General features: G+C 74.7%; 56 protein-coding genes and 1 pseudogene (2 of these 57 running past the window's edge). 23 read left to right on the top strand and 34 right to left on the bottom strand.

Going from position 1 to position 56561, the window contains the following annotated elements; translation table 11 throughout:
* Together ASG41_RS15905 and ASG41_RS15900 are read right to left on the bottom strand one after the other, a co-directional pair.
* Positions 1-392, bottom strand: the 5' portion of a protein-coding gene (locus ASG41_RS15905) for a putative RNA methyltransferase (protein WP_056297086.1). 457 nt of this gene lie to the left of the window's left edge; 392 of the gene's 849 nt are visible here — the first part of the coding sequence; its start codon is at positions 390-392; its stop codon lies beyond the left edge, outside the window.
* Positions 389-898 carry a metallophosphoesterase gene (locus ASG41_RS15900; RefSeq protein WP_056298139.1) on the bottom strand — a complete coding sequence of 170 codons (510 nt, stop codon included), beginning with the start codon at positions 896-898 and terminating at the stop codon, positions 389-391. The genes ASG41_RS15905 and ASG41_RS15900 overlap by 4 nt, the downstream gene beginning before the upstream one ends.
* 88 nt (positions 899-986) lie before the next feature.
* Between ASG41_RS15900 and ASG41_RS15895 the strand changes: the two genes are divergently transcribed.
* A complete protein-coding gene (locus ASG41_RS15895) occupies positions 987-2501 on the top strand; it encodes an MFS transporter (protein ID WP_056297083.1) in 1515 nt (504 codons plus the stop codon).
* 69 nt (positions 2502-2570) lie between these two features.
* Here ASG41_RS15895 and ASG41_RS15890 read toward each other — a convergent pair whose 3' ends face one another.
* The 3 genes from ASG41_RS15890 to ASG41_RS24845 all read right to left on the bottom strand — a co-directional run bounded on the left by ASG41_RS15890 (position 2571) and on the right by ASG41_RS24845 (position 5837).
* Positions 2571-3524 carry a cytochrome c oxidase assembly protein gene (locus ASG41_RS15890; RefSeq protein ID WP_235564845.1) on the bottom strand — a complete coding sequence of 318 codons (954 nt, stop codon included), beginning with the start codon at positions 3522-3524 and terminating at the stop codon, positions 2571-2573.
* A 70-nt stretch (positions 3525-3594) separates the two neighbouring features.
* Positions 3595-4521, bottom strand: coding sequence for a cation diffusion facilitator family transporter (locus ASG41_RS15885; RefSeq protein ID WP_056297080.1), 927 nt, complete (start codon positions 4519-4521; stop codon positions 3595-3597).
* Between the two features lie 110 nt (positions 4522-4631).
* Positions 4632-5837 (bottom strand): M23 family metallopeptidase, encoded by a 1206-nt coding sequence (locus tag ASG41_RS24845; RefSeq protein WP_235564844.1) that lies wholly within the window; start codon positions 5835-5837, stop codon positions 4632-4634.
* A gap of 302 nt (positions 5838-6139) precedes the next feature.
* Here ASG41_RS24845 and ASG41_RS15875 point away from each other — a divergent pair, with 302 nt between their 5' ends.
* From ASG41_RS15875 to ASG41_RS15865, 3 genes are all read left to right on the top strand, one after another.
* Positions 6140-7318, top strand: a complete 1179-nt coding sequence (locus tag ASG41_RS15875) for an alcohol dehydrogenase catalytic domain-containing protein (protein WP_056297077.1) — start codon at positions 6140-6142, stop codon at positions 7316-7318.
* 109 nt (positions 7319-7427) lie between these two features.
* The gene (locus ASG41_RS15870; RefSeq protein WP_056297073.1) at positions 7428-8645 is read left to right on the top strand and encodes an MFS transporter; all 1218 of its coding nucleotides are present in this window, start codon (positions 7428-7430) and stop codon (positions 8643-8645) included.
* Positions 8646-8671: 26 nt separating this feature from the next.
* On the top strand, positions 8672-9541 hold the full coding sequence (locus ASG41_RS15865; RefSeq protein ID WP_056297071.1) for an oxidoreductase: 870 nt from the start codon (positions 8672-8674) through the stop codon (positions 9539-9541).
* 45 nt (positions 9542-9586) lie between these two features.
* Here ASG41_RS15865 and ASG41_RS15860 read toward each other — a convergent pair whose 3' ends face one another.
* Together ASG41_RS15860 and ASG41_RS15855 are read right to left on the bottom strand one after the other, a co-directional pair.
* Positions 9587-11005: an MFS transporter gene (locus tag ASG41_RS15860; protein WP_056297069.1), complete on the bottom strand. Its 1419-nt coding sequence runs from the start codon at positions 11003-11005 to the stop codon at positions 9587-9589.
* Positions 11006-11267: 262 nt separating this feature from the next.
* Positions 11268-11918: a TetR family transcriptional regulator gene (locus tag ASG41_RS15855; protein WP_056297064.1), complete on the bottom strand. Its 651-nt coding sequence runs from the start codon at positions 11916-11918 to the stop codon at positions 11268-11270.
* A 159-nt stretch (positions 11919-12077) separates the two neighbouring features.
* Between ASG41_RS15855 and ASG41_RS15850 the strand changes: the two genes are divergently transcribed.
* A complete protein-coding gene (locus ASG41_RS15850) occupies positions 12078-12977 on the top strand; it encodes a shikimate dehydrogenase (RefSeq protein WP_235564843.1) in 900 nt (299 codons plus the stop codon).
* A complete protein-coding gene (locus tag ASG41_RS15845; RefSeq protein ID WP_082557013.1) occupies positions 12970-14877 on the top strand; it encodes a bifunctional sugar phosphate isomerase/epimerase/4-hydroxyphenylpyruvate dioxygenase family protein in 1908 nt (635 codons plus the stop codon). The genes ASG41_RS15850 and ASG41_RS15845 overlap by 8 nt, the downstream gene beginning before the upstream one ends.
* On the opposite strand, the gene ASG41_RS24315 is transcribed toward ASG41_RS15845, so the two are convergent.
* The 3 genes from ASG41_RS24315 to ASG41_RS15830 form a co-directional block, all read right to left on the bottom strand.
* Positions 14861-15625 (bottom strand): MFS transporter, encoded by a 765-nt coding sequence (locus ASG41_RS24315; RefSeq protein ID WP_056297059.1) that lies wholly within the window; start codon positions 15623-15625, stop codon positions 14861-14863. The genes ASG41_RS15845 and ASG41_RS24315 overlap by 17 nt on opposite strands.
* Before the next feature lie 460 nt (positions 15626-16085).
* A complete protein-coding gene (locus tag ASG41_RS15835) occupies positions 16086-16673 on the bottom strand; it encodes a TetR/AcrR family transcriptional regulator (RefSeq protein ID WP_056297056.1) in 588 nt (195 codons plus the stop codon).
* A 10-nt stretch (positions 16674-16683) separates the two neighbouring features.
* Positions 16684-18000, bottom strand: coding sequence for a D-arabinono-1,4-lactone oxidase (locus ASG41_RS15830; RefSeq protein WP_056297052.1), 1317 nt, complete (start codon positions 17998-18000; stop codon positions 16684-16686).
* A gap of 102 nt (positions 18001-18102) precedes the next feature.
* On the opposite strand from ASG41_RS15830, the gene ASG41_RS15825 reads away from it, so the two are divergent.
* Positions 18103-19308: an amino acid deaminase/aldolase gene (locus ASG41_RS15825; RefSeq protein ID WP_082557012.1), complete on the top strand. Its 1206-nt coding sequence runs from the start codon at positions 18103-18105 to the stop codon at positions 19306-19308.
* 1 nt (position 19309) lies between these two features.
* Here ASG41_RS15825 and ASG41_RS15820 read toward each other — a convergent pair whose 3' ends face one another.
* The 5 genes from ASG41_RS15820 to ASG41_RS15800 form a co-directional block, all read right to left on the bottom strand.
* Positions 19310-20929, bottom strand: coding sequence for an ABC-F family ATP-binding cassette domain-containing protein (locus ASG41_RS15820; RefSeq protein WP_056297049.1), 1620 nt, complete (start codon positions 20927-20929; stop codon positions 19310-19312).
* A gap of 220 nt (positions 20930-21149) precedes the next feature.
* Complete coding sequence (gene sfnG / locus ASG41_RS15815) at positions 21150-22295, bottom strand: dimethylsulfone monooxygenase SfnG (RefSeq protein WP_056297046.1); 1146 nt, start codon at positions 22293-22295, stop codon at positions 21150-21152.
* A 182-nt stretch (positions 22296-22477) separates the two neighbouring features.
* Positions 22478-23062 (bottom strand): bifunctional 2-polyprenyl-6-hydroxyphenol methylase/3-demethylubiquinol 3-O-methyltransferase UbiG, encoded by a 585-nt coding sequence (locus ASG41_RS15810; RefSeq protein WP_056297043.1) that lies wholly within the window; start codon positions 23060-23062, stop codon positions 22478-22480.
* Positions 23063-23071: 9 nt separating this feature from the next.
* Entirely contained in the window at positions 23072-23821 is a 750-nt protein-coding gene (locus ASG41_RS15805) for an SDR family NAD(P)-dependent oxidoreductase (RefSeq protein WP_056297040.1), read from the bottom strand.
* Positions 23818-24594 (bottom strand): creatininase family protein, encoded by a 777-nt coding sequence (locus ASG41_RS15800; RefSeq protein WP_056298125.1) that lies wholly within the window; start codon positions 24592-24594, stop codon positions 23818-23820. Before ASG41_RS15800 ends, ASG41_RS15805 begins: the two co-directional genes overlap by 4 nt.
* A 61-nt stretch (positions 24595-24655) precedes the next feature.
* Between ASG41_RS15800 and ASG41_RS15795 the strand changes: the two genes are divergently transcribed.
* Positions 24656-25957: an amidohydrolase family protein gene (locus ASG41_RS15795; RefSeq protein ID WP_056297038.1), complete on the top strand. Its 1302-nt coding sequence runs from the start codon at positions 24656-24658 to the stop codon at positions 25955-25957.
* Between the two features lie 39 nt (positions 25958-25996).
* A pseudogene (locus ASG41_RS15790) lies at positions 25997-27568 on the top strand (phytoene desaturase family protein); the annotation flags it as partial.
* 193 nt (positions 27569-27761) lie between these two features.
* Here the strand turns inward: ASG41_RS15790 and ASG41_RS15785 are convergent.
* From ASG41_RS15785 to ASG41_RS15765, 5 genes are all read right to left on the bottom strand, one after another.
* Positions 27762-28937 carry a hypothetical protein gene (locus ASG41_RS15785; protein ID WP_056297028.1) on the bottom strand — a complete coding sequence of 392 codons (1176 nt, stop codon included), beginning with the start codon at positions 28935-28937 and terminating at the stop codon, positions 27762-27764.
* A gap of 214 nt (positions 28938-29151) precedes the next feature.
* The gene (locus tag ASG41_RS15780; RefSeq protein WP_082557061.1) at positions 29152-30039 is read right to left on the bottom strand and encodes an ABC transporter permease; all 888 of its coding nucleotides are present in this window, start codon (positions 30037-30039) and stop codon (positions 29152-29154) included.
* 32 nt (positions 30040-30071) lie between these two features.
* Positions 30072-30797, bottom strand: coding sequence for an ABC transporter ATP-binding protein (locus tag ASG41_RS15775; RefSeq protein WP_235564842.1), 726 nt, complete (start codon positions 30795-30797; stop codon positions 30072-30074).
* A gap of 210 nt (positions 30798-31007) precedes the next feature.
* The gene (locus tag ASG41_RS15770; RefSeq protein ID WP_200939007.1) at positions 31008-32249 is read right to left on the bottom strand and encodes an amidohydrolase family protein; all 1242 of its coding nucleotides are present in this window, start codon (positions 32247-32249) and stop codon (positions 31008-31010) included.
* Positions 32246-33274, bottom strand: a complete 1029-nt coding sequence (locus tag ASG41_RS15765; RefSeq protein ID WP_056297020.1) for a methylenetetrahydrofolate reductase C-terminal domain-containing protein — start codon at positions 33272-33274, stop codon at positions 32246-32248. Before ASG41_RS15765 ends, ASG41_RS15770 begins: the two co-directional genes overlap by 4 nt.
* Before the next feature lie 227 nt (positions 33275-33501).
* Here ASG41_RS15765 and ASG41_RS15760 point away from each other — a divergent pair, with 227 nt between their 5' ends.
* The 3 genes from ASG41_RS15760 to ASG41_RS15750 all read left to right on the top strand — a co-directional run bounded on the left by ASG41_RS15760 (position 33502) and on the right by ASG41_RS15750 (position 36932).
* On the top strand, positions 33502-34260 hold the full coding sequence (locus ASG41_RS15760) for an SDR family NAD(P)-dependent oxidoreductase (RefSeq protein ID WP_056297017.1): 759 nt from the start codon (positions 33502-33504) through the stop codon (positions 34258-34260).
* Between the two features lie 55 nt (positions 34261-34315).
* Entirely contained in the window at positions 34316-35290 is a 975-nt protein-coding gene (locus ASG41_RS15755) for an aldo/keto reductase (RefSeq protein WP_056297013.1), read from the top strand.
* Positions 35291-35369: 79 nt separating this feature from the next.
* The gene (locus ASG41_RS15750; RefSeq protein ID WP_056297010.1) at positions 35370-36932 is read left to right on the top strand and encodes an FUSC family protein; all 1563 of its coding nucleotides are present in this window, start codon (positions 35370-35372) and stop codon (positions 36930-36932) included.
* Positions 36933-36936: 4 nt separating this feature from the next.
* Here the strand turns inward: ASG41_RS15750 and ASG41_RS15745 are convergent, their stop codons facing one another.
* From ASG41_RS15745 to ASG41_RS15725, 5 genes are read right to left on the bottom strand one after another with little or no spacing between them, the layout of a single operon-like run.
* Positions 36937-37293, bottom strand: coding sequence for a hypothetical protein (locus tag ASG41_RS15745; RefSeq protein ID WP_056297008.1), 357 nt, complete (start codon positions 37291-37293; stop codon positions 36937-36939).
* 32 nt (positions 37294-37325) lie between these two features.
* Positions 37326-38165, bottom strand: coding sequence for a biotin-dependent carboxyltransferase family protein (locus ASG41_RS15740; RefSeq protein WP_056297004.1), 840 nt, complete (start codon positions 38163-38165; stop codon positions 37326-37328).
* A complete protein-coding gene (locus ASG41_RS15735) occupies positions 38162-38776 on the bottom strand; it encodes an allophanate hydrolase subunit 1 (RefSeq protein WP_056297001.1) in 615 nt (204 codons plus the stop codon). Before ASG41_RS15735 ends, ASG41_RS15740 begins: the two co-directional genes overlap by 4 nt.
* On the bottom strand, positions 38776-39537 hold the full coding sequence (locus ASG41_RS15730) for a LamB/YcsF family protein (protein WP_056296995.1): 762 nt from the start codon (positions 39535-39537) through the stop codon (positions 38776-38778). The genes ASG41_RS15735 and ASG41_RS15730 overlap by 1 nt, the downstream gene beginning before the upstream one ends.
* Before the next feature lie 8 nt (positions 39538-39545).
* Complete coding sequence (locus ASG41_RS15725; RefSeq protein ID WP_056296992.1) at positions 39546-40841, bottom strand: NRAMP family divalent metal transporter; 1296 nt, start codon at positions 40839-40841, stop codon at positions 39546-39548.
* A 142-nt stretch (positions 40842-40983) separates the two neighbouring features.
* Between ASG41_RS15725 and ASG41_RS15720 the strand changes: the two genes are divergently transcribed.
* Together ASG41_RS15720 and ASG41_RS15715 are read left to right on the top strand one after the other, a co-directional pair.
* Complete coding sequence (locus ASG41_RS15720) at positions 40984-41769, top strand: GntR family transcriptional regulator (RefSeq protein ID WP_200939006.1); 786 nt, start codon at positions 40984-40986, stop codon at positions 41767-41769.
* Complete coding sequence (locus tag ASG41_RS15715; protein ID WP_056296989.1) at positions 41766-42572, top strand: putative hydro-lyase; 807 nt, start codon at positions 41766-41768, stop codon at positions 42570-42572. Before ASG41_RS15720 ends, ASG41_RS15715 begins: the two co-directional genes overlap by 4 nt.
* A gap of 9 nt (positions 42573-42581) precedes the next feature.
* Here ASG41_RS15715 and ligD read toward each other — a convergent pair whose 3' ends face one another.
* Genes ligD through ASG41_RS15690 form a run of 5 tightly spaced genes read right to left on the bottom strand, consistent with a single transcriptional unit; the run spans position 42582 to position 45843 of the window.
* Positions 42582-43547 (bottom strand): non-homologous end-joining DNA ligase, encoded by a 966-nt coding sequence (gene ligD, locus ASG41_RS15710; RefSeq protein ID WP_056296987.1) that lies wholly within the window; start codon positions 43545-43547, stop codon positions 42582-42584.
* A 2-nt stretch (positions 43548-43549) separates the two neighbouring features.
* Positions 43550-44491: an SDR family NAD(P)-dependent oxidoreductase gene (locus tag ASG41_RS15705; protein WP_162245571.1), complete on the bottom strand. Its 942-nt coding sequence runs from the start codon at positions 44489-44491 to the stop codon at positions 43550-43552.
* On the bottom strand, positions 44395-44841 hold the full coding sequence (locus ASG41_RS15700) for a nitroreductase family deazaflavin-dependent oxidoreductase (protein ID WP_056296981.1): 447 nt from the start codon (positions 44839-44841) through the stop codon (positions 44395-44397). The genes ASG41_RS15705 and ASG41_RS15700 overlap by 97 nt, the downstream gene beginning before the upstream one ends.
* Before the next feature lie 44 nt (positions 44842-44885).
* Entirely contained in the window at positions 44886-45611 is a 726-nt protein-coding gene (locus ASG41_RS15695; RefSeq protein ID WP_056296978.1) for a DUF4184 family protein, read from the bottom strand.
* A 4-nt stretch (positions 45612-45615) separates the two neighbouring features.
* Complete coding sequence (locus ASG41_RS15690) at positions 45616-45843, bottom strand: DUF4287 domain-containing protein (RefSeq protein ID WP_056296975.1); 228 nt, start codon at positions 45841-45843, stop codon at positions 45616-45618.
* Between the two features lie 120 nt (positions 45844-45963).
* Between ASG41_RS15690 and ASG41_RS15685 the strand changes: the two genes are divergently transcribed.
* Both ASG41_RS15685 and ASG41_RS15680 read left to right on the top strand, forming a co-directional pair.
* Complete coding sequence (locus tag ASG41_RS15685) at positions 45964-46491, top strand: antitoxin (protein WP_056296974.1); 528 nt, start codon at positions 45964-45966, stop codon at positions 46489-46491.
* Positions 46488-48137, top strand: coding sequence for a helicase HerA-like domain-containing protein (locus tag ASG41_RS15680; RefSeq protein ID WP_082557010.1), 1650 nt, complete (start codon positions 46488-46490; stop codon positions 48135-48137). The genes ASG41_RS15685 and ASG41_RS15680 overlap by 4 nt, the downstream gene beginning before the upstream one ends.
* Positions 48138-48140: 3 nt before the next feature.
* On the opposite strand, the gene ASG41_RS24015 is transcribed toward ASG41_RS15680, so the two are convergent.
* Positions 48141-48308 (bottom strand): hypothetical protein, encoded by a 168-nt coding sequence (locus ASG41_RS24015; protein WP_162245570.1) that lies wholly within the window; start codon positions 48306-48308, stop codon positions 48141-48143.
* A 132-nt stretch (positions 48309-48440) separates the two neighbouring features.
* Between ASG41_RS24015 and ASG41_RS15675 the strand changes: the two genes are divergently transcribed.
* The 4 genes from ASG41_RS15675 (at position 48441) to ASG41_RS15660 (ending at position 51576) form a co-directional block, all read left to right on the top strand.
* Entirely contained in the window at positions 48441-49088 is a 648-nt protein-coding gene (locus ASG41_RS15675) for an SIMPL domain-containing protein (protein WP_056296970.1), read from the top strand.
* Positions 49089-49128: 40 nt separating this feature from the next.
* Positions 49129-50055, top strand: coding sequence for a neutral zinc metallopeptidase (locus tag ASG41_RS15670; protein WP_056296967.1), 927 nt, complete (start codon positions 49129-49131; stop codon positions 50053-50055).
* A complete protein-coding gene (locus tag ASG41_RS15665) occupies positions 50052-50828 on the top strand; it encodes an enoyl-CoA hydratase/isomerase family protein (RefSeq protein ID WP_056296965.1) in 777 nt (258 codons plus the stop codon). The genes ASG41_RS15670 and ASG41_RS15665 overlap by 4 nt, the downstream gene beginning before the upstream one ends.
* Before the next feature lie 82 nt (positions 50829-50910).
* Positions 50911-51576 (top strand): NADPH-dependent F420 reductase, encoded by a 666-nt coding sequence (locus ASG41_RS15660; protein ID WP_056296963.1) that lies wholly within the window; start codon positions 50911-50913, stop codon positions 51574-51576.
* A 23-nt stretch (positions 51577-51599) separates the two neighbouring features.
* On the opposite strand, the gene ASG41_RS15655 is transcribed toward ASG41_RS15660, so the two are convergent.
* Complete coding sequence (locus ASG41_RS15655; RefSeq protein ID WP_056296960.1) at positions 51600-52427, bottom strand: siderophore-interacting protein; 828 nt, start codon at positions 52425-52427, stop codon at positions 51600-51602.
* Positions 52428-52534: 107 nt separating this feature from the next.
* Positions 52535-53713, bottom strand: a complete 1179-nt coding sequence (locus ASG41_RS15650; protein ID WP_056296953.1) for an acyl-CoA dehydrogenase family protein — start codon at positions 53711-53713, stop codon at positions 52535-52537.
* Between the two features lie 176 nt (positions 53714-53889).
* Here ASG41_RS15650 and ASG41_RS15645 point away from each other — a divergent pair, with 176 nt between their 5' ends.
* On the top strand, positions 53890-54549 hold the full coding sequence (locus ASG41_RS15645) for a hypothetical protein (protein WP_157519458.1): 660 nt from the start codon (positions 53890-53892) through the stop codon (positions 54547-54549).
* On the top strand, positions 54546-55184 hold the full coding sequence (locus ASG41_RS15640) for a hypothetical protein (RefSeq protein ID WP_056296947.1): 639 nt from the start codon (positions 54546-54548) through the stop codon (positions 55182-55184). The genes ASG41_RS15645 and ASG41_RS15640 overlap by 4 nt, the downstream gene beginning before the upstream one ends.
* A 10-nt stretch (positions 55185-55194) precedes the next feature.
* Here ASG41_RS15640 and ASG41_RS15635 read toward each other — a convergent pair whose 3' ends face one another.
* Positions 55195-55707, bottom strand: coding sequence for a DUF6226 family protein (locus ASG41_RS15635; protein WP_157519457.1), 513 nt, complete (start codon positions 55705-55707; stop codon positions 55195-55197).
* Positions 55708-55762: 55 nt separating this feature from the next.
* Here ASG41_RS15635 and purT point away from each other — a divergent pair, with 55 nt between their 5' ends.
* Positions 55763-56561: the 5' portion of a formate-dependent phosphoribosylglycinamide formyltransferase gene (gene purT, locus ASG41_RS15630; protein WP_056296941.1), read on the top strand. The gene runs 392 nt beyond the window's last position; only the first 799 of its 1191 coding nucleotides appear in the window; it begins with the start codon at positions 55763-55765; its stop codon lies beyond the right edge, outside the window.

Below are 56561 nucleotides of genomic sequence, written 5' to 3'. Positions count from 1 at the left end.
GCCCGGCGGGCCGCGTACCGGGAGGCGTCCAGGACCACCCCGACGGCGGCGGGAGCTCGGTCGAGCACGCCGGCCAGGTGGTCCCCGGTACCCCCACCCAGGTCCAGCAGCGTGCCGGGCTCCCCCTCGGCCAGCACCGCGTCGGCCAGCGCCGACGTCACCCCGGCGTAGTGGCCGGCGGCCAGGAAGCCGGCCCGGTCGGCGACCATCGCCGCCGAGTCACCTCCGTGCCGGGACCCCGAGGGCGGCAGCAGGGTGACGTGGCCCTGGCGGGCCCGGTCGAACGCGTGCCCGGCTGCGCAGCGCAGCGACTCCCCCGCCACCGTGAACCCCTCGCTGCAGACCGGGCAGGCGAGCAGCGCGACCGCGGCGGGCGGCAGGGGCGGGCTCACGTGCGCGGGGGCAGCCGGTGCAGCACGACGTCGCGCAGGACGCCGGCATCGGCGACCGCGGTCAGGTAGGTGCAGTGCGGCTGGCGCCGGCGGTCGGTCGGCGAGCCCGGGTTGAGCAGCCGCAGTCCGGTGGCGGTCGTGGTGTCCCAGGGGATGTGGCTGTGGCCGAACACCAGGACGTCGGTGTCCGGGTAGCCCACCGAGCAGCGTGCCTCGCGGCCCTTCGCGTCCCCGGTCTCGTGCACCACGGCCAGGCGGACGCCCTCGATCTCGACCCGGGCCACCTCGGGCAGCCGCTCGCGCAGCGGGCCGTGGTCGTTGTTGCCGTGGACGCCGACCAACCGGTGAGCCCGGCGCTCCAGCTCGTCGAGCAGGGCCACGTCGACCCAGTCGCCGGCGTGGACGACGACATCGGTGGCATCGATCTCACGCCAGAGGGAATGCGGCAGGTCCCTCGCCCGCTTGGGCAGGTGCGTGTCGGCGATCACCGTCAGACGTGCAGGCACGCCACCATCGTCGCAGCTCTCCCCCCACCACCCGGCCGACGTCGTCCGCACCGTGGCTCCCCGCACCCCGCACCCCTCGAGGAACCCCGTGACCGACCCCGCCCGCGACCGGCCCACCGCCGCGTCCGCCGACCACCCCTACCCGCAGCGCTGGCTGGCCCTGGCCGTCATCGCCGTGACCGTGCTGATGATCGTGCTGGACGCGACCATCGTGAACATCGCGCTGCCCGCCGTCTCGGTGGACCTCGACATCAGCGAGGCCAACCAGCAGTGGATCGTCACCGCCTACACGCTGACCTTCGGTGGCTTCCTGCTGCTGGGCGGGCGCATCGCCGACTTCTGGGGCCGCAAGCGCACCTACCTGGTGGGTGCCGTCGGCTTCGCGCTGGCCTCCGCACTGGGGGGTCTGGCCACCAACGAGGCGCTGCTGTTCGCCGCCCGCGCCCTGCAGGGCACCTTCGGCGCCCTGCTGGGCCCCGCCTCGCTCGCGCTGATCACCGTGCTGTTCACCGATGCTGCCGAGCGGGCCAAGGCCTTCGCGGTCTACGGCGCGATCGCCGGTGGCGGCTCCGCCGTGGGCCTGCTGCTGGGCGGCGTGCTCACCGAGTACGCCGACTGGCGCTGGTGCTTCTGGGTCAACGTGCCGATCGCGGTGCTGGCGGTCGTCGCGGCCTGGCGCATCGTGCCCGAGAGCAAGGCCTCCGGTGAGACGAAGTACGACGTCCCGGGTGCCGTGCTGATCACCGTCGGCCTCGCGTCGCTGGTCTACGGGTTCACCAAGGTCGCCGAGGCGGCCCAGGCCGGCGACGGCAGCAGCCCGTGGGCGAACGGCCCGGCGCTGACCTTCATCCTGCTGGGCGTCGCGCTGATCGTGGCCTTCGTCGTCGTGGAGTTCCGGGTGCGCAACCCGTTGCTGCCGATGCGGCTGGTGCTGGACCGCAACCGCGGTGGCGCCTACCTGACCGCCACCCTGGTGGGGGCCGGGCTGATCGGCTCGTTCTTCTTCCTGAGCCTGTACTTCCAGCAGGTGCTGGGCTACACCCCGGTCAGCGCCGGCTTCGCCTCGCTGCCGGTGACCGCCGGCGTCCTGGTGGCGGCCGGGGCGGCCAGCCAGCTGGTGCCCCGGATCGGCCCCAAGCCGCTGATGGTCGCCGGTGGGCTCTTCGCCGCGGGCGGGTTGTTCACCCTGTCCTTCCTCGGCCTGGACACCCCGTTCTGGCAGGTCGCCCTGCCGGGCCAGCTGCTGCTGGGCCTGGGACTGGGCTTCACCTTCGTGCCGCTGTCCAACCTGGCGCTCGTGGGTGTCGGCGAGCACGACGCCGGCGCGGCCAGCGCGGTCCTGCAGGCCGTCCAGCAGGTCGGTGCCTCCATCGGGACGGCGCTGCTGGCGACCTTCTCGGTCACCGCCATCACCAACTCCCTCGCCGACCGCCCGGCGACCGAGCAGGACCCGGTGGCCCCGCTCGTCGCCCAGGTCGAGGGCTACACGACGGCCTTCACCTGGGGTGCCGGGCTGCTGCTGGTGGCCGCGATCGCCTCGGCCGTGCTCATCCAGGCCAGCAAGGACGACCTGCCGGCCGAGATGGCCGTGCACGCCGGCTGACCGGACACACAGACGGCCCGGCACCCCCTCGGGGGTGCCGGGCCGTCTGGCGTCCGGGCTCCGGGTGGCTCAGCGCCCGGAGGCGGCCATGGCCTTGAGGCGGGCGTTGTAGGCGTCCAGCTCGACGTCCCCGACCCGGTCGATCGTGCGGTCACGGGTCTTGTTGCGGCGGGTCTCGGACCCGGCCCACTGGAAGAACACGACGGCCAGCACCAGCACGGTGGGCAGCTCGCCGAAGGACCAGGCGATGGACCCCGCCGTGGTCTGGTCGGCCAGCGGGTCCACCCCCCACGAGGACGGCGGGTTGGCGAAGGTCTCCACCACCAGGGTGTCGGCCATCATGATCGCGACGCCGAAGAAGGCGTGGAAGGGCATGGGGAGCAGCAGCTCGATCATCCGACCGGCGTGCCCGACGGTCCGCGGCCACGGGTCCTGGCCCAGCAGCGGCCCGAAGAACAACAGCCCGGTGACGGTGAAGTGGGCGAGCATGAACTGGTGACCCAGCGGGTCGGCCATCAGGTCGTCGAACAGCGGGGTGAAGTAGACCCCGTAGAGGCTGACGATGAACAGCGGGATCGTGAACCCGGGGTGTGCGAGGAACTGGGCGAGCCGGCTGTGCAGCGCCTCCAGCAGCAGCGCCCGCGGTGCGCCGGCGGCGCCCTTGCCCCGGGGCAGGGCCCGCAGCGCCATCGTCACCGGGGAACCGAGCAGCAGCAGCAGCGGCGACACCATCGACAGCACCATGTGCTGGGCCATGTGCACGCTGAAGAGCACCATCGAGTACCCGTGCAGCTCGGTCCCGGTGACGGCGAACAGCGAGATCGCACCGAGGGTGAACGACAGCGTCTTCCACCACGGCCAGCGCACGCCGGCCCGGCGCAGCCGCACCAGGCCGACGAGGTAGGCGACCATCGCCAGCACGGTCAGTCCGGCGATCCAGGACCAGCCGTCCAGGTGCGGGGTGAACAGTCGGGCCCAGGTGGGCGGGTCGGTGGGCATCCACATGTCCGAGTGGTCGTGCACGTCCCCCACTCTCCCACCGTTCCCGCCGACGTGATGGCACGGCCCCGACGGCCCTGCGAGGGGGTGCCCCTCAGTCGTGGACGGGTGCCTCGTGCGCCCGGTGGGAGACCGACTCCAGCTGGAAGGTGCAGTGCTCGACGTCGAAGTGCCCACCCAGGCAGGCACAGAGCGCGTCCAGCACCCGACCGCCGTGGCCGTCGGCCAGCAGCGCGTCGTCGACGACGACGTGCGCGGACAGCACCGGGAGCCCGGAGGTGATGGTCCAGGCGTGCAGGTCGTGCACGTCGGTGACCCCCTCCACGCCCAGCACGTGCCGGCGCACCTCGGCCATGTCCACGCCGCGGGGTGCGGCCTCCAGCAGCACGTCGAGGGCGTCCCGCAGCAGCGACCAGGCCCGCGGCAGCACCAGGGCGCCGACGACGAAGGAGGCGACGACGTCGGCGGCGGTCCAGCCGGTGGTGGTGATGACGAGCGCGGCGACGATGACGGCGACCGACCCGAGGGCGTCACCGAGGACCTCGAGGTAGGCGCCGCGCATGTTGAGCGACTCCCCCTGACCCTCGCGCAGCAGGGCCAGGGAGACCAGGTTGGCGACCAGGCCCAGCACGGCCACGGTGAGCATCAGCCCGGACCGGATCTCCGGCGGGTCGCCGATGCGGCGGACGGCCTCGACCACGACGTAGCCACCGACCGCCAGCAGCAGCAGTCCGTTGCCGGCGGCGGCGAGCACCTCGATGCGCTGCCAGCCGAAGGTGCGTCGTCCCGAGGCCGGTCGCTGGGCCAGGGTCACCGCGCCCAGGGCCAGCGCGATGCCGACGGTGTCGGTGGCCATGTGGGCGGCGTCAGCGAGCAGCGCCAACGAGCCGGACAGCACGGCGCCGACGGCCTGGACGACGAGGACGGTGCCGGTGATGGCCAGCACGAGGGCGAGCCGTCGGCGGTGTCCGGCGGAGACGGTCCCGCCGTGGGCGTGGCCGTGCGCGTGGTCGTGGCCCATCAGGAGGCGTCACATGCGTCGACGTGCATGCGAGGAGTGTGCCTCACCCTCCCCCGGGACGACGAACGCCCCGCCCTCGGACGAGGACGGGGCGTGCGGTGGAGCTGGGCTCAGAGGGTGACGCCGCGCTCCGCGAGCCACGGGACCGGGTCGACCTTCTCCCCGTCGATGCCGCCCAGGTGGACCTCGAGGTGCAGGTGCGGACCGGTGGACTGGCCCTGGTTGCCCAGCAGCGCGATCGTGTCGCCGGCCTGCACGACCTGGCCCGCGGTGACCAGGATCTGCTCCATGTGGCCGTAGACCGTGACGTCGCCGTTCTCGTGCTGGATGTAGACGGCCTGACCGAAGCCGCTGGCGGCGCCGGCCTTGAGGACCACACCGTCCATGACGGCGTACTCCGGGGTCAGCATCGGCGCGGCCAGGTCGATGCCGGCGTGCAGCGTGCCCCAGCGGTAGCCGAAGGTGCTGGACAGGCGGGCGCCGTCGACGGGGGCGACGGCCCGGGGCCGGGCCGCCTCGATGGCGGCGGCCTCGGCCGCGGCCTGCGCGTCGAGCGCGGCCTGGTCGGCGGCGGCCTGCGCGTCGGCGGCGGCCACCTGCTCGGTCTCGCGCTGGGCACGGCTGGCGACCATCTGCTGGAGCTGGTCGACCGCCTGGGTCTCGACCGCGGCCGGCGACGCCGGGGCGGCCTGCAACCCGAGCGCGTCGGCGACGCTGGTCGCCTGGGTGGCGGTCTCGGTGTCGGCCTGCGCGGCGGGGTCGCCCCCGGCGGTGACCAGCCCGACACCGGTCGCCCCGACCAGGGCGGCGGCGAGGTAGAGCGTGGGGCGGCGCATCCGGCCGGGGCCGGAGACCGACCGCTCCCGCACCGGGCGGGCCACGCGGTGCCGGCCGCGGGGCACACGGCCCTCGGCGATCGCGGCGATGATCTCGGCGGCGGACACCTCGACGTCGGCCCGGGGCGCGTCGGCCAGCACGAGGTCGCCGTCGCCGGCGGAGGCGAGCGGGACGACGGCTGCGTCAGCGGCCGGGACGTCGCGGGAGGAGAGCGTGCGGGCCGCCCGACCCGCAGCTGCGCGGACGGCGCGCTCGCCGGTCCGGGGCCGGCCGGCGGACGGGTGCACGGCGAGGTGCGGGACCAGCCGTGACTCGGTGTCACCGGACCAGACCGGGATGGAGTCCGCGGTGGCCGGTCCCCCCGACGCGGCCGCGCCCTGCGGTCCTGCGGTGACGAGTGGGCCGAGAGGGGTGCGACGAGCACCGCTCCGGGTGTCCAGGACGTCCGACAGGAGCCGTTCCGGGTGTTGCAGCGTCATGCACCTGTCTCTCGTCGGGGAGCTGGGGGAGGTCCGTGCGATCCGGAACGGGACCCATGTAAACACGTCGTGATCCGTTCGTGACCAGGGTCCGGGGGTAGCGACGGGCGGTTTGTGGGGCAGGTCACCACACAAGCTGCCAAACGGCGACCCTCCGTGAGGTGGTGATCGCACAGCGGACAGGCGTGCGGAGCCCGGGAGCGGGTAGGTGCGAGAGACACCACATGCACCGCTGCGCACCTGGAGACCACGGGTGTGCGGTGTGACGCGGTGGCCCCCGAGCCCGACAGGAGCACTCCCGCATGCGCGCAGTCACCTGGCACGGCCGCGACGACGTCCGCGTCGACACGGTCCCCGACCCGACCATCACCGACCCCACCGACGTCATCGTCGAGATCACCTCGACCGGGGTCTGCGGATCCGACCTGCACCTGATCGAGGTGATGGCCCCGTTCATGACCGTGGGTGACGTCATGGGCCACGAGCCGATGGGCGTCGTCCGCGAGGTGGGGCCCGAGGTCACCGCCCTCAAGGCCGGCGACCGGGTCGTCGTCCCGTTCAACGTCTCCTGCGGCACCTGCTGGACCTGCTCGCAGGGTCTGCAGAGCCAGTGCGAGACCACCCAGAACCGCGACCAGGGCATGGGCGCCTCGCTGTTCGGCTACACCAAGCTCTACGGCCAGGTCCCGGGCGGGCAGGCGGAGTACCTGCGGGTGCCCTTCGGCAACACGCTGCCGATCAAGGTCGCGGACGGCCCGCCGGACGACCGGTTCGTCTACCTGTCCGACGTGCTGCCCACCTCCTGGCAGGCGGTGCAGTACGCGAAGGTCCCCGAGGGCGGGACGGTGCTGGTGCTGGGGCTGGGACCCATCGGGGACATGTGCGCCCGGATCGCCGCCCACCTGGGCTACCGGGTCATCGCCTCCGACGTCGTCCCCGAGCGCATCGCCCGGGCCCGCGCCCGCGGCATCGAGGTCATCGCCAGCACCGACCAGGCCGACGTCGTCGGGCAGGTCCGGGAGGCGACCGCCGGCCGCGGGCCGGACAGCGTCATCGACGCCGTGGGCATGGAGGCGCACGGCTCACCCGGCGCCAAGCTCGCGCAGAAGGCCTCGGCACTGGTGCCCGACGCGATCATGGAGAAGGTCATGACGGTCGCGGGCATCGACCGGCTCGCCGCGCTCAACACCGCGATCGAGGCGGTCCGCCGCGGCGGCACCATCTCGCTGTCGGGCGTCTACGGCGGGGCCACCGACCCGCTGCCGCTGATGCGCATGTTCGACAAGCAGATCGGCCTGCACATGGGCCAGGCCAACGTCTGGCGCTGGGTGCCGGACATCCTGCCGCTGCTGGAGGACTCCGACGTCCTGGGCGTGGACGACTTCGCGACCCACCGGGTGCCCCTCGAGCAGGCACCCCAGGCCTACGAGGACTTCCGTCAGAAGCGGAACGGCACGGTGAAGGTGCTGCTGCAGCCGTGAGGTGACCGGTACACGACGTGACGGGTCTCATGCCCGTCACGGGATGGCGTCGGGGGGCTCATGGCCTTGGCTGGGGGTACCCCCGACGTCTGCCTCGTAGAGGACTGCTGTGCCCCGCGCCCTGCTCGCCCTGGCCATCGGTGCCTTCGGCATCGGCACGACCGAGTTCGTGGTGATGGGCATGCTGCCCGAGATCGCCGACGGGCTCGGCGTCTCCGTCTCCGCCGTCGGGCTGCTGATCAGCGCCTACGCCGTCGGTGTGGTGCTGGGGGCGCCCACGCTGACCGCCCTCGGCGTCCGGTTCACCCCCAAGCAGACCCTGATCGGCCTGATGGTCGTGTTCGTGGTCGGCAACGCGTTGTCCGCCCTGGCGCCGGACTACACGACGCTGGTCGTGGCCCGGGTGCTCACCGCCCTCGCGCACGGTTCGTTCTTCGGCGTCGGCGCGGTCGCCGCCCGGCGGCTCGTCCCCCGCGACAAGGCCACCCAGGCCATCTCGCTGATGATGGTCGGGCTCACCCTGGCCAACGTCATCGGCGTCCCGCTGGGCACCTTCGTCGCCCAGCAGACCAGCTGGCGGCTCGTGCTCGCCGCCTGCGCCGTGATCGGATTGGTCACGATCGCGGGGCTGTCGGCCTGGATGCCGGCCGTCAGCGGGGAGAAGACCGACCTGCGCAGCGAGCTGCGTGCCTTCCGCCGCCGCCAGGTGTGGATGGTGCTGGGCGTGACCATGGTCGGCTTCGCCGCCCTGTTCGCCGTCTACTCCTACGTCTCCCCCATCCTCACCGAGCTCGGTGGCCTCACCGAGGGCTGGGTGACGCCGGTGCTGGCGCTGTTCGGCGTCGGCACCACCGTCGGCACGCTCGCCGGCGGGAAGCTCGGCGACCGCTACGGCCTGCGCTTCGTGCTCGTCGGGCTGCTGGTCAGCGCGCTGCTGCTGGTGGCCTTCGCGTTGACCGTGCGCACCCCGGCCGCCGCCGTCGTGCTGCTGGTGCTCTTCGGCACGGTGGCCTTCGCGGCCGGACCGGTCGTGCAGAACAAGGTCATCGAGGCCGCGCGGGTGCGCGGCGGATCGCTGGTGTCCGCGGCCAACCAGGGCGCCTTCAACGTGGCGAACGCGATTGGTGCGGCGCTGGGGGCCGGCGTGTTGAGCGCCGGCTACGGCTACTCCGCGCCGATCTGGGTGGGTGCCGCCCTCGCCCTGGCCGGCACCGTCGTCTGCCTGCTGGCCATGCGCACCGAGCGGGTCGACGCCCTGACGCCGGACCCCGTCGTCGCCGACGTGGACACCTGGGAGCGGGCCACGGCGGCCGTCGCCGCGCGCTGACCGCCGTCCCGGGGTAGACCGGGGACATGACGACGACGGCTGACCGCGCCGGGGACCTCGTCCTCGGCGACCGCACCGTGCACCGCATCGGCTACGGCGCGATGCAGCTGGCAGGACCGCACGTGATGGGCCCGCCGGCCGACCGCGACGCGGCCGTCGCGGTGCTCCGCCGGGCCGTGGAGCTGGGGGTCGACCACATCGACACCAGCGACTACTACGGCCCGCACGTGACCAACGAGCTCATCCGCGAGGCGCTGCACCCCTACCCGGAGCAGCTCACCATCGTGACCAAGATCGGGGCCCGCCGGACGCCGGAGGGCGACTGGCCCGAGGCGCTGGGGGCCGACGAGCTGCGGCAGGCGGTGCACGACAACCTGGACCACCTGGGCCTGGACGCGCTCGACGTGGTGAACCTGCGGATGCCCGGGTTCGCCGAGCCGGTGGAGCGCTCGATGGCCGAGCCGATGGAGACCATGGCCGCGCTGCAGGCCGAGGGACTCGTCCGGCACATCGGGGTGAGCAACGTGTCGACCACGATGCTGGCCGAGGCCCGCTCCATCGCACCGGTGGTCTGCGTGCAGAACCACTACAACCTGGTGCACCGCGCCGACGACCCGATGATCGACGCACTGGCCCGCGAGGACATCGCCTACGTGCCGTTCTTCCCGCTGGGCGGCTTCAGCCCCCTGCAGTCCCGGGCGCTGGAGTCGGTGGCGCGCACGCTGGAGACGACGCCCATGGAGGTGGCGCTGGCCTGGCTGCTGGCCCGCTCGCCCAACGTGCTGCTGATCCCGGGCACCTCGTCGGTGGCCCACCTGGAGGCCAACCTGGAGTCGGCCGCCCGCGTGCTGGGGCCTGCCGAACTGGCCGAGCTGGACGCCATCGGCGGACCGTGACGTCCACCGGGGTCCCGCCGGACGGCGGGACCCCGGTGCAGCGGTTCACACGCGGGCGGTGACGTCCTCGTGCGGGTTCGCCCTGACCCGGGCGTACTCGGCCTTGTCCATCGGGACGGCGTCGGCCCGGCCGAGGTCGTCCAGGGCCACCCGGTGGGTCTCCCGCGCGGAGAGGGCGGCCAGGGCCACCGCGATCCCGATGCCGAACACGATGCTGCCCACGATCAGCGGCACGTTGGACCCGGGCGGTGCGATGGCGGCGAACAGCGAGGGCAGGAACGCGGTGATCATCGTGCCGATGTTCTGGCTCACCGCGAAGCCGGTCACGCGTGTGCGGGTGGGGAAGAGCTCCTGGTAGAAGCTCGGGAACACCGCGTTGTAGCCCTGGTACACCGACCCCCACATGAGCAGTGCGAACACGAACGCCAGCGGGACGTTGTCGATGCTGATCGCATGCAGGTAGGCGTAGGCCATCGCGGTGGAGCCCAGTGCGCCGACGATGATGCAGGGCCGACGGCCGATCCGGTCGGACAAGTCGCCGACGAAGGGGATGAGCACCATCGCGACCAGGTTGCCGACGACGGAGATCCACAGGTAGGTGGCGGTGGAGAACCCGACGCCGTAGGCCTCGCTGGTCGCGTAGGTGGCACCGAAGACCGTGGCGGTCAGCGGGACGGCGTTCATCAGCGCCATGACGACCACGCGCAGCATGTCGGCGCCGTTCTCCTGCACGACCTGCACGATCGGTGCCTTGGGCACCTCGCCGGTCGCGGCCTTCTCCTGGAACGCGGGGGTCTCCTCGACCTTCCGACGGACGACCAGGCCCACGACGATGACGACGGCGCTGAGCAGGAACGGGATGCGCCAGCCCCAGCTCTGGAAGTCGTCCTCGGGCAGCACGGCAGCCAGCGGCAGGAAGATCGCCGCGGCGAGCAGCTGCCCGCCCTGGACACCCTGCAGGGTGAAGCTGGTGTAGAAGCCGCGCTTGCCGAACGGCGCGTGTTCCATGGTCATGGTGCTGGCCCCGGCGATCTCGCCGCCGACCGCGAAGCCCTGGACCAGCCGCATCAGCACCAGCAGCGCCGGGGCGAGCACGCCGACCTGGCCGTAGGTGGGCAGCACCGCGACCAGGAAGGTCGAGACGCCCATCATCAGCATGCAGAGCACGAGCATGTTCTTGCGCCCGTGCGTGTCGCCCCAGTGCCCGAGGACGAAGGCCCCGATCGGGCGGGCCACGTAGCCGACGCCGAAGGTCGCCAGTGACGCGACGACGGCGACCTGCGGGTCGTCGGCCGGGAAGAAGACGGTCGGAAAGACCAGCGCAGCGGCCTGGGCGTAGATGAAGAAGTCGTAGTACTCCAGCGCGCTGCCCAGCCAGCCGCTCAGGGCGGCCTTCTTCGGGGTGCGCTTGACGGCCGGCGGCGTCGCGGCGGGCGGGCCGCCGGCCTCGTGGGTCGTGCTCATGACGGTCTCCTGGGGGTGGTGGCAGGTCGGGCCTGCCGGCGACCGCCGGCCCGGTGGGCCTGCGGTGCGCGGGTGCGGTCAGCGGTGCGGCGTTGCAGTGCTGTGCGCACGTCGTCCGGGGTCTCCGGTCGACGTCCGGCCTGCCCTCGTCAGGGCTGGAGCTCGTGTCCGTCGGTCTATGTACCAACTGGTTACGTACTGGATGGTGAGGTGGCGCGGGTCACCGTGTCAAGCGCCACGGCGCGGACGCGCCGCCGGTCGGTCAGACCGCGGTGAGGTGGGCGACCACGAGGTCGCCGAGCATCCGGCGCTGGTGGGCCCGGGTGGCCGGGTCGAGCATGTCGCGGCCGAAGAGCGTGCCGAAGGTGTGCCGGTTCGCCGTCCGGAAGACGCAGAACCCGCTGATCACCTGGTGCACGTCCAGCGCGTCGACGTCGGTGCGGAAGACGCCGGCGGTGCGGCCGCGGTCCAGGATCGCGCCGAGGACGTCGAGGACCGGGTTGGCCATCGTGGACAGCACGGCGGAGGAGGCGATGTGCTCGCCGTGGTGGATGTTCTCGATGCTGACCAGCCGGATGAAGTCCGGGTGCGCCTCGTGGTGGTCGAAGGTCAGCCCGGCGAGCTCACGGACCGCCTCGACCGGGTCGAGGTGTTCGACGTCGAGCTGCTGCTCCAGCCCACGGATGCGGGTGTAGGCGGCCTCGAGGACGGCGACGTACAGACCCTGTTTGCTGCCGAAGTAGTAGTAGATCATCCGCTTGGTGGTGCTGGTGCGGGCCGCGATCACGTCGACCCGGGCCCCGGCGTAGCCGGAGTCGGCGAACTCCGAGGTGGCCACGGCGAGGATCTCGGCCCGGGTCCGCTCGGCGTCGCGGGTGCGCTCGGGCGCGGCGTCGGCGGGCTGGGCGGACACGCGTCTCCCTGGGTCGGACCGCCGGGCGGCGGCGTCCCGAGCCTAGGTGGCCACCGAGGAGCGGGACGACCACCCGGCGGGGTGGTGCCCGCGGCGTCCGTGTGGTGTCCTGGGTCGCACCAACTCACCATCCGGTACATACGTCCACCCGGAGGCACCGTGCCCGTCCCCACCGCCCAGCCCGACCGTCCGGGCGTCGTCGTCGGGCTGATCGGTCAGGGCATCGGCCCCTCTCTCAGCCCGCAGATGCACGAGCGCGAGGCCGACGCACTGGGGCTCCGCTACGTCTACCGACGGCTGGACCTGGACGTGCTGGGCCTGGCCCCGGAGGCGGTCGGCGAGCTGGTCGCCGCCGCCCGGCTGGCCGGCTACGACGGGCTGAACGTGACCCACCCGTGCAAGCAGCTGGTGATCGAGCACCTCGACGAGCTCTCCCCGGACGCGCAGGCGCTCGGCGCGGTGAACACCGTCGTCTTCACCGGGGGCCGCGCGGTCGGGCACAACACCGACTGGTCCGGCTTCGCCCGCAACGTCGACCGGGGCCTGCCCGACGCCGCCCTGGACCGGGTGGTGCTGCTGGGTGCCGGCGGCGCGGGCGCCGCCGTCGCGCACGCACTGCTGACCCTGGGCACCGGCCGGCTCACCGTGCTCGACGTCGACACCGAGCGGGCCACCGTGCTGGCCGGGTCGCTGCGCGAGCGGTTCGGGGCCGACCGGGCCGAGGGCGGGGACCTCACCGGGCTGGCCACCGCGCTCGGCGCCGCCGACGGCCTGGTGCACGCCACCCCCACGGGGATGGCCGCCCACCCGGGCTCCCCCGTGCCGGGTGAGCTGCTGCGACCGGACCTGTGGGTCGCCGACGTCGTCTACCGGCCGCTGGCCACCGAGCTGGTCACCACCGCGCGCGAGCGCGGCTGCCGGGTGCTGGACGGCGGCGGCATGGCGGTCTTCCAGGCCGTCGACTCCTTCCGGCTGTTCACCGGCGTCGAGCCCGACGCCGACCGCGTGCTGGCCCACTTCCAGACGCTGGTCGACGTCCCGGGCACCCCCGTTGGCTGAGCGCCGCCGGTCGGTCGCCACCGTCTGCCTGTCCGGCACGCTGGAGGACAAGACCACCGCCGCGGCAGCCGCCGGCTTCGACGGCATCGAGGTCTTCGAGCCCGACCTGGTCGCGTCGCCGTGGGCGCCGGCCGAGCTGGCCGCCCGCTGCACGGACCTGGGGCTGTCCATCGACCTCTACCAGCCCTTCCGCGACCTGGACTCGACCGACCCGGCGACCGTGGCGCGCAACCTGCGGCGGGCCCGGGCGAAGTTCGACGTGATGGCCGAGCTGGGCGTGGACACCGTGCTGGTCTGCTCCGCGGTCTCCCCCACCGCCGTCACCGACGACGACGAGCTGGCCGCCCAGCTGCACGCCGCCGCCGAGCTGGCCGACGAGCGCGGGCTGCGGATCGCCTACGAGGCGCTGGCCTGGGGCACGCACGTGTCCACCTGGGAGCACAGCTGGGACGTCGTCCGGTCGGCCGACCACCCGGCACTGGGTCTGTGCCTGGACTCCTTCCACGTGCTCTCCCGCGGCGGCGACCCGGCCGGGTTCGCCGACGTGCCCGCCGACAAGCTGTTCTTCCTGCAGCTGGCCGACGCCCCGCAGCTGTCGATGGACGTGCTGCAGTGGTCCCGGCACCACCGGCTGTTCCCCGGCCAGGGTGCCTTCGCCCTGCCCGCCTTCCTCGGCCACGTGCTGGCCGCGGGCTACACCGGGCCGCTGTCGCTGGAGGTCTTCAACGACGTCTTCCGGCAGGCCGACCCGGCCCGCACGGCGGTCGATGCGATGCGGTCGCTGCTGGCCCTGGAGGCCGAGCTGCCGGTCGACCCGCTGGTGCTGCCCGCCGCGCCGCAGCTGACCGGGCACGCGTTCACCGAGCTCGCGGTGGACGGCGTCTCCGGGCCGGTGCTGGCCGACGTGCTGGCGCGGCTGGGGTTCGCGCACACCGGTCAGCACCGCTCCAAGCCGGTGCAGCTGTGGGAGCAGGGCACCGCCCGGGTGCTGCTCAACGCCGGGTCCACGACCCCGGCGGCACCCGGTGAGGCCTCCGTCGTCGCGCTCGCGGTGGAGTCGGTGGACCCCACCGCGTCGGCTGCACGCGCCGAGGCGCTGCGGGCGCCGGTGCTGCCCCGCACCCGGGGCGCCGCGGAGGCCGAGCTGTCCGCGGTGGCCGCCCCGGACGGCACCGAGGTCTTCTTCGCCCGGACCGGCCCCGACGGGTGGCCCGCGGACTTCCTGGCCACCGGGGAGACGGCTGAGGGCGTCGGGCTGACCCACACCGACCACGTCGGGTTGACGCAGCCCTTCGACGCCTACGACGAGGCCGGGCTGTTCTACCGGTCGGTGCTCGGGCTGACCCCGGGGGCCGACGCCGAGGTGGCGGCGCCCTTCGGGCTGGTCCGCTCCCGCGGGGTGACGACGCCGTCCCGGGACGTGCGGCTGGCGCTGTCGGTGTCGCTGCTGCGCCGTGGCGGCGGGTGGACACCGGGGGTCCCGGACCCGCAGCACGTCGCCTTCGCCACCGGGGACGTCGTCGCCACCGCCCGGGCGCTGCGTGCGGCCGGCGCCCCGCTGCTGGCGGTGCCGGCGAACTACCACGCCGACCTCGACGACCGCCTGCACCTGGACCCGGCACTGCTGGCCGACCTGCGCGAGCACGGTCTGCTCTACGACACCGACGGGCACGGCGCGTTCGTGCACCTCTACACCGAGGTGCTGGGCGACCGGGTGTTCTTCGAGGTGGTGCAGCGGCTGGCCGGCTACGACTCCTACGGCGCGGCGAACTCCCCGGTCCGGATGGCGGCCCACCGCCGGGCCCGGGCGGAGAAGGGGAGCCGGGCGCGGGCGGAGAACGGGAGCCGGGCCCGGGCGGAGAACGGGAGCCGGGCGCGCCCGCTCAGCGCACCGACCTGATCCGGGACACCGACAGCGCACCGAGCACGGTGGTCACCCCGGCGACGGCGAAGAGCACCGGGTAGCCGCCCAGCGAGCTGATCACCAGGGCGGCGAGCAGCGGCGCCAGGGCCTGCGGGGCGACCAGCGCCACGTTGAGCACACCGAGGTCGGCGGCCAGAGCGTCCGGGTCGGGCAGCACCTCGGTCACCAGCGCCTGGTCGACCGAGGTGAAGGCGCCGTACCCGGCCCCGAGCAGGGCGCCGGCGACGAGGACGCTGGTCCACGACGGCGCCACCACGAGCAGTGCGCAGGCCAGCGCCTGCAGGCCGGCGGCCGCCGCGACCGGGGCCCGGCGGCGGCCGGTGGCGTCGGAGAGCCGCCCGCCCAGCCAGGTCGCGGCCACCGTGGTCACCAGGTAGACCAGCGTGACGGTGAGCAGGGCGCCCTCCGGGTCGGCGACGCCGAGGCCGTCGGCCAGGAAGTACAGCAGGTACGTCGTCCCGAGGGCGTTGCCCAGGTTGACCAGCAGCCGGCCGGCGAAGGCCCACCTCTGGTCGCCGGTGGCCGGTGTCCGCACCCGCGCCACCGTCGGCACGTCCGGCAGGGGCAGGGTGTCCCGGGAGCGGAGCAGCCAGGGCACCGCGGTGACCAGCAGGAGCACGACGAGCACCAGCGCGCCGGGGCCGGGCCGGGCGTCCACGGCGGCCACGGCACCGAGTCCGACGACGATGCCCAGCGCCTGCGGGGCGAAGACCGCGGCCGACACGGTGGCCCGCTGCCGGCGGGCACCTGGTCGGCGATGACCGCGGTCAGCCCGGTCATCGCCGCGTAGAGCCCCAGCTGGGCGACCAGCCAGGCCCCGGCGACGGCCGGCCAGGTGGTCGCCCCGGCCAGCAGCACCAGGCCCAGCGCGTCCACGACCACCCCGGCCGCGACCCAGACCCGCCGGCGGCCGAACCGGCTGCGGGTGCGGTCGCACCAGCGGCCGAACAGCGGGAGCGCGGCCAGCGCGGCGAGCCCGGCCAAGCCGTTGACCAGGCCCAGGTCGCGCACCCGGTGTGCCGGGTCGACGTCGGCGAGCAGCACCGGCAGCAGCAGCTGGACCGGGGCGAGCTGCGCGGCCCACAGCCCCAGCCAGAGCAGGCCGAACCGCAGGGTCCACCCGCGACCGACCCGGGCGCCGGCGGCGTCCGGGGGCCCGGCGCGCGGGGCGACGGGGTCCGCCCTCACGCGGGGGCCCCGGCGTGCGCGCGGGTGAAGACCTCCAGCGCGGCGTCCAGCGCGGCCGCGGCGGCCGCGGTGTCCCGGTCGACCAGCCAGGTCGTCCTCACCCCGTCCAGCAGCACGACCAGCAGCCGGGCCAGGTCCCCGACGGGACGGCGCCACGCGGTGCCGGCGGCGGCCGCCGCCCGCTCGAGCAGCCCGGCGGCCATGGCGGTGTAGGCGGTGTACTGCCGGGCAGCCAGCGGCACCAGCGAGGGGTCCCGGACGGCGTGCAGGGTCAGCTCGAGCATGAAGAGCTCGGCGCCCGGGTCGGCCTCCAGGTGGGCCAGGTAGCCGTGCGCCGCCGCCCGCAGCGTCCCGGTCAGCGAGGCCCCGGGTTCCGGGGTCACCGCGGCCAGCTCCCGGCCGACCACCCGGTCCACGAGCTCGCGCATCAGCTCGTCCCGGGAGGCGAACGCGTAGTGGAAGCTGGCCAGCGACATGCCGGCCTCGGCGACGACGGCCCGGGTGGTGCCGGCGGCCAGGCCGTCGCGGGACATCACCCGCAGCGCCGCCTCGACCAGGGCCCCACGCCGGTCCGCCGCCGGCATCCGGGGCACCTCAGACCACCGCGGCGCGGGGCGTGCCGAGCAGCCGGTCCAGGTGTGCGTTGCCCAGGACCCCGGCTGGGTCGAGCCGGTCGCGCAGCGCGACGAACTCGCCGAACCGGGGGTACCGGTCGGTCAGTTCCGCCGCGCCCAGGCCGTGCAGCTTGCCCCAGTGCGGGCGGCCGCCGACGGCGCCGCAGACGGCCTCGACCGCGTCGAAGTACGGACCGGGCTCGGTGCGGGCGGGCACGTGCACGGCGACGTAGGCGGTCTCCCGGCCGACCGCGGTGGACAGCGGGACGTCGTCGGCGGCCGAGACCCGGACCTCCACCGGGAAGGGCACCCGCCACCCCGAGGCGTCGACCAGCCGGGCGATCTCGCGGAGCACCTCGGGGGCGGCCTCGCGGGGCACGGCGTACTCCATCTCGCGGAACCGGACCCGGCGGGCGGAGACGAACACCCGGTGCGACAGGTCGGTGGCCGCCCGGGCGCCCAGGGCCGAGGCGGAGAGCCGGGCCAGCGGCGGCACCAGCGCGGGCACCCGCCGGCCCAGGGCGAGGACGGCGGCGAAGAGGCCGTTGGAGAGCACCTCGTCGTCCCACAGGGTGCGCCAGCGAGAGAGCGGGTCCAGGCCGTCGGCCAGGGGCACCCGGGTGTTGTGCTTGGTGAGGCAGCGGTCGGTGTGCGGGAACCAGTAGAACTCGACGTGGTCGGTGGAGGTCATCACCTCCGCGAAGTCCTCGAGCAGCTCGGGCAGCCGGGCCGGGCCCTCGACCATCGCCAGGGCGAACGCCGGGACCGCCTGCAGGGTCACGGTGGACAGCACGCCGAGGGCGCCCAGGCCCAGCCGGGCGACGTCGAAGACCTCGGGGTGCTCGGACGGCGAGCAGGTCAGCACGCTGCCGTCGGCCGTGACGAGCTGGAGCGCCCGGACCTGCGTGGCCAGCCCACCGAAGGCGGCACCGGTGCCGTGGGTGCCGGTGGACAGCGCGCCGGCGACGGTCTGCCGGTCGATGTCGCCCAGGTTCTCCAGCGCCCAGCCGCGGGCGGCGAGCTCGGCGTTGAGCCGGTGCAGCGGCATCCCGGCCTGGACGGTGACCAGGCCGGTGGGACCGACGTCGAGCAGGGCGGCGTGCCGGTCCAGCCGCAGCTGGACGTGCTCGGGCGCGCCGATCGCGGTGAAGGAGTGCCCGCTGCCGATCGGCCGGACCCGCCGGCCGCGCGCGGCCGCCGTCGTCAGCACGGCCGCGATCTCCGCGGTGCCCGCGGGGTGCAGCACCTCGATGCCGGCGGCCCGTTGGTTGCCCGCCCAGTTGCGCCAGTCGCCCACGACCGCTCCTCTCGTCCCGCGCACGGTGCCGCGCCGACGTCCCCAGGTCAAGCGTCTGGGTCACTTGACCCACTCGGTGTCGCCGGGCCAGGCTGCCTGGCCATGGACGCCGACGCCGCCCGGGCCCGCCTGGACGCAGCCACCGCCCACCTGGACCCGCCGCTGGCGGTGCTGGACCGCGACGCCCTGGACGCCAACGCCGCGGACCTGGTGCGCCGGGCGGCCGGGCGACCGGTCCGGGTGGCCAGCAAGTCCGTGCGCAGCCGCGACGTGCTGCGCCGGGTGCTGGCCCAGGACGGGTTCGCCGGGGTGCTGGGCTACACGCTGGCCGAGGCGCTGTGGCTGGCCGGCGGGGAGGACCCGGTGAGCACCGACGTCGTCGTCGGCTACCCGACGGTGGACCGCGCGGCCATCGCCGCACTGGTCGCCGACGAGGTCGCCTGCACCCGGGTCACCCTGATGGTCGACTCCCCCGCGCACCTGGACGTCGTCGACGCGGTGTGCCCGCCCGGACGCCGTCCCGACGTGCGGGTGTGCCTGGACCTGGACGCCTCGTTCCGGGCGGCCGGGGGCCGGGTGCACGTGGGGGTGCGCCGCTCGCCGGTGCACACGCCGGCCGAGGCCACCGCGCTGGCCCGGCACGTCGTCGCGCGGCCGGGCTTCACCCTCGTCGGGCTGATGGCCTACGAGGCGCAGGTCGCCGGGCTCGGCGACGCCCCGCCCGGGCGGCCGCTGCGCGGGATGGCCGTGCGTCGACTGCAGGCCGCCTCGGTGCGGGAGATCGCGACCCGGCGGGCCGCCGCGGTCGCCGCGGTGTCCGCCGTCGCGCCGCTGGAGTTCGTCAACGGCGGCGGCACCGGCAGCCTGCAGACCACGACCACCGAGCCCGCCGTCACCGAGCTCGCCGCGGGTTCCGGGCTGTACTCCCCGACCCTCTTCGACACCTACCGCGCCTTCCGCGGCCGGCCCGCGGCGCTCTTCGCGCTGCCGGTGACCCGGGTGCCCGCCCCCGGCCTGGTGACGGCGGCCGGCGGCGGCTGGATCGCCTCGGGCCCGCCCGGCGCCGACCGGGTGCCCCGACCGACGTACCCGGCCGGCCTGCGACTGCTGCCCAGCGAGGGCGCCGGTGAGGTGCAGACCCCGCTGCGCGGGCCGGGCACCGCGGGCCTGGGCGTGGGTGACCGGGTGTGGTTCCGGCACGCCAAGGCCGGCGAGCTGTGCGAGCGGGTCGACGCCCTGCACGTGCTCGCCGGCGAGGACCTGGTCGGGTCCTGGTCCACCTACCGGGGTGAGGGCCGGACCCTCTGAGTCAGCGGGCCCGCTGCACCCGGGCCTCGTCGAAGACCGGCTCCGGCGTCTCCCGCACCCGGCCGTCGGAGCCGAAGACCAGGAACCGGTCGAAGGAGCGGGCGAACCAGCGGTCGTGGGTGACCGCGACGACGGTGCCGTCGAAGGCGGCCAGCGCCTGCTCCAACGACTCGGCGCTGAGCACGTCGAGGTTGTCCGTGGGTTCGTCGAGCAGCAGCAGGGTCGCCCCGGACAGCTCCAGCAGCAGCACCTGGAACCGGGCCTGCTGGCCACCGGACAGCGACCGGAACAGCGAGTCCCCGGCCGCGGCGAGCCCGTAGCGGCGCAGCACCGCCATCGCCCGGCCCCGGTCGATGCCCGGGCGGCCGGGCTCCCCGTGCCACAGCAGGTCGGTGAGCGTGCGCTCCATCCACTCCGGGTGCGCGTGGGTCTGGGCGAAGAAGCCGGGGACGACGCGGGCGCCGAGCTTCCAGGTGCCGGTGTGGGTCACGTCCTGGCCGGCCATCAGCCGCAGGAAGTGCGACTTGCCGGCGCCGTTGGAGCCCAGCACCGCGACCCGGTCGCCGTAGTCCAGCTCCACGTCGAAGGGCTTCATCAGCCCGGTCAGCTCCAGGTCGGCCGCCACCAGCACCCGGACGCCGGTGCGGCCGCCCTTCAGGCGCATCGCCACCTCCTGCTGCGGCGGGCGTTCCGGGGGCGGGCCGGCGGCCTCGAACTTGGCCAGCCGGGTCTGCATCGCGTGGTACCGGTTGGCCATGTCCGGGGAGTTCGCGGCCTGCTGCTGCATCGTGCGGGTGAGGTCCACCAGGCGCTGGTGCTCCTCCTCCCAGCGCAACCGCAGCTCGGCCATCCGCTCGTGCCGGGCGTCGCGCGCGGCGGGATAGGCGGCCCAGCTGCCGCCGTGCACCCAGGCCGTCCCGCCCTCGACGGTGACCACCCGGTCGGCGACGGTGTCCAGCAGCTCCCGGTCGTGGCTGACGAAGAGCACCGTCTTGCGGGTCTCCCGCAGCCGTTCCTCCAGCCAGCGCTTGCCGGGGACGTCGAGGTAGTTGTCCGGCTCGTCGAGCAGCAGCACCTGGTCCGGGCCGCGCAACAGGCACTCCAGCGCCAGCCGCTTCTGCTCACCACCGGACAGCGTCTGCAGCTCGCGGTACTTGCACTGCTCGTAGGGCACGCCCAGCGCGGCCACGGTGACGGTGTCCCAGGTGACCTCGACGTCGTAGCCGCCGACGTCGCCCCAGTGCCCCAGCGCGTTCGCGTAGGCCATCTGGGTGGGCTCGTCGTCGCGCTCCATCATGGCCAGCTCGGTGGCCGCGACGGCGTCCCAGGCCGCCCGCACCGGCGGCGGGGCCAGGTCGACGAGGAACTGCTGCACCGAGGTGTCGTCGCGGACGGACCCGATGAACTGGCGCATCACGCCCAGACCGCCGACCAGGGCGACCGACCCGGCGTCCGGGGTCAGGTCGCCGGTGATGATCCGCAGCAGCGTGGTCTTGCCGGCGCCGTTCTCCCCGACCAGGGCGGCGCAGGCGCCGTCCCCGACCCGGAAGGAGACGTCGTCCAGCAGGACCCGCCCGTCGGGCAGGGTGAACCGGATCCCGGTGACGTCGACGTATCCCACGCCGCCCAGTGTCCCGGACGACCCGACCGGGTCAGCCCAGCAGGATCGAGAAGACCACCGCGCCGGCGGCCAGCACCATCGCCAGGACGACGATCCCCGCCACCACGCGTTGCTTGTCCCGGTCCATCACAGCCCGGCCTCGTCCAGAGGCTCGGCGCGAGCTTGCTCGTGCTGAGGAGGACGAGGTCCTTCGACCATCATGGGCGGGACCGTACCGGGGTCAGACCGCGGCGGCGGGCTGGAACTCGGTCGGCGCGAAGCCGGCGGCCTGCTCCATCTCGCGCACCAGCGGCAGCACCTTGGCGCCGAAGTACTCGATCTCCTCCTGGAAGTGCAGGAAACCGGTGAGGAAGAGGTCCACGCCGTGCCGGCGGAACTCCACGATGCGCTCGGCGATCTGCTCCGGCGTCCCGATCAGGTTGGTCTTGAAGCCGTCGTTGTACTGGACCAGGTCCTCGAAGGAGGAGTCGGCCCACATGCCCTTCTTGTCCCCGGTCGAGCTGCCGGCCTGGGCGACGGCGTCCCGGAACCCCTCGACGGCCGGCTTGTCGGCCTTGGCCACGATCTCGCGGAGGGTGTCGTGCGCCTCGGCCTCGGTGTCCCGGGCGATGACGAAGCCGTTGAGACCGAACCGGACCCGGCGGCCCAGCGGGTCGGCGACCGCGCGGACGTCGCGGATCTGCTCGTCGATGCCGGCCAGGTCCTTGCCGTTGGAGAAGTACCAGTCCGAGACCCGGCCGGCCATCTGCCGGGCGGCGGTGGAGTTCCCGCCCTGGAAGACCTCCGGGTGCGGGCGGCCCGGCGAGGACAGCGGCTTGGGCTGCAGGTCGAAGTCGCGGAAGCGGTAGAAGTCGCCGCCCAGGGTGTAGCCGTCCTCGGTCCAGATGCCCTTGAGCGCGCTGATGAACTCCTCGCTGCGTCGGTAGCGCTCGTCGTGCTCGAGCCACGGCTCGCCCATCGCGGTGAACTCGCCCTTGAACCAGCCGGAGACGACGTTCACGGCGAAGCGGCCGTTGCTCAGGTGGTCCGCGGTCGCGCCGAGCTTGGCGAGCACACCGGGCTGCCACATGCCGGGGTGCACGGCTGCGATGACCTTGAGCCGCTCGGTGGCCAGCAGCAGCGCCAGGGAGAAGGACACCGACTCGTGCTGGAAGGCGGCGCTGTAGCTGGCCATGTACCGCACCTGGCTCAGCGCGTACTCGAACCCGACCGCCTCGGCGGTCTGGGCGAGCTTCTTGTTGTAGTCGTAGCCCCAGTCGGTGCGCTGCTCGATGGTCGAGGTGACCAGGCCGCCGCTGACGTTGGGGACCCAGTAGGCGAACTTCGAGGCCTGCAGCTCGTCGCCGGGGGTGGTGGGTGCGCTCATGGCAGGGGTGTCCTCACGAGAGGTGGGAGGGAGACGTGCGTGGGCCGGTCCGGGAGCGAGCGCTCAGCGCGGACAGCGGGTCGTGCACGCGGTGCTGGTGACACGGCAGAAGTCGACGACACGGCGTCGAGTCAGCTCCTGGGTCGGCACCGGGCCAGGAAAGCACACCGACCTGGTGGTCTTCACCTCGAGACGGGTCGGGTGCCCCACAGCAGCGTGTCCAGCGCGGTGCCGGCGGGGGTCTCCCGGCGCACCTGCTCGCACCGGTCGACGTCCAGCAGCGCGGCCACCGGGGCCAGCCGGTCCACCGAGTGCAGGATCGTGGTGTCCTGCGGCCCGCCCACCCCGTGCGCGACGTTGTCGACGTCGTGGCCCAGCAGCAGCAGCCGCCCGCCGGGGCGCAGCCAGTCCACCGCCCGGGTCAGCAGCGCCGTCATCCCGGCCTCGGGCAGGTGCAGGTAGACCACCAGGACCAGGTCGCAGCTGCCCGGCGCCGTCGACCAATTGGTGACGTCGTCGACGGCCCAGGTGACGGCCGCGCCGTGCTCGGTGTCCCGGCCACGGTCCAGGCCGACGGCGGCGAAGTCGACCGCGGTGACCTCCCAGCCGCGGGCGACCAGCCACAGTGCGTGCCGGCCCTCCCCCGCGGCCAGGTCGACGGCGACCCCGGGCTCCAGGTCCGCGCACAGCTCCGCGACCAGCGCGTTCGGCTCGGCCGACCACTGTGCCTTCTCCGCGTACCGGGCGTCCCAGTCCTCTGCCTGCATCCCGCGCTCCTAGTGCGTGAGCATGCCGCCGGTGACGTTGAGCGCGTCACCGGTGAGGTAGTCGGAGTCCCCCGACGCCAGGAACAGCGCGGTGCGGGCGACGTCGGCCGGCTCGCCCAGGCGGCCCAGCGGGGACTTGGCCGACCACCGGGCGACGTCGGCGGCGGTGCGGGTGGCCGCGCCCATCTCGGTGAGCACGTAGCCGGGGCAGATGCAGTTGGCGGTGATGCCGTGCGGGCCGAGCTCCTCGGCGGTGGCCCGGGTCAGCCCGATGACCGCGGCCTTGGACGCGGCGTAGTGCGCCTGCCCCGCCCCGCCGGCCTTGCCGCCCATCGAGGCCATGTTGACGATCTTCCCCACGCAGTCCGAGGACGGCGTCCGCTGGGCGATCATCGCCCGCGCGGCGACCTGGGTGGTGACCAGCATGGCCCGGGCGTTCACGGCGAAGACCTCGTCCCAGGCGGCCGGGTCCAGCTCCAGCAGCGACCCGAAGCGCAGGATGCCGGCGTTGTTGACCAGCACGTCGATGCCGCCGAGGGTGGCGATCGCCTCCTCGGTGACCTCGCGGGTGGCGGTGACGTCGGCCAGGTCGACCGCCAGCGCCGTCCCGCCCACCTCGGCGGCGACCGCAGAGGCCTCGGCGACCAGCCGGTCCAGGACCACGACCCGGGCACCCTCGGCACCGAACAGGCGCACGATGGCGGCCCCGATGCCGCGGGCGCCGCCGGTGACGACGACGCGCTTGCCCGACAGCCTCACCGGGGACCCGGCTCGAAGCGGGAGACCTCGGCCAGCGCCTCGCCCAGGTACGTGACCATCGCCGCCGCCCGCTGCTCGCCGCGCTCGGCGGTGGCGTGCGTGGCGTCGCCGATCACCCCGGCCGGCCCGAAGTCCTCCGACGTCCAGCCGAAGGACACCGGGCCGCCGAACCGGACGTGCCGGTACTCGGCCAGGTGCTCGGGGACCCAGCGGTCGGCCTGGGTCATGTCGACCAGGTCCGGGCGCAGGTGCAGCATCAACGACGTCTCCTCGTGGCCCCCGTGCACGCCCATGCCGAGCTCGTCGGCCGGGCTGTCCCCGCCCTGGTCGGCGGGTACCGCCGGGTGCAGCGTGAAGGTACGCAGGCCCGACTCCAGCCGGAGGTCCCGGGCCGCCACCTGCAGCAGCGCGGAGTTCCCGCCGTGCCCGTTGAGGAACGCCAGCCGGCGTGCCGGGGTCTTGGCCACGCACCGGCCCAGGTCGTGCAGCACGGCCAGCAGCGTCTCCGCCGACAACCAGAACGTGCCGCCGGACCAGGCGTGCTCGTTGGACTTCGTGTAGGCCAGCGGCGGCAGCAGCCACAGGTCGAGCTCGTCGCCGAACTGCTCGACGGTCCGCTCCGCCAGCGTCTGCGCGGCGATCAGGTCGGTGGCGACCGGCAGGTGCGGGCCGTGCTGCTCGATGGCGCCCGTGGGCAGCACCAGCACCGAGTCCGGGCCGAGACGTTCGGCGATGGCGGGAGCGGACAGCTCCGTGAGCAGGCGGGATGTCACGGGCGGACCGTAGGTGGGCCGCGTTGCGCTGCCGTAACACCGCGGTGTCAGGGTCGACCGCGTGCTCACGGTCACCGGTGCCCTCGTCGTCACGACCAGTGCCGGGGAGGTGGCCGGCGACGTCTGGTGCTCCGCCGACGGCACCGTCTCCGCCGTCCCGGTCGACGGCGGGGAGGTGCTCGACGCCCGCGGCTGCGTCGTCACCCCGGGGCTGGTGAACGCCCACGCGCACCTGCTGCAGACCGCGTTCCGGACGCTGCCGGGCACCCGCGGCGTGCCGATGCGGGAGTGGCTGCCCACCATGGCCGCGGCCTACGACGCGGTCGGCGTCGACCCCGAGCTCGGGCACGCGGCCGCGTCGGCCGGGCTGGCCGAGGCGCTGCTGTCCGGCGTCACCACCGTGGCCGACCACCACCTGACCTGGCCCGCCTCCACCGGCGACGGCGTCGCGCTGGCGTCGGCGACCGTGCAGGCGGCCCGGGACCTGGGCGCACGGGTGGCGTTCGTCCGGGGTTCTGCCCGGGACGACGCCGAGACCGCCGCCGCCTCGGCCGACGCGGTCGCCGCGGCCCTGGTCCCGCACGGCGGGGTCACCGCCGACGGCGTCGTGCAGGTCGCCGTCGGCCCGGCCGGGGTGCACTCGGACTCCCCCGAGACGTTCGCGCTCATGGCGCAGGTCGCGGCCGCCCGCGGGCTGCGCCGGCGCACCCAGGCCAACGAGCAGGTCGACGTGGTCATCGCCCTGGAGCGGTACGGACGACGTCCGCTGGAGCTGCTCGAGGAGTGGGGCTGGCTGGCCCCCGACGTCACGCTGGCCCACCTGTGCGACCTCACCCCGGGCGAGCTGGGCCGGGTCGCGGCCAGCGGGGTCACCGCGACCCACGCCCCCGGCTGCGACCTGCCGATGGGCTGGGGCATCGCTCCCGCCGCCGCGCTGGCCGACGCCGGGGTCGCCGTGGGGCTGGGCACCAGCGGCGGCGGCTCGAACGACGGCGGTCACCTGCTCGCCGACGCCCGCCTGGCCATGCAGGTCGCCCCCCTCGTCGGCCGGCCGGTGACCGCCCGCGAGGTGCTGGGCTGGGCCACCACCGGCTCCGCCGACGGCCTGGGCCGCCCCGACCTCGGCCGGATCGCCCCCGGCGCACGGGCCGACCTGGTCTGCTGGGACGTCACCGGGGTGGCCGACGCCGGGGTCGCCGACCCGGTCGCCGGGCTGCTCTGGGCCTCCCCCGGCCGGCGCCCCAGGCACGTCGTCGTCGGCGGGCGGGTGGTGGTGCGCGACGGCGAGCTGGTGAGCCGGGACGAGGGCGACGTCGTGGCAGACCTGACGTCGTTGCTCGCCCGGCGGTCCACGCGGGCGTGACGCCGACGGAACCGGCCTGACACGACCGACCGCGACAGTGCGGCCATGACGGACGTCGTGGTGGTCGGGGCCGGGCACAACGGGCTGGTCTGCGCGGCCTACCTGGCGCGCGCGGGGCTGGACGTGCTGGTGCTGGAGGCGCGGGACTCCACCGGCGGCTGCGCCTCCACCGTCGACGCGCTCGGCGCCCGGGTGAACACCTGCAACTGCGACCACACGATGGTCCGGACGACGTCGATCGCGGCCGAGCTGGACCTCGCCGCACACGGGCTTCGCTACCTGGATGTCGACCCGCAGGCGCTGCACGTCACCTGGGACGCCCCCGCCGCGGCGCCGTTCGTCCAGTTCCGGGACGTCGAGCGGACCCTGGACGCCCTCGCCGTCACCCACCCCACCCAGGTCGAGGGGTACCGGCGCTACCTGCGTGCGGCCACCCCCGTCGCCCGGCTGCTGACCGAGCTCACCTCCGCCCCGCCCACCCCGGGTGCGGTGCTCCGCCGGCTGGCCGACCGGCGCGCAGCCGCGCTCCCCCGGCTGCTGGACTGGTCGCGGCGCAGCGTCGGTGAGGTGCTGGCCCGGTACTTCACCGACGAGTCGCTGATCGCGGGGGCGTTCACCACCGGACCCGCCGTCTGGGGCGTCACGCACGGCACCCCCGGCACCGGGCTGGGCGCCACCGGCATGGCGATGCGGCACCTGGTCGGCATCGGCCGGCCCGAGGGCGGGTCCGGTGCGCTGCCCGACGCGCTGGAGGCCGCGCTGGTCGCCGCCGGCGGCCGGGTGCGCACCGGGGCGCGGGTGGCCGAGGTCGTGCTGGAGGGCGAGCGGGTGCGCGGGGTGCGGCTGACCGACGGCGAGCTGGTCGAGGCCGGCACCGTGGTGTGCGCCGTCGACCCCCGGGACGCACTGGTCAACTGGCTGGGCTCGGCCCCGGCCGGGGCGCGGGAGATGGTGGCCCGCTGGTCGGCCCGCCCCCTGGCCGACGGGTACGAGTCCAAGATCGACGCCGTCGTCGGCGAGCTGCCCCGGCACCCGGGCATCGAGGCCCTGCGGTCCACCGTCGGCCCCTTCGACCCCGGCGTGCCGACGACGACGGTCTCCACCGGGCTGGCCGGCATCGCCGCCGCCTTCGACCTGCTGCCCGCGGGCCGGGTCGCGCAGCGCCCGATGATGCTGGCCAACACCCCGTCGGTGCTGGACCCCACGATGCGGGTCGGCGAGGACCACGTGTTCAGCCTCGAGGTGCTGTGGACGCCGTACGCGCTGCCCGGAGGCTGGACCGGCTCGGCCGAGCCCCGGCGCTGGCTGGACGCCTACGCCTCGCAGCTGGCCCCCGGGTTCGCCGACGCCGTCCGGCGCTGGCGGGTGGTGACGCCGGAGGACTACGAGCGCGACTTCTCGATGGCCCGCGGCTACGCCCCCTCGTTCTCCGGCGGACCGCTGGCCGCGCTGGTCGGTCGGGACCGCGAGCTCACCCGCTACGAGACCCCGGTGCGCGGGCTGTACCTGACCGGCGCGGGCACCTTCCCCGGTGCCGGCGTCTGGGGCGCCTCGGGCCGGAACGCGGCGTCGGTGGTCCTGCGCGCGGTCGGCGTCCCGCTCGCCGCCTGACCGCCACCGCGCTCGGCCGCAGTACCGCCACCACGCACCACGGCGTGCTGGGTGCGCACTCCGGTCGCGGACTGCGCACCAGGCACGCACTGATCGGTTCGGGGGGGGTGTGGGCGGGCCGATCGCCCGTCACGGCGACGGCCCGCCGTCCCCCGCGCGGGGGACGACGGGCCGTCGCCGGCGGTGCTGTCGGTCAGGTGGCGGGGACGCCGATCGAGTCGTCGATGAACTCGTTGGTGACGAGGTCGTCGGCGGTGATGCCGTCGGTGGGGGCGCTGCCCTGCTCGGTGAAGATCGGCGTGGTCTGCTCGATCAGGGTGTCGACGCGGTCGGTGTCGAAGTTGCCGTGGGTGTCGTCGGGGCCGTTGCCGACCAGGCCGAGCTCCTTCTGGGTCTCCACCGAGTAGTCGGCCACGCCCTGGGAGTAGACCCAGCCCGTGTCGTACTGCTCGACCAGGTCCAGGATGATCGAGGTCGCCCGGGCCGGGTCGGCCAGGTAGTCGACGTCGGCCTGCTGCATGATCGGGACGAGCGCGGTCAGGCAGTCCGACATGCCCTCGAGGTCGTCGGAGCGCACCGAGATCGAGGACTGGTAGGGCTGGAAGCCGGCGTCGTAGACGAGCTGGTACTCGACGTCCTTCCCCCAGTCGGTGACCTCGTTCTTGTAGATGAACGGCTCGGCCGAGGCGAAGCCCTGCTGGGCGACCTCACCGGCGGCGGCGACGAAGCCGGCCGGGGTGCCGTCGTAGGAGCCGTCGACCTGGTCGCTGTTCAGGATCCCGGCGCCGGTCAGGTAGGCCATGTAGGCCGAGCCCTCGAAGTAGCGCACGGTGGTGCCGGCCTCGCCGAGCTCCTCGATGGAGGTGACGTCGGGGTAGGTCGCCGGGTCCCACATGATCATGGTCGGGGAGATCTCCAGCGGGGCCAGCACCGCGGTGGTGGGCTGGCTGTCCGAGAGCTGGATGGCCTCGTCGGTGGCGATGTAGCCCAGGTTGATGTCGGTGTCGGTGTACATCTGCGCCGTCACGGTCTGGAAGCCGATGGCCGGGCCGCCGGCGCGGATCTCCAGGGTGACGCCGGTGCTCTCGCCCTCGGAGTCGATGAGGGTGCCGCTGACGGTCTTGCTGCCGGCGTCCACGACGTAGTCGTCACCGAGGGACTCGTAGAGGCCGCCGTGCTCGGACTCGGGGTTCCAGTCGGTCTGGACGACGATGTTGCTGGGGCAGCCGGCGGCGGCGAGGTCGTTGCTGCCGACCTCGCCGGAGGGGCCGGCCGCGGCCGAGTCGCTGTCGTCGCTGCCGCAGGCGGCGAGGGAGAGGGCCAGCAGGGCGGTGGCCGCGAGGGCCGACGTCGTCCGGGTGATGCGCACACGTGCTCCTAGGGGTGGGAGAGGCACGGCCCCTCAGGCTCGGGGGGTCGTGTCGGGGCCGGCGGCGGTGCGCGGACCCGGTGGTGCGGGGCGGTGCGGGAGGTGCTGCGGGGAGGGTGGTGCGACGGCCGTGGCGGCCGGGTCTGGGCAGCACCGGTCTCCGGGGCCGCGTGCCGGCGGCCCCGGAGACCGGGCGGGTGGGGCGGGGCGGAGGTCAGCCGGCGTCGCGGGACTGGTCGTACCAGCGCCCGACGGCGACCTTGGCCAGCCAGCCGAAGAGGCCGAAGACGGCGAACCCCAGGGCGGCGGTGACGATGATCGTCAGGAAGAGCTCCTGGCCCTGGAGCCGGGCCCGGAAGTTGTCCAGCAGGATGCCCAGGCCGGGGTCGCCCTGCTTGAAGAACAGGTCACCGACGATGGCGCCGACGACGGAGAGGCCGGCGGAGATGCGGAACCCGGCGAAGATCGCGGGCATGGCGGCCGGCAGCTCCAGCTTGAGCAACCGGGTGGTGCGGCTGGCGTTGTGCAGGGTGAAGAGCTCGTGCATGCCGCGGTCCACCGACTGGATGCCGAAGAGCGTGTTCGACACGATCGGGAACAGCGAGATCATCACGCAGACGATCACCCGGGACGGGAAGTCGTAGCCGAACCAGAACCCGATGAGCGGCACCAGGGCCAGGATCGGGATGCACTGCAGGGCGACGGCGTAGGGGAACAGCGACCGTTCGACCGGCCGGCTCTGGCTCATCGCGATGGCCCACACCATGCCGATGACGATGGCGATCGCCAGGCCGGTGAAGGTGACGACGATGGAGCGGCCCAGCGCCGGCAGGACCTTGTCCATCGTCGGGCCGTCGAAGAGGGCGTCGGTGATGATCGTGTGCGGCGCCGGCATGAGGAAGCGCCGGCCGGGGTCCAGCACCAGGTAGGTGATGGCGTACCAGACGCCGATCAGCGCGGCGAAGACCGCGATCGGCAGCAACGAGTCGGTGACCCGCTTGCGCCCCCTGCCCGACCGCTTCACCAGCGGCGCGGTGCCGGCGCCGGTGAGCACCGGGTCGGCGGTCGGCGCGGTGGGCGGGGTGTCGACGGTGGCGGTCACGAGGGTCTCCTCGGGAGAGTGCGCGGTGGTGGTCACGAGTGCCCCTCGCGGAGGGCGTGGGAGACCTTGCCGGCGAGCTCGGCGAACTCGGGGGTGAACCGGAGCTCGGGGGTGCGGTCGGGGCCGAAGGGCACCTCGAAGGTGTCCACGATGTGGCCCGGGCGCCCGGACATCACCAGCACCTTGGTCGACATGTAGACGGCCTCGCTCACCGAGTGGGTGATGAACAGCGCGCCGAAGCCCTTGCTGGCGAAGAGCCGGATCAGCTCGTCGTTGAGGCGCTCGCGGGTGATCTCGTCCAGCGCGCCGAAGGGCTCGTCGAAGAGGAAGAGGTCGGGGTCCAGGGTGAGCGAGCGGGCCAGCGAGGCCCGCATCTTCATGCCGCCCGACAGCGCCCGCGGCAGCTTCTTCTCGTGGCCGCGCAGCCCGACGAGCTCGATCGCGTCCAGCGCGGCCTGGTGCGTCGCGGTCTTGCTCAACCCGTGCAGCTCGGCGAGCAGCTCCACGTTCTTCTTCACGCTGCGCCAGGGCAGCAGCGTGGCGTCCTGGAAGACGTAGCCGATGCGCTTCGCGTCGACCTGCGAGGTGCCCGACGTCGCCGGGGACAGCCCGGAGGCGATCCGCAGCAGGGTCGACTTGCCGCAGCCCGAGGGGCCCACGACGGTGACGAAGTCACCGCGGCGGACGTCGAGGTCGACGCCCTCCAGGGCGACGGTGCCGTCGGGGAAGGCCTTGGCGACGTCACGGAAGCGCAGCACCAGGTCTCCGTGCCCCTTCGGGACGGCGCTCCTGACGGCGGACGGGGCGGTGGGTGCTGGTGCGCTCACGGGCACCTCCGGGTGCTCGGTGGACCGCGGTGGGTCGCGGTGGGATCGGTGCCACGACCGGGTGATCGGCGCGACGAGGTCACCTTGCGCGGGGTCTGTTTCGCCTGCGTGTGCCATCGGTGAACGCAGCCGACCGGTTGGTCACGACTGGGACACACCGGCTCCCGGGTACACCCGCTGCACCCTGCTGCTCGCCACCACCCGGCCCCGGGACACCACCACGCGGGCGGTCCCGGCCCCGGCGACGGCGGCGTCCAGGCTCTCCGCCTCGACGGCGAGGAACTCCGCGACCGACCCGACGGCGACGGCGGGCACCGGCAGCCCCATGCACCGGCGGGCCCCGGCCGACACCGCGTCCCAGGCCTCCCGGGTGGACAGGTGCCCGGCGGTCACCAGCAGCGAGGCGGCCTCGGTGGCGTCGGCGCGGCCCATCGGGTTGAACGGGTCGCGCAGGTTGTCCCCGCCGGCCCCGACGGTGGCCCCGGCCTCCAGCAGCGTGCGGACGGCGGTCAGCCCGCGCGGTGTCGCCACGGGTGCGTCCCGGCCCTGCAGGTAGAGGTTGGTCTGCGGCAGCGCGACGACACCGACCCCGGCCGCGGCGACCTCGGCCGCGGTGGCCCGGGCGACCTCGAGGGGGTGCACGCCCAGGGAGACGCAGTGGCTGGCGGTGGCGCCGTGGGCGAACCCGGTGGCCCGGACCCGCTGGGCCAGGTGCAGCAGGCCCTGCGCGGTGGGGTCGAGGGTCTCGTCGGTGTGCAGGTCCAGCGGGAGGCCCCGGCGGCGGGCCACCTCGAAGGACATCTCGAACCCGGCGACCCGGTCGGGCCACATGTGCGGCGCCCCACCGACCAGGTCGACGCCGAGGTCGACGGCCTCCTCCAGCAGGCGGGCGTTCTCCTCGGCCTCGCCCGGGCCCCACGGTGCGCTGGCCAGGGCGACGACCTGCACGTCGACGAGCCCGGCGAGGGCCTCGCGCACCTCGACCAGGGCGCGGGCGTGCCGGGTGCCCGAGTGCGCGCCGACGTCGGCGTGGGTGCGGATCGCCGTCGTCCCGTTGGCCAGGTACTCGTACGCGGCGCGGGTGGCCCGGTCGACCAGGTCCTCGTGGGTGAAGGCGTCGGCGATCTGCCGGATCGCCACGATGGCACCGGCCAGGTCACCGGTGGCGTTGGGCGCCCGGTGGCTGGTCAGCGCCTTGTCCAGGTGGGCGTGCGGCTCGGCGGGGGCGGGCAGCAGGTGGTGCCCGGTGAGGTCGTGCACCTCCTCGTCCGGACGGGGCGCGAGGCTCCCCGCGGGGGCGACCTCGGCGACCACTCCCCCGTCCACCCGGACGTCGACGTGGCGTCCGTCCAGGTCGGTGGCCCCGGTCATCAACAGCGTCACGTCAGTGCACATCCGATCTCGGCCAGGGCCGCGGCGGTGGTCAGTTCGGCGCCGGCGGTGGGGACGCCGGACAGGTCGACGCCGCGCACCCCCGGCACGGACAGGTAGGCCTGGGCGAGGGCGATGGCCGCGGCGATGCCGGCCCGCCGCGGGTCGGGCGCCGACTCGATGCCGGCCAGGTACCCGGCGGGCAGCCGCAGGCTGGTGAACCGGCGCAGCTGGGCGGCCGACCCGGGGTCGGTGGCGACGGCCACACAGGCCACGAAGGGCACGTCGACGCCGAGGTCGCCGGCCTCCTCCACGAAGGCCCGCAGCGCCTCGACCGAGCCGGCGTGGTTCACGAAGCAGACGTCGGCACCGGCCCGGACCTTCTCGCGCAGCCGCTCGGCGCGGCGCTGCGCGGGCGGGCCGTGCGGGGTCTCCCCCACCGACACCAGCACGCCGGCGGCCTTCGCCGCTGCGGCCAGCGCGGTGGAGTCCAGGTCGAAGACCGGCTGGGCGTCGGGCCGGTCGCCGGTGAGCGTGTGGTCGCCGGTCACGCAGTGCACGGCACCGACGCCGAGGTCGGCGAGCCCGGCGAGCTCGCCCTCCAGCGCCACCCGGTTGCGGTCCCGGCAGTTGAGGCCCTGCCACACGGGCACCCCGCGGGCCTGCACGAGCGAGGCCCGGTAGCTCGGGGAGAACTGCACCCGGGCGGCGCCGTGGTCTCCGAGCAGGACCGCGTCGACGGCGCCGACGACCCGGTCGGCCGCCCGCTCCAGGGAGTCCCGGGACAGCGCGACCGCGGGCAGGTCCGCCACGACGACGGGACGCTGCCGCATCAGGGCCAGCAGGTGCGGCTCGGGCACCGTGCGGCTCTCCCGGGCACCGCTCCACCGGACGGTGGGCAGCGGCAGGAACGAGCACGGGACCGGTGCCACCTCGCACGTCCCGTCGTCCCCGACGCCACCGCAGGGCCCGTACGTCATCGACTTGGGGCAGGCCCGGGTGGCGTGCTGCAGGTCGACGTCGACCGAGGGGGTCACCGGGGCGGGACGGCGGTCGACGGCGGGCTCCTCGGGTCGGGACGGCTGGGTGCGACAGCGTCGTCCCGGGGTGTTCCCGGCCGGTTTCCGGGGCGTGACGCCCGCGACCGCGCGCACCGGACCCCGAGGGTGTCGCATCTGACACCCGGTCGCGGGCCTCGACCGCGGGCCGGACCGGTTGCCCCTGACAGGGGAGCCGACCGGCTCCCGGACGAGAGGGGACAGACGTGGTGCACTACGAACTGGACGGCAGGGTCGCACTGGTGACCGGCGCGGGCTCGGGCATCGGCCGGGCCGTCGCACTCACCCTGGCCCGCAGCGGCGCCGCCGTCGCGGTGGCCGACCTGGCGCAGGACCGGGCCGAGGCCGTTGCCGCGGAGGTCCGCGCGGCCGGTGGCCGGGCCGAGGCCTTCGGCGGGGACAGCTCGGACCCCGACGCCGTCGACACGCTCGTCGCCGACGTCGTCGCCCGGCTGGGCGGCCTGCACGTCGCGGTGAACAACGCCGGCATCGGCGGACCCGCGCAGACGGTCGAGGAGTACTCCACCGCCGACTGGCGGAAGGTGCTGTCGGTGAACCTGGACGGCGTCTTCTACGGCGTGCGCGCCGAGGTGCGGGCGATGCTCGCCGGCGGTGGTGGGTCGATCGTCAACATGGCCAGCGTCTTCGGTGCCGTGGGCATCGAGACGGCGCCGGCGTACGTGGCCGCCAAGCACGGCGTCGTCGGGCTGACCAAGGCCGCGGCACTCGCGCACGCCACCGAGGGGATCCGGGTGAACGCCGTGGGCCCGGCGTTCATCAGCACCCCGCTGCTGGAGTCCGCCATGAGCGAGGAGGCCCGCGCCGGGCTGGCGGCGCAGCACGCGCTGGGCCGCCTGGGCACGCCGGAGGAGGTCGCCGAGCTCGTCGCCTGGCTGGCCAGCGACGCGTCGTCCTTCGCTACCGGCACCTACTACCCGCTGGACGGCGGGCTGCTCGCCCGCTGACACCCGCTGCCGCTGCCCGGTGGCCCGATGCGGGCCACCGGCACAGGGTGGGGGCATGGACCAGACCCGACTCGGCACCACCGGCCTGCAGGTCTCCCGGATCTGCCTGGGCATGATGAGCTTCGGCGAGCCCACCCGCGGCGGGCACGGGTGGAGCCTGGCCGAGGACGACGCCCGCCCGATCGTGCGGGCCGCCCTCGACGCCGGCATCACCTTCTTCGACACCGCGAACGTGTACTCCGCCGGCTCCTCCGAGGAGATCACCGGCAAGCTGCTGCTGGAGGCCGTCGACCGCGACGACGTCGTCATCGCCACCAAGGTGCACGGCCGGATGCGCCCGGGGCCCAACGGCGCGGGGCTCTCCCGGCGCGCGGTCCTGGCCGAGGCCGAGGCCAGCCTGCGGCGGCTGGGCACCGACCACATCGACCTGTACCAGATCCACCGCTGGGACCCCGAGACGCCGGTCGAGGAGACGCTGGAGGCGCTGGACTCCCTGGTGCGCTCGGGCAAGGTGCGCTACCTGGGCGCCTCGTCGATGTGGGCCTGGCAGTTCAGCAAGGCCCTGCACCTGGCCGGTGAGCACGGCTGGCACCGCTTCGTGACGATGCAGGACCACTACAACCTGATCGCCCGGGAGGAGGAGCGGGAGATGCACCCGCTCTGCCTGGACGCCGGGGTCGGCGTGCTGCCGTGGAGCCCGCTGGCCCGCGGCCGGCTCACCCGGGACGCCGACGCCAGCACCACCCGCTCCCAGGACGACGCCTTCGCCCAGAAGCTGTACACCGACGACTCCGACGCCGAGATCGTGGCCCGGGTGGCCGCCGTCGCGTCCGAGCGCGGGGTGTCGCGCGCCCAGGTCGCACTGGCCTGGGTGCTGTCCAAGCCGGTGGTCACCGCGCCGATCGTCGGGGTCACGAAGGCCGCGCACCTGGCCGACGCCGTCGCCGCGGTCGACCTGGAGCTGACCGAGGAGGAGGTCGCCCGGCTCGAGGAGCCCTACCGGCCGCACGAGGTCAGCGGCTTCAGCTGAGCGTGAGGCTCGTCGCGGCCTTCCGGTGAGCGGGTCCGCGGCCGCGACGACCCGCCGCCGGGACCGCGAGGATCACCCGGTGTCCTCCCCCGTCCGCCGCGCCGTCCCGCACCTGCTGGGCCGACGGCCGCCCACCGCGGCGGCACTGTGGGCCGCGGGCGGACGCAAGGCGCTGTCCGCCGCGGCGTCGGTCACCGTGCCGCTGGCGCTCGGCGTCGCGCTGGGCCACCCCGACCTGGGGTCCGCCGCGGCGCTGGGCGGGCTGACGGCGGTCTACGGCTCGTCGCTGCCGTACCGGCGGCGGGCCGGGGTGGTCGCCGGTTGCGCGGCGGTGGTCGTCGCGGCCGTGGCGCTGGGCGGGCTGACCGACGGCAGCCCGGCGCTGCTGTCGGTGACCCTCGGCGCGCTGGCCGCAGCCGCCACCGCGGCCACCGCGCACTTCCGGGTCGGACCGCCGGGGCCCCTCGGCGTCGTCCTGGTCGGCGGCAGCGCCAGCGCGCTGGGCGCCGACGCCACCGTGCTGGCCGAGCACGTCGCGGCGGCCGCGGCCGGTGCCACCCTGGCCTGGCTGGTCGTCATGCTCCCGTGGCTGTGGGACCCGGCCGGCCCCGAGCGCCGCTCGGTGGCCGCCGCCCGGGCCGCGGTCGCAGCGGCCCGGTCGACCCGGCCCGCCGTCGTCGCCCGGGCGGTGCGGGTGGCTGACGCCGCCGTCGCCGCCGGGTCGCGTCGCCGTCCCTCGCTGCGGGCGGAGCTGGGCGTCCTGGAGGAGCAGTTCCTGCGCGAGCTGCCGCTGGGCGACGCGCCCGCTCCCCCGCCGGGCGGGGCCGCTGTCGCCGTCCGCCCGGTGCCGCCGTGGGTGTGGACGTCGCTGCGCATCGGGCTCGGCGTGGCCGCGGCCGGGCTGGTGGCCGGCGCGCTGGGCCTGGCGAGCACCTACTGGGCGGCCACCACCGCGGTGGCCGTGCTGCTGGGCACCGACGCCCGCAACACCCGGGCCCGCGCCGGGCACCGGGTGACCGGGACGCTGGTCGGGGTGGGCGTGGCCGCACTGCTCTTCGCCGCCGACCTGCCGGTCGGGCTGGAGGTGCTGGCGGTGGGCCTGCTGCTGGTCGGGGTGGAGCTGCTGGTGGCCCACCAGTACGTGCTGGCGGTCTCCTTCATCACCCCGCTGTCGCTGCTGCTGGTGCACGTCGGGGTGCCCGAGCGCAGCGGCCTGGAGCTGATCACCACGCGGCTCACCGAGACCGTCGTCGGCATCGTGCTGGCGCTGGCCGCCGGGTTGCTGCTCTTCCCGCGGGCCGCCAGCCGCCGACTGCCCGGCGTCGTCGCGACCGCCGGTGCCCGGGCCCGCGCCCTGGTCGAGGGCACGGTGGACGAGGGCACGGTGGACGAGGGCACGGTGGACGAGGGCACGGTGGACGAGGGCACGGTGGACGACCGTGCCCTGCACGACGCACTGGTCGTCCTCAACGAGGTGGCCACCGCCGCCCGGGCCGAGCTGCGGCCCGCGGCCGGCACCGAGGCGTGGCTGCGCCGGGGCCGGTGGACCGCCGACCTGGGCTGGGGCCTGTTGGGCACCCGGGCGCGCGGGGAGTCCCACCTGGCCGACGTGCTCGCCGCCCGGGTGCGCGCGGACCTCTGACCCGTCAGTCGACCTGGGCGACCAGCAGGGCCTGAGCCACCGGCGTCAGGAACCAGCCCACGACCAGCAGCGCCGTGGCGCCCACGAGCAGCCACGCCTCGGTCCGGCCCGACCGCTGGGCACCCCGGACCAGCGCGACACCGCTGACCGCCAGCGCGACCAGCGCCCCGGTGAACGCCAGGACCGAGACCAGGAACCCGACGCCCCGGCCGGCCCCCAGCACGAACGGGGCGTCCGCCAGCCACGGGAGGAGCACGAGGGCCACGTAGCCGAGCCCGGGGACGCCGACGGCGGCACCGGCCAGCAGCGGCGAGCGGGGAACTGCGTGGACGTCGGGCGGTCCGGTGGGGACGGCGGTCACGCGGGGATGGTGGCGGCCCGCCGTCCCCGGCGTCAACGGCCCGCGCGGAACCGCAGCACCTGGCCGGGCGTGAGCTGGCCGCACCGGTCGACGTCGGGCTCGGCGACGTAGCCGATCACCGGGTACCCGCCGGTGACCGGGTGGTCGGCGAGGAACAGCACCGGCTGCCCCGACGGCGGGACCTGCAGGGCGCCGCGCTCCATGCCCTCGCTGGCCAGCTCGCCGTCCCGGGCGCGGGTCAGCTCGGGACCCGACAGCCGCAGGCCGACCCGGTTGCCGTCCCCGGTCACCGTCCACCCGGCCGAGGTCAGCAGCGCCCGGGCGTCGTCGGTGAACCAGTCGGCGCGGGGCCCCGGCAGCACGGTCACGACGACCTCCCCGGCCGGCGGCTCCAGGACCGGTGCGACGTCGACCCCCGGCCACGCAGAAGACGCCGGACCCACCGGCAGCACGTCCCCGGCGGCGACGACGGCGGGCCCCAGCCCGGAGAGCAGGTCGGTGGAGCGGGACCCCAGCACCGGGTCGACGTCGACCCCGCCGCGGACGGCGAGGTAGGAGCGCAGCCCGCCGACCGGCGCACCGAGCGCCAGCTGCTCCCCGGCCCGCAGCCGGACCGGGGCCGCGTAGGGCGCCCCGGCGCAGCGCGCACCGGTCAGCGCCACCCACAGCTCCGCATCGGCACGGACCACCAGCCCCCCGGCGGTGACCTCCAGCAGTGCGGCGTCGACCGGGTTGCCCACCAGCCGGTTGGCCAGCGCGGCCGACGTCCGGTCGCAGACCCCGGAGCGGCCGATGCCCTCGGCCGCGCGCCCCGGCCGGCCCAGGTCCTGGACCGTGGTCAACGGCCCGGGCGCGAGCACGGTGAGGCTCACCGGACCGCCCGGAACCGGACCCGGACGCCGGGACGCAGCAGCGCGGCGGGGTCCCGGTGGACGTCGAAGACGGCCGTGTCGGTGTGCCCGAGCAGCTGCCAGCCGCCCGGGGACTCCCGCGGGTAGACCCCGCTGAACTCCCCCGCCAGGCCCACCGACCCGGCCGGCACCCGGGTCCGCGGGGTGCTGCGGCGCGCCACGTCCCACCCTCCGTCGGCGGCCGTCAGGTAGCCGAAGCCCGGTGCGAAGCCGCAGAACGCCACGGTCCACGTGGTGCCGGTGTGCCGGGCGACCACCTCGTCGGCCGTGCACCCCAGCAGCTCGCCGACGTCGGCCAGGTCGGCCCCGTCGTAGACGACCGGCAGCTCGAGCACCTGGCCCTCGGCGCGCGCGTCGGGCGGCCGGGGCCGGGTGGCCCGCACCGCCGCGGCGACGGCGTCGAGGGTCGTGGCGCCCGGGTCGAGCACGACGAGCACGGTGCGCGCCGCGGGGACGACGTCGACCACCCCGGGCGGCGGCTCGGCCACGAGCGCCGCGTGCAGGGCGAGGACGTCGTCCAGCCCGTCGAGCTCGGCGAGGACCGCGGCGTCCCCACTGGGCAGCAGGCGCATCAGCGGGCGAACGGGGAGAGGGTGACGCCCGCACCGGTGAGCGCGTCCCGCACCTGCCGCGCGATCCCGACCGCTCCCGGGGTGTCGCCGTGCACGCAGATCGACCCCGGCGCCAGGTGCAGCTCCCCGCCGTCGACGTCGGTGACCGCTCCCCCGGTGGCCATCGCGACACAGCGGCGGGCGATCTCGGCCGGGTCGTGCAGCACCGCGCCGGGCAGCCGCCGGGACACCAGGGTGCCCTCGGGCGTGTAGGCCCGGTCGGCGAAGGACTCGGCCACCGTGGTCAGCCCGGCCTCGGCGGCCAGCCGCAGCCACACCGACCCGGGCAGCCCCAGCACGGGGAGCGTCGGGTCGACGTCCACCACGGCGGCGACGACGGCCGCGGCCTGCTCCTCGTGGTGCACGATCGCGTTGTAGAGCGCGCCGTGCGGCTTGACGTAGCGGACCCGGTCCCCCGCCACCCGGGCGAAGGCCTGCAGCGCACCGAGCTGGTAGACGACGTCCTGGGTCAGCGCGTGCGGCTCGACGTCGATGAACCGGCGGCCGAAGCCGGGCAGGTCCCGGTAGCCCACCTGCGCGCCGATGGCGACGCCGTGCTCGACGGCCCGCTCGCAGACCCGCCGCATGATCGTGGCGTCGCTGGCGTGGAAGCCGCAGGCGACGTTGGCGCTGCTGACGATCTCCAGCAGCGCGTCGTCGTCGCCCAGCGTCCACTGGCCGAAGCCCTCGCCGAGGTCGGAGTTGAGGTCGATGGTCGTCACGGCGCTCCTCAGGCGAACAGGTCGATGACCGGGCGGACGGAGTTGACCGCCAGGTAGAGCGTCAGCAGCCAGGCGACCCAGCCGACGACGAGCAGCCAGCGCGGGTAGCGGTACCCGCCGAGCAGGTCCGACCGGCGGGTGGCCACCCACAGCAGGACCGCGATGCCGATCGGCAGCAGCAGGCCGTTGAACGCCCCGGCGAAGACCAGCAGCGTGGTCGGGGCGGTGCCGATGAGCAGGTAGGCCAGCGTGGTGACGGCGATGAAGCCGACGACGAGCAGCGTCCGGGTGCGGTCGCTGGTCCTCGTCCGGGAGGTCACGAAGGAGACCGAGGTGTAGGAGGCGCCGATGACGCTGGTGATCGCCGCGGCCCACAGCACGATGCCGAAGACCCGCATGCCGACCTCGCCGGCGGCCTGGCCGAACGCCGAGGCCGCCTGGTTGTCCGGGTCCAGCGCGGCGCCGCCGGAGACGACGCCGAGGATGGCCAGGAAGAGCACGACCCGCATGACCGCGGTGATCAGGATGCCGGTGACCGAGCCGCGGGTGATGTCCCGGACGTGCCCGGGCCCGCTGACACCGGAGTCCAGCAGGCGGTGCGCGCCGGCGTAGACGATGTAGCCGCCGATCGTGCCGCCGACCAGCGTGGTGATGGCCAGGACGTCGACCTGCTCGGGCAGCACCACGTTGCGCAGTGCCTGCCCGACCGGCGGGCCCGAGGTGATCGCCACGTAGGTGGTCAGCACGATCATCACCAGCCCGAGGACGACGACGATCCGGTCGACCGCGACGCCGGCCTTCTTGCTCAGGAACACCCCGATGGCGATGAGCGCGGACAGCGCCCCGCCGATCTTCGGGTCCAGGCCCAGCATGGCGTCGGTGCCCAGCCCGGCGCCGCTGACGTTGCCGATGTTGAACACCAGCCCGCCGACCAGCAGGAAGGCGGCCATCACCCAGCCCAGCCCGGGCGCCACCAGGTTGCCCAGCTCCTGGGCCCGGCGGCCGCTCACCCCGATGACCCGCCAGACGTTCAGCTGCAGCGCGATGTCCACCAGGATCGAGACGACGATCGCGAAGGCGAACGCGGCGCCGAGCTGGACGGTGAAGGTCGTCGTCTGGGTGATGAAGCCCGGGCCGATCGCCGAGGTGGCCATCAGGAACATCGCACCCAGCAGGGTGGAGCGGGTGCTCGAGGCCAACCGGCCGCCGGTGGCGCCGGGCGCGGCTCCGGGGGTGGACCCGCGGTCCGGCGACGGCTCCGGGGCGGGGTCCGTCGGACCGGTCCGGCTCTCGGGACCTGACATGGCGTGCTCCCTCGGTGGGGTGGCGGCGATGGCGCGCGGTGCACGCCCTCGTGATGGCGAGCACACTATGGAATCGTTGAACAATCCGACAAGGGTCTGATGCGAGAGTTGACGCGCCCGACACACAGGACACGATGGCGAGGTGACCGTGGCCCGACCCTCCTCCCCAGCCGCCGAGTCCGCAGCCGGGACCGCAGCCGCAGACGCGGCGGGCCCGGACCGCCGTGACCGTGCGTGGCTGCAGGCGCTGACCACCGAGGCGGCGGCGCTCGACCGGTCGAGCACCGCCGAGCGGGTGGCCGACGCCCTCCGCCGCCGGGTCACCGAGGGCCACCTGGCCCCGGGCACCCGGCTCTCGGAGGAGCAGCTCGTGGCCGTCCTGCAGGTCTCCCGGAACACCCTGCGCGAGGCGTTCCGCCTGCTGGGGCACGAGGGCCTGCTGGTCCACCGGCTGCACCGGGGCGTCTTCGTCACAGAGCTGACCGACGAGGACCTGGTGGACATCTACCGGGTGCGCCGCGCCGTCGAGTGCGACGTCGTCCGCCGGCTCGGCGAGGTCCTCGACCCGGCCGCCGGCCCCGAGCCGCTCGGGCAGCTCCGTGCCGACGTCGAGGCCGGTGAGGACGCTGCCCGCCGCGGGGACTGGTCAGCCGTCGGGACCGCCAACATGCACTTCCACCAGCACCTGGTGGCCCTGGCCGGCAGCCCCCGGCTGGACGGGACGACGGCCCGGCTGCTCGCCGAGCTCCGGCTGGCGTTCCAGGGCGCGGCCGCCGAGCACGTGCACGGCCCCTACGTCGCCCGCAACCGTGCCCTGTTCGAGCTCCTGCACGCCGGGCGCACCGAGCAGGCCGCGACCGAGCTGGAGGAGTACCTCGACGTGTCCCTCGCCCACATGACCGACCTCCGACACGGACCCCGCCGGTGAGCGCCCCCGCGACGACACCCGCGAGCACACCCGCGGGCACGCCTGCCGCCGCCCGGGCCGCGTTCCGCGCCGGCCTGGCGGTGCCCTCGTCGGGCTGGGCACCGGGCAGCACGCAGGCCAACCTGGTGGTGCTCCCCCGCGACTGGGCCTTCGACATGCTGCTGTTCGGCCAGCGGAACCCCCAGCCGGTGCCGTTGCTCGACGTCACCGACCCGGGCTCGACCCGCACGGTGCTCGCCCCGGACGCGGACCTGCGCACCGACCTGCCCCGCTACCGGGTGTGGGCCGACGGTGAGCTGGTCGCCGAGCCCACCGACGTCGTCGACCTGTGGCGGGAGGACCTGGTCAGCTTCCTCGTCGGGTGCAGCTTCAGCTTCGAGACCGCCCTGCTGGACGCCGGTGTACCGGTCCGCAACATCGAGCAGGGCACGAACGTGTCCATGTACCGCACCGACCGGGAGTGCCGGCCGGCCGGTCGGCTGGCCGGACCGCTGGTGGTGTCGATGCGCCCGGTGCCGGCCGCGCAGGTGGTCACCGCCGTCCAGGTCACCGCCCGGATGCCCCAGGTGCACGGCGCACCGGTGCACGTCGGGGACCCGGCGTCCCTCGGCATCGCCGACCTGGCCGCCCCCGACTTCGGCGACCCGGTGGTGCTGCACGAGGGCGACGTCCCGGTGTTCTGGGCGTGCGGGGTGACCCCGCAGGCCGCCCTGATGGCCTCCCGGCCGCCGTTCGCCCTCACCCACGCGCCCGGTCACATGTTCGTCACCGACGTCCCGGACGCGGTCTACCGCCAGCCCTGAACCGGCGGTTCAGTCCTCGGGCTCGGGCGGCACCTCGGCACCGGCGGCCTCGTCCCGGTCGGCCCACTCCAGCAGCGGGGCCAGGTCGAAGGGCCGGGCGTCGATGTCGGCGTGCAGGTCACCGAGGCGGGCGAAGCGCGCGGGCATCGTGGCGATGGTGAAGTCACCGGGCTCGGCGTCGGCCAGCTCGTCCCAGGTGATCGGCGCGGACACCGTGGCCTCGGGGTTGCCCCGCACGGAGTAGGCCGCGGCCAGGGTGTGGTCCCGGGCGTTCTGGTTGTAGTCGACGAACAGCGCAGCGGGGTCACGGTCCTTGCGCCACCACGTCGTCGTGACGTCGTCGGGGGCGCGGCGCTCCACCTCGCGGGCGAAGGCCAGCGCGGCCCGCCGGACGTCGCCGAAGCCGTGTGCCGGCGGGATGCGGACGTAGACGTGCAGCCCGTTGCCGCCCGAGGTCTTGGGGAACCCGACGGCCCCCAGCTCGTCGAGGACCTCGCGGACGACGCCGGCGACCCGGCGGACGGTGCCCCAGTCGGCCTCGGGCATCGGGTCCAGGTCGATGCGCCACTCGTCGGGCAGCTCGACGTCGGCCCGGCGGCTGTTCCACGGGTGGAACTCCACGGTGGACATCTGCACCGCCCAGGCGACGTGCGCCAGGTGGGTCACGCACAGCTCGTCGGCGGTCCGCCGGTACCGCGGGAAGGTGACCCGCACCGTCTCCAGCCACGGCGGCGCGCCCGAGGGCACCCGCTTCTGGTGCACCTTCTCCCCCGTCACGCCGGTGGGGAACCGGTGCAGCATGCAGGGCCGCTCGCGCAGCGCGTTGACGATCCCGGGGCCGACGGCGAGGTAGTACTCCAGCAGGTCCCGCTTGGTCTCCCCGCGGGCCGGGAAGTACACCCGGTCCGGGCTGGACAGCCGCACGTCCAGCCCGTCGACCTCGATCTCGACCGCGTCGCCGGCCTTGCTCGCCATGGTCAGGACCCTAGGCCGACGAGGGCCGCGGACAGGTCCCACAGCTCGCGGGCCCGGCGGTCGTCCCGGGCGGCCAGCAGGGTCAGGCCCGGCGAGCGGTCGACGTGGTACCCGCCGTTGCGCCAGCCCTCCTCGGCGGTGGCCAGCCAGACCATGGTGTCCGCGCCCTGTGCCGGGGTGCGGAAGAACGCGGTCAGCGGTGTGCGGAACGCCAGCCCGACCACCCCGCCGGACTGCACGCCGAACGAGCTGGCCACCGCGCCGGGGTCGTAGCAGGCGGCGGTCACGTCGGGGCCCCACCGGCGGGCCAGCTCCCGGGTGGTGAGCACGTTGGCGAACTTGGCCTTCGCGTACGCGCGGTTGGCCAGGTAGGGCGGCCGGGACTCGTAGGCCCGGGCCAGCCGGCCCCGCGGGACCCACCCGAACCGGTGCATGAAGGACGCCGTCGCCACCACCCGGCCGCGCGCGGCGCGCAGCTGCGGCTCCAGCAGCCGGGTCAGCAGGTACCCACCGAGGTGGTCGACCTGGAACGTCGTCTCGTGGCCGTCGACGGTGAGCCGCCGCGTGCCGAACGAGCCGCCGGCGTTGTTGCACAGCACGTCGACCCGGTCGAACCGGTCGGCGACGTCGGCGGCCAGCCGGCGGACGTCGTCGAGCCGGGCGAAGTCGGCGACCAGCGGCACGCTGCCGGGCAGGTCGGCGGCGACCCGGGCGGTCTTCTCCGGTGACCGGCCGACCACCACGACCTGCGCACCGTCGCGGTGCAGCCGGCGGGCCGCCGCCTCGCCGATGCCGTCGGAGGCACCGGTGACGACGACGACCCGGCCCGCTGCCGACCCGGGGGTGCTCAGGCCTTCCGCTCCACCAGGACGACCGGGATCTCCCGGTCGGTCCTGCGCTGGTAGTCGGCGTAGTCGGGGAAGGCCGCGACGGCCCGCTCCCACCACACGGCCTTCTCCTCGCCGCTGATCTCGCGGGCGACGCCGTCCCAGACCTGGTCGCCGTCCTGGACGGTGACCTCGTCGGGGTGCGCCAGGAGGTTGAGGTACCAGGTGGGGTGCTTGGGCGCACCGCCCTGGCTCGCGACCATGGCGTAGACGCCGTCGTGCTCGACCTTCATCAGCGGGTTCTTGCGGACCGCGCCGCTCTTGGCCCCGCGCGTGGTGAACACGACGACGGGCTCGGGGCGGCCCGGGAGGGTGTTGGCCTCCCGGCCGCCGCTGCGCTCGTAGGCCTCGACCTGGTCGCGGACCCACTTCTCCGGGCTGGGTACGTACTCGCCTTCCAGTGGCATGCCCCGACCCTAGGGCGACCCGGGCCGGGCGGCAGGGGGTCCGCTCAGCGGGACAGCACCCCGCGCAGCTGCCAGCCGACGACGAGCACGGCCGCCGCGCCCAGCGCCGCCCCGCCACCGCCGAAGGCCGCCTCGACCGCGGCGCTGCGGGTGTCCGGCTCCCCGGGTGCGGCGGCGAGGGCGCCGACGACGCCGGCGAGCGGCACGACCACCCACGGCCACGGGCGCCCGGGCGGCACCGGGGCGGGCGGGGTCCGCCGCCACCACGGCGCCACCCAGCCGGCCAGCACGAGCAGCCCCACCGCACCACCGACGTCGGCCAGCCAGCTGTACGCCGGCACCCCTGCCCACGGCTCGTACAGCACCGGCAGCAGGTCCACACCCCACCGGCGCGGGTGGGTGAACGCGTCGAGCACCACGTGGGTCGCCGCACCCACGACGACCGCTGCCGCGACCGGCACCAGGCCCTGCGCGCCGGTCAGCCGCCCGCGCAGCCCCAGCGGGACGCCGACCAGCCGGGCCCGCAGCGGCCGCGGCGCCGTCGCCACCAGGGGGCGGCTCACCAGCCCGTGCCACAGCGCCCACACCAGCAGCCCGGTGAGCAGGTCGACGGTGACGACCGCCGTCCAGGTGTGGGTCTTCCACAGCGGGTCGACCGGGACGTAGGAGGGCAGGTCGGGGACGACGCTGCCGACGACCAGCGCCGAGGCCGGCAGCCGGGTGCGCAGGAAGGGCAGGACGGCGACCGGGTGGGCGCCTGTGAAGGGCACCGGGTCAGCCCGCGGCGCGGTCCTCGGCCAGGGTGTGCGCGACGACGGCGTTGGCGTGCCCGTGGCCCATCCCGTGCTCGGTCTTCAGCCAGCCGACCAGCGCCATCTGCTTCGCGCCGGGCTCGGCGGCGATCCGCTCGCGGACGAGGGCCTTCCACTCGGCGACCGGCCGGCCGTACGTCTTCTCGATCGAGGGGAAGTAGCTGGCCGGGCCCTGCACCTTCTCGGTCACGCCCGGGATCCTGCCGGTCCGCCCCGCCGCCGTCGAGCTCCCCGGCGACCGTGTTGTGGGGCGGCCCCCCGACGGGCAGGGTGGTCCGGTCAGCACCCGTCGAACGGAAGGCCCGAGACCATGGACTTCGGCAGCATCGCCAAGAAGGCCCAGGACGCACTCACGGACGGCGCCGACAAGCTCCAGACGGCCCTGAAGGACAACTCCGGGAAGATCGAGCAGGCCGTGGACAAGGCCGGCCGCTTCGCCAAGGAGAAATTCCCGGACAAGGCCGAGCAGATCGACTCGGCGGCCGGCAAGGCCAAGGCCGCCGTCCCCCGCCACGAGGGCGCCGGGGACGCCGCCGGCACCGCGGGCTCCCCCGCCGACCTGACGACGCCGTCGACGGTCACCCCGCCCGTCGTGGGCACCCCGCCCGTGCCCACCCACACGGTGCCCACCCACACGGTGCCGACCCACACGGAGCCCGACGCCGGCGCCCCGGCGTGGGCCCCGCCGGGCAGCGCCACCCCGGAGGTCGACCGGGCAGCGGCAGCCGCGGCGGACACCCAGCCCTCGACGGTGCAGCCCTCGGAGCCCTCCAGCGCCGGCTTCGCCCCGCCGTCCCCGACCCCCGAGGTCGACCGCGTCGTGCGCGACCAGGAGTGACCACCCCGGGGCCGGACACCGCGGCCGCACCCGGGGCCGGCGAGGTGGACCCGGTCGTCGCGGAGATCGCGGCCGGCTACGCGTCGACCGGTCCGGCCCTGGAGTTCGGCTCCGTGGTGCACGGCGGGAGGGCGCACCCCGGCGCCCAGGTGCGGGTGCCGCTGTCGATGACGACCCGGCACGGCCTGATCGCCGGGGCCACCGGCACCGGCAAGACCAAGACCCTGCAGCTGCTGGCCGAGCAGCTCTCGGCGCAGGGCGTGCCGGTGGTGCTGGCCGACGTCAAGGGCGACCTGACGGGGCTGTCCCGGCCCGGGGAGCGCGGCGACCGGGTCACGCGGCGCGCCACGGACACCGCCGACGACTGGACACCGACCGGCTTCCCCGTCGAGTTCCTGGCCCTGGGCGGGCTGGGCACCGGGGTGCCGGTCCGCTCCACCATCACCGGCTTCGGGCCGGTGCTGCTGTCCAAGGTGATGGACCTCAACGCCACCCAGGAGAGCTCGCTGGGGCTCGTCTTCCACTACGCGGACGACGCCGGCCTGCCGCTGCTGGACCTCAAGGACCTGCGCGCGGTCATCTCCTGGCTGGTCAGCGACGAGGGCAAGGCCGACCTGCAGGGCCTCGGCGGGCTGTCCAAGGCCACCGCCGGGGTGATCCTGCGCAACCTGATCGCCCTGGAGGACCTGGGCGGCGACGTCTTCTTCGGCGAGCCCGAGTGGGACACCGCCGACCTGATGCGCACCGCGCCCGACGGCCGCGGCGTGATCAGCTCGGTCGAGCTCAGCCAGGTGCAGGACCGGCCGGCACTGTTCTCCACCTTCCTCATGTGGCTGCTCGCCGACCTCTTCGAGGAGCTGCCCGAGGTCGGTGAGGTCGACAAGCCCAAGCTGGTGTTCTTCTTCGACGAGGCGCACCTGCTCTTCACCGGGGCCAGCAAGGCGTTCCTGGAGTCGGTGACCCAGACCGTGCGGCTGATCCGGTCCAAGGGCGTCGGGGTCTTCTTCGTGACCCAGAACCCGACCGACGTCCCGACCCCGGTGCTGGGCCAGCTGGGCAACCGGGTGCAGCACGCGCTGCGCGCCTTCACCCCCGACGACGCGACCGCGCTGAAGAAGACCGTGAAGACCTACCCGAGGTCCACCGCCTACGACGTCGCGGAGACGCTGACGTCGCTGGGCACCGGCGAGGCGGTGGTGACCGTGCTGTCCGAGCGCGGCGCCCCCACCCCGGTCGCCTGGACGATGGTCCGGGCACCCCGCTCCTCCATGGGCCAGATCGACCCTGCCGAGCAGCAGGCCGCCGTCACCGCGTCGGTGCTGGCGGGGAGGTACGGGGCCGCCGTCGACCGGGAGTCGGCCTACGAACGGCTGGCCGCCCGGCTCGCCCCGCCACCGGCACCCGTCCCGGCGCCGGCCCCCGCGCCGACCCCTGCCCCGGTGCCACGCGACACCGACGGCTGGCGCGAGCCGGACCTCGACGGGCCGGCACCCCGGCCGCGACCGCGCCGGCAGCCCGCGCCCGAGCCCGACCTCGTCTCCACGGTGCTCGGCTCGTCGGCGTTCAGGGCCTTCGCCCGCTCCGCGGCGTCGGCACTGGGCCGGGAGATCACCCGCGGGGTGTTCGGCACCCGGCGTCGGCGGTGACGCTCACTCGTTCGGTGGGCGGATCAGGCTCACCACGACGAGCCCCGCGAACACGACGGCGAACAGCAGCGTCGAGCTCTGACCGAGCAGCCAGGACGTGAGGCCGGCACCCAGCAGGCACAGCACGCCGAGCACCGCCAGGGTGACGAACCTGCCCTCGAGCAGCGACACCGCGACTCCCTCCACCGGAGCCACCGACACTGTCAGGCGCGGGTCACGGACCCGTCACGATCTCGCCGGGTACACCGACTCGTGATCTGCCAGGGTGACCCCGTCACCCTGCGCCACCACCGAGGAGGTCCCGTGGAACCCGCGCCCCGCGTCGTCGTCCGCGGCGACGTCACCCACCGGGTGGCCCCCGACCACGCCGAGCTGACCCTCACCGTCACCGGCCGGGACCGGCAGCGCGACCGTGCGCTGGCCCTCGTCGCCGACCACCAGCGCGGGGTCACCGACCTGCTGGAGCGCTTCGCCGACCTGGTCACCGAACACTCGACCCAGGGCGTGAGCGTGCACCCCGTCGTCGAGGGGCGGCACCGGGTCACCGGCCACCTGGCCTCGGTGTCCACCCGGGTCCGGGTCGCCGAGGTCGGGCGCGCCGGGGAGCTCGCCGTCGCCGCGGCCGCGCTGGGGGGCTGCGAGCTGTGGGGGCCGCACTGGGGCCTGGACCCGGACTCCCCCGCGCACGCCGCGGCCCGGACCGCGGCGATCGGCGAGGCGGTCACCCGGGCCCGCGGGTACGCCGCGGCCGTGGGCAGCACGCTCACCGGCCTGGTCGAGCTGCGCGACGTGGGTGCCGGTCACGGTGGGCTGCCGGTGTCCGCGACGGCCTCGCGCGCCTCCGGCCTGCCGGAGGCACCCGAGTTCGACCTCACCCCGGCACTGCAGGACGTGCACGGCGCCGTCGAGGCCGTGTTCACCCTCACCCCACCCGACCTGGACGCGCTGTGAGCACAGCCCGCCCGACCACGACCACCACGCAGGAGCAGCCATGAGGTACCGCGAGGGCGCCGACATCGACACCTCCGGAGTGCAGGACCGTCGCGGCGGGGGCGGTGGTCGGGGCGGCCGCGGCCTGGCCGTCGGCGGCGGTGGGCTCGGCGTCGTCGGGCTGATCGTCGTGGTGCTGTTCCAGGTCCTCGGCGGCGGCGGGGGCGGGGGCGGGTCCGCGTCGTCCGGGCTGCAGGACGTGCTCGGCGGGCTGAGCCAGGGCGAGACCGCCGACAACACCCAGCTGGAGCAGTCCTGCCAGACCGGGGCCGACGCCAACGACAGCGCCGACTGCGCGACGGCGGCCAACATCGACTCGATCCAGGACTTCTGGGAGCAGAACCTGGAGGGCTACGTGCCCACCGACACCGTGTTCTTCTCCGGCCAGGTGCAGACCCGGTGCGGTGGGGCGACCTCGGGCTCGGGGCCGTTCTACTGCCCGGCCGACCAGCTGGTCTACATCGACCTGTCCTTCTACCAGGACCTGCAGACCCAGTTCGGCGCCGAGGGCGGGCCCTTCGTCAACGCCTACATCCTGGCCCACGAGTACGGCCACCACGTGCAGAACCTGCTGGGCACCAACGCCCAGGTCCAGCCCGGGGAGACCGGCCCCACCAGCGGCACCGTGCGGCTGGAGCTGCAGGCCGACTGCTACGCCGGCACCTGGGCCAACCACGCCACGACCGTGCCCGACGAGTCCGGGGCGCCGCTGATCGAGGAGATCACCTCCGACGACGTCGACGCGGCCCTCGACGCCGCCGGCCGGATCGGCGACGACTTCATCCAGACCAACCTGGGCAACGGCAACGTCGACCAGGACGCCTTCACCCACGGCTCCTCCGAGCAGCGCCAGCGCTGGTTCACCACCGGCTTCGAGTCCGGTGACCCCAACGCCTGCGACACCTTCGGCACCGACGACCTGGGATGAGCGACCTCACGGTCACGGTCGACGGGCCGGTCGCCACGCTGACCATCGACCGGGCGCACAAGCGCAACGCGATGACCGGTGCCATGTGGGCCGCGGTCCCGGGACTGCTGGACGGCCTGGCCGCCGACGAGCGGGTCCGGGTGCTGGTGGTGACCGGGGCCGGCCCCTCGTTCTGCTCCGGCGCCGACATCTCCGACCTGCTCGGCGGCCCGGACCCCGCCGACCCGATGGCGCAGCTGCGGGCGGCGAACCTGGCCGCCCAGCACGCCCTCCGGCACTTCCCGCGCCCGACGGTCGCGCTGGTCCGCGGGCACTGCATCGGCGGCGGCGTCGAGCTCGCGGCCTGCTGCGACCTGCGGTTCGCCGACGACACCGCCGTCTTCGGTGTCACCCCGGCCAAGGTCGGCATCGTCTACCCACCGGCCCCGACCCGGGCCCTGCTGGACCTGGTCGGGCCGGCCACCACGAAGCGGCTGCTGCTCAGCGGGGAGCTGCTGGACGCCGCGACCGCGCTGCGGGTGGGCCTGGTCGACGAGGTGACCTCCCCCGCCGACCTGGCCGACGTCGTCGCCCGGTCCGCCACCGTCCTCGCCTCCCGGTCGGCGCTGTCCCAGCGGGCCACCAAGGAGGTCGTCGCCGCCCTCCTGCACGGCGGGGACGCCGAGGCCGTCGCGGACCGCTGGTACCGGGAGACCACCACCGCCGGCGAGCTGGCCGAGGGCGTGGCCGCATTCACCCAGCGCCGTCCCCCGCGCTTCCCGTGGACCGGCTGAGCGGAGTGCCGGCGCCCAGGAGAACTCCTCCCGGGCACTCCGCAGGGAGGAATGCGCGGGGACGCCCGGCGTTCGACCCCACATGACCACCATCGGCATCATCGGCGCCGGCCAGATCGGCGCCCAGCTCGCCCGCATCAGCACCGACGCCGGCTACGACGTCGTCCTGTCCAACTCCCGCGGCCCGGAGACCCTGGCCGACCTGGTCGCCGAGATCGAGGCCCGCCCGTCGCGGCAGGGCTCCATCCGGGCGGCCACCGCCACCGAGGCCGGGGAGGCCGGCGAGGTCGTCGTCGTCACCGTCCCGCTGAAGAACCTGGCCGACGTGCCGGTCGAGCCGCTGGCCGGCAAGACCGTCATCGACACCAACAACTACTACCCCGAGCGGGACGGCCACATCGCCGAGCTCGACGAGGAGACGACGACCACCGCGGAGATGGCCCAGCGCCACCTGCCCACCTCGACGGTCGTCAAGGCGTTCAACCACATCTACAGCGAGCACCTGACCAGCAAGCGCACCGCCACCGGCACCGAGCACCGCCGGGCGCTGGTCATCGCCGGGGACGACGCCGACGCCAAGGCGTGGGTGGCCGGCTACATCGACGCCATCGGCTTCGACACCTTCGACGTCGGCCCGCTCGCCGAGGGCTGGCGCATCCAGCGCGACACCCCCGGCTACGGCCCGGAGTTCGACGTCGAGCAGCTCCGCGAGGCCACGGCCCAGGCCAAGCGCTACCGCGACATGTGACCCACGGGGCCGCGCCCGCCGTCTCAGACGGTGAGCGCGGCCTCGTCGGCCTCGACGGCGGCGTTCCACTCGGGCTTCTCGGCCTGCCACCGGTCCTCGGTGCGGCCCAGCCGCCAGTAGCCCGACACGCTCATCAGCTCGCGCGGCAGGTCCAGCTCGGCCCGCAGGAACCGGCGCAGCTCGCGGACGAACCCGGCCTCCCCGTGCACGAAGGCGTGCGGGGTGCCCTCGGGACGGTCCGCGGCCAGCACCGCCGCCGTGAGGGCGGCACCGACCGGCTGCGAACCGCGGTACACCCAGGTGACGCCGGGCAGGTCCTGCTCGTCGGCCGGGCCCTCGACCTCGACGAACACCTGCGCCGGGACGCCGTCCGGCAGCCGGGGCAGCGCCGCGGCGATCGCGGGCAGCGCGGAGTCGTCGCCGGCCAGCAGGTGCCAGGCGGCGTCCGGGGCGGGGGCGTAGGCGCCGCCGGGCCCGGCGAACTGCAGCAGGTCGCCGGGCTGCGCGGCCGCGGCCCAGGGGCCGGCGACGCCGTCGTCCCCGTGGGTGACGAAGTCGATGGTGAGCTCGGTGGCCTCGGCGTCCCAGGCGCGCACGGTGTACGTGCGGCTGACCGGCCACAGCTCGCGCGGCTGCTCGGCCTGGACGGCGTCGACGTCGAAGGGCGCGGCGTAGGGCGCCCCGGCCGGTGGGAGCTGCAGCTTGACGTAGTGGTCGGTGAAGTCGCCGGCGCCGAAGCCGGCCAGCGACTCCCCGCCGAGGACGACACGGACCAGGTGCGGGGTCACCCGCTCGGTGCGGACGACGGTGCCCACCCGGGTCACCCGGCGCTTGCGCGGTGCCTGTGTCACGCGGTCCTCCACGGTCGTACTGGTTAGGGTCACCTAACTGTACGCCCCGCGGGTGGAGTGGCAGGGCGCGGATCCCGCGTCCCTGTCACTCCACCAGCGCTGCAGCCTCAGACGAAGGCGCTCATCCCGGTGACCGAGCGGCCCACGATGAGGGTGTTCATCTCCCGGGTGCCCTCGTAGGAGTACAGCGCCTCGGCGTCGTTGAAGTACCGGATGACGTTGTTCTCCAGCACGATCCCGTTGCCCCCGAACAGCTCGCGGGCCATCGCCACGGTCTCCCGCCCGCGGGCGGTGACGTAGGCCTTGGCCAGCGCGGCCTGGTCGTCGCGCAGGTCGTCGGTCTCCTGCAGCTGGGCGATCCGCACGACCATGCCCAGCGAGGCGGTGACGTTGCCGAGCATCTTGGCCAGCAGGTCCTGGATCAGCTGGTAGCTGCCGATCGGCTTGCCGAACTGCTCGCGCTCCTTGGCGTAGGCCACCGCGTACTCGTAGGCGCCCATCTGGCAGCCGACACCGGACCAGGCCACCCCGCCGCGGGTCACCTTGAGGACCTTGTTGACGTCCTTGAAGGTGTTGCCGCCCTCGAGCTTGTGGTCGGCGGGGATGCGGCAGTCGACGAAGGTGATGTCGGCGTTCTGCACGGTCCGCAGCGCGAACTTGTCCTCGATCTTGGTGGCGGTGAAGCCCGGGGTGCCCTTGTCCACGACGAAGGTCTTCACCGCGTCGTCGGCCTCGTCCCGGGCGAAGACGACGACGTGGTCGGCGAAGGTGCCGTTGCCGATCCAGCGCTTGGCGCCGTTGAGCACCCAGGAGTCACCGTCCCGGCGGGCGGTGGTGCGCAGGCCGCGGGCGACGTCGGAACCGCCCTCGGGCTCGGTGAGGGCGAAGGCGCCGATCTTGTCCATCGACATCATCTCCGGGATCCAGCGCTGCCGCTGCTCCTCCGAGCCCAGGATCATGATCGAGCCCATCGCCAGGCCGTTGTGCACGCCCAGGAAGGTGGCGATCGAGGGGTCGACGCGGGACAGCTCCAGTGCCTGGAACCCGCCGTAGAGCTTGGACGCCGGCACCCGGCCGTCCCACTCGTAGGCGCGCCCCACCACGTCGATCGAGGCGAACTCGGGGATCAGGTCCATCGGGAACTCGGCGGCGGCCCAGGCGGCGTTCACCCGCGGGCGCACCTTCTCGTCCAGGAACTCCCGGAGCGACTGCAGCTCCTTGCGCTCCTCGTCGGACAGCAGGGTCTCGTACCCGAAGAAGTCCCCGGTCAGCAGGTCGGCGGTCATGTGGTGGGTTCTCCTCGTGACGACGGCGTCTACCCGTCGATGGTCCGCCGGTCACCCGCCGGTAGCCACTCCGGGGCGGTGGGCGTCGTCACCGTCGACCGGCCGACCGTCGGAGGGCCCTGCCTCACTGGTGTCGCCGTCACCACCCACCGTTGCCCGGAGGTCACGTGCGGTTCGTGAGGGGTCTCGTCCTGGGGCTGGGGCTGGGGTCCGTGGGTGCCTTCGCGGCCGACGTCGCCCGTCCGTACTCGGCCCTGTCCGCGTTCGTCCTGCTCACCGTGTCCGGGCTCCTCGCCCTGCGCTCCCCGCAGCGCCCGCGACCGGGCACCCGACCGGGCCGCGGACGGACACCCGCCCGGCCCCCCGGCACCCCCGGCTTCTCCTCCGGCCGGGTCCTGGGGGACGCCCTGGAGTGGGCGACGCGGCAGCACGGTGTGACGACGCTGGAACGCATCGAGGTGACCGACGACGAGGTCGAGCTGACCGTGGCCGGTCCGACGGTGCTGACGACCATCACGGTGCGCGCGGACCCGTCCGCGCCGGGCGGGTTCACCGCCCGCGTCGAGCCCGCCGCGGCGGACCCGGCGAGCGGCCCGTTCCCGCCCGTCCGCTTCTCCCCCCGGGACGTCGGTCCCCACGCGTTGTCCCGGGTCCTCGACCGGGCCCGCCTGCAGCACCCCGACACCTGGGGTGGGGACCAGGACCTGGTGACGGTCGTGGACGTGCCCACGGGGTTGCGCGACGAGGTCACCCTCCGGGTGCAGGGCGACTGGGGCGACGTGCTCTGGGCCACGGCGTCCGGGGACCTCCTCTACGTCCAGCAGGACGCGCTGTGACCCCGCCGATCCCCTCGGCCACCGCGCCCGCCGGCGGCCGGTCCGGGCCCGGTGGGCGTGCCGTGGGCCTGGTCGTGGGCCTCCTGCTGTGCCTCGGCGCGGTGGTCGCGGAGAAGGCCGGCCTGGCGCCCGCGCTCGCCTCCCAGGGGTCCGACGAGGCAGCGGACCGCTCCACCGAGGACGTCCCCTTCACCGAGCCCGACCGCCTGCAGACCGCGCTCGACGCCGCCGTCGCCCAGGCCGGCAGCAGCCGTGCGACCCAGGTCTCGGTGGACGACGGCGAGGTCTCGGTCGTGCTCTTCGACCCGACCAGCCAGGTCTGGACCCGGTACCACGAGTACGCCTTCGACTCCCCCGGCGACGGCGACTCCGACACGCTGGCCTCGGCACCGCCGCCGGAGGCGGAGTTCGCCCTCGACGGGGTCACCGGTGCTGTGCTGACCGACCTGCTCACCACGGGCAACCGGGCGCTGCGCCAGGACGCCGAGGACGTCGACTTCCTTCAGCTGGTCGTGGAACGGCCCTTCCCCGCCTACGGCGACGTGCTCGTGACGGTCTCCGAGCGCTACAGCCCGTCGAGCTCGCGGGTGTGGTTGTCGCTGGAGGGCACGGTGCTGCGCGCCGAGGTCGACTGACCCGCCGGCCTCACCCGGTGCGCGCCGGCCACGCCGCCCACGCCGTCCGACCGCGGGGAGTGGACCGCCCGGTCTGCTGACCCTGGCTCCGGCCCGCCCACGCGACGCGCACCAAGCCGCCTCGCCACCCGCCGGTGACCTCCTCGACCAGGTCACCGTCGACCGTCGAGGCCACCAGGGTCTCCAGGTCCTCGGCCAGGTCGACCGGGTCCTCGTCGCAGGCGTCGCAGCCGCAGCTGGGGAAGGACTCCTCCAAGTAGCGACCGGCCCGCACCCGGACCCCGGGGAAGTCGGTCCACACCACCACCAGCTCGGCCGCACCCGGGTGCCCCGGGACGAGCCTGACCGCGGCCGTCTCCCCGGGCCCGATGGCGGGCGCCGGCTCGGACCGGACGTCGTGGCGGGCGAGCAGCCCCTCCACCAGATCCCGGGCGTGAGTGCCCACCGGTGCGTACCGCCCGGCGTCGGTCACCCGGCTGTACGCCTCCTCGGGTGGGCCCCCTGGTCCCCAGCGTCCGGTCACCTGCGCGACCGTAGGGGCCTCCGCGCCTGCCGGCGAGGCCGTTTAGCCTCCACGCATGGTCTCCCTGGGCACGCCGCTCTCCCCGTCCGCGACCCGCGTGATGCTGCTGGGCAGCGGTGAGCTGGCCAAGGAGGTGCTGATCGCGCTGCAGCGCCTGGGCGTGGAGACCATCGCGGTGGACCGCTACGACGACGCGCCCGGCCACCAGGTCGCCCACCACCAGCGCACCATCACCATGAGCGACCCGGCGCAGCTGCGCGCACTCGTCGAGGCGGAGCGACCCGACGTCGTCGTCCCCGAGATCGAGGCGATCGCGACCCCGACGCTGGTGGAGCTGGAGGCCGAGGGCGTCCGGGTGGTGCCGACCGCCCGCGCGGCCCGGCTGACCATGGACCGGGAGGGCATCCGCCGCCTCGCCGCCGAGACCCTGGGCCTGCCGACCAGTGACTACCGGTTCTGCGACTCCCTCGAGGAGCTGCAGGCCGGTGCCACCGCCGTCGGGTTCCCGTGCGTGGTCAAGCCGGTGATGTCCTCCTCCGGGAAGGGGCAGAGCACCCTGCGCACCGCGGACGACGTCGCCGGTGCCTGGGAGCACGCGATGGCCGGCAGCCGGGTCGCCGGCACCCGGGTGATCGTGGAGGGCCTCGTCGACTTCGACTACGAGATCACCCTGCTGACCGTCCGCTCGCTGCGCGACGGGCAGCCGGTGACCGACTTCTGCGCGCCGATCGGCCACCGCCAGGAGGCCGGTGACTACGTCGAGAGCTGGCAGCCCCAGCCGATGTCCGAGCTCGCCCTGGAGCGGGCGCAGGCCATCGCGGCCGCGGTCACCGACGACCTGGGCGGGCTGGGCC

This window comes from Modestobacter sp. Leaf380, assembly GCF_001424485.1.
Lineage (GTDB): Bacteria > Actinomycetota > Actinomycetes > Mycobacteriales > Geodermatophilaceae > Klenkia.
This window is presented reverse-complemented; position numbering and strand designations above follow the sequence as displayed.

Coding starts and splice junctions, on each gene's coding strand:
- ASG41_RS15670 (WP_056296967.1), top strand. CDS start 49,129: ATGAGGTACCGCGAGGGCGCCGACATCGACACCTCCGGAGTGCAGGAC.
- ASG41_RS15735 (WP_056297001.1), bottom strand. CDS start 38,776: ATGCGCCTGCTGCCCAGTGGGGACGCCGCGGTCCTCGCCGAGCTCGAC.
- ASG41_RS15810 (WP_056297043.1), bottom strand. CDS start 23,062: ATGCAGGCAGAGGACTGGGACGCCCGGTACGCGGAGAAGGCACAGTGG.
- ASG41_RS15825 (WP_082557012.1), top strand. CDS start 18,103: ATGGACGCCGACGCCGCCCGGGCCCGCCTGGACGCAGCCACCGCCCAC.
- ASG41_RS24845 (WP_235564844.1), bottom strand. CDS start 5,837: ATGACGCTGCAACACCCGGAACGGCTCCTGTCGGACGTCCTGGACACC.
- sfnG (WP_056297046.1), bottom strand. CDS start 22,295: ATGAGCGCACCCACCACCCCCGGCGACGAGCTGCAGGCCTCGAAGTTC.
- ASG41_RS15865 (WP_056297071.1), top strand. CDS start 8,672: ATGACGACGACGGCTGACCGCGCCGGGGACCTCGTCCTCGGCGACCGC.
- ASG41_RS15860 (WP_056297069.1), bottom strand. CDS start 11,005: ATGAGCACGACCCACGAGGCCGGCGGCCCGCCCGCCGCGACGCCGCCG.
- ASG41_RS15725 (WP_056296992.1), bottom strand. CDS start 40,841: ATGTCAGGTCCCGAGAGCCGGACCGGTCCGACGGACCCCGCCCCGGAG.
- ASG41_RS15685 (WP_056296974.1), top strand. CDS start 45,964: ATGGACTTCGGCAGCATCGCCAAGAAGGCCCAGGACGCACTCACGGAC.
- ASG41_RS15650 (WP_056296953.1), bottom strand. CDS start 53,713: ATGACCGCCGACCTGCTGACCGGGGACTTCTTCGGGTACGAGACCCTG.
- ASG41_RS15665 (WP_056296965.1), top strand. CDS start 50,052: ATGAGCGACCTCACGGTCACGGTCGACGGGCCGGTCGCCACGCTGACC.
- ASG41_RS15835 (WP_056297056.1), bottom strand. CDS start 16,673: ATGCCGGCGGCGGACCGGCGTGGGGCCCTGGTCGAGGCGGCGCTGCGG.
- ASG41_RS15660 (WP_056296963.1), top strand. CDS start 50,911: ATGACCACCATCGGCATCATCGGCGCCGGCCAGATCGGCGCCCAGCTC.
- ASG41_RS15875 (WP_056297077.1), top strand. CDS start 6,140: ATGCGCGCAGTCACCTGGCACGGCCGCGACGACGTCCGCGTCGACACG.
- ASG41_RS15885 (WP_056297080.1), bottom strand. CDS start 4,521: ATGGGCCACGACCACGCGCACGGCCACGCCCACGGCGGGACCGTCTCC.
- ASG41_RS15700 (WP_056296981.1), bottom strand. CDS start 44,841: ATGCCACTGGAAGGCGAGTACGTACCCAGCCCGGAGAAGTGGGTCCGC.
- ligD (WP_056296987.1), bottom strand. CDS start 43,547: ATGGCGAGCAAGGCCGGCGACGCGGTCGAGATCGAGGTCGACGGGCTG.
- ASG41_RS15755 (WP_056297013.1), top strand. CDS start 34,316: ATGGACCAGACCCGACTCGGCACCACCGGCCTGCAGGTCTCCCGGATC.